The sequence below is a fragment of the Planococcus glaciei genome, assembly GCF_900099655.1.
In the GTDB taxonomy this organism is placed as follows: Bacteria; Bacillota; Bacilli; order Bacillales_A; family Planococcaceae; genus Planococcus; species Planococcus glaciei.
In genome coordinates, this window is record NZ_FNDC01000022.1 from 1 (window position 1) to 41,697 (window position 41,697).

Below are 41,697 nucleotides of genomic sequence, written 5' to 3' on the forward strand. Positions count from 1 at the left end.
AGGATCAGTCCCGCAAATTGCGGAAAACCATTTATTCAGTAAACGAGTCGATGAAAGAACAGTTTCCGAAGAAGAATACAAAAGATGACCTCGAAGCAGAACTCAAGTATTGCAAGGAATTGATTGCTACGATTGAACAGGTTCCAGGCCTGTCGGCCCATCCGAAAATTGGAGAATCGCTTCGCCTGCTGGAAGAAACAGTAGCGGATGACATCGAACAGGTACGCTGTTCTTCGGATGCAGATGCCCGAACCGGGCATAAAACTGCCGATACATCGTTTTTCGGCTATAAAACCCACCTCGCGATGAGCGTCGAACGCCTCGTTACGGCAGCTATCGTGACCACGGGTGAAAAGAGTGACGGGAAACTCCTTCAGTCTCTTATCGAAAAAAGTTGCGCTGCCGGCATCCCGGTGAATACGGTCATTGGAGATACGGCGTATTCGGAGAAAACCAATCTGCAGTATGCAGAAGATAATCACATCTGTCTTATTTCCAAATTGAACCCCAATATTACGGATGGCCATCGGAAAAAAGAAGATGAATTCGATTTCAATAAAGACGCGGGCATGTATGTCTGTAAAGCAGGCCAAATGGCGATCCGAAAAGCCCGGCAGGGAAAAAAAGGCGTCGGAACGAATCAAAAGGACACCTACTATTTTGATATCGAACGCTGTAAGCGTTGCCCGCTGCGGGAAGGCTGCTACAAGGAAGGCGCCAAAAGCAAGACTTATTCGGTCTCTATTAAATCCACTGAACATGCAATCCAGCGGGATTTCCAGGAAAGTGAGTTCTTTAAAAAAGCGGTCAAAGAGAGGTACAAAATCGAAGCCAAGAACAGTGAACTGAAGAATCGACACGGATATCGGGTGACTTCCGGCGTCGGATTGAACGGCATGGCTTTGCAAGGCGCTATGGCGATTTTCACCGTGAACTTGAAACGAATTCTTCGATTAGTGGATGAACCTAGGGAAGCTCCAGATCAATAAAAATGCAAAAAAAGAGTCAGAAGACAAGATTTCCTGTCTTCTGACTTTTTTTTAGTCTCCCGTTGATTTAAAGGGAGGTTTTTCAGTGGCCTCGAAAATTCCAGGCCGGGTTGATTATGAGCGGATGGCATCAGCCGCCTCCGCTTTTCTTATTGTCCAGCTTCGGCGGCTAGCTCCTCAGGTCGTAAGCCACTTCGGCTGTGCAGCTGAAAACATGCCGCTTCGCCAAATCGTCTTACGCCGGTCGGAGCTGACCAGCCTCCTCCGCTTTTCTTACTGTCTAGCTCCAGCACCTAGTCCCTCGAGTCGCTTCGGCCTTCCTGCAAATGGCAAAGAACACCATTTACTGTAAGTCCTCCAGCGCTTATCGGGACTGGACAGGTGCTTCCGCTTTTCTTATTTAATCCATCCAAGAATCATTTCACGGATGAGTTTGCTTGCGGTGTTGGCTGTATGGTCGGAATGGTCATAGACCGGTGCCAGTTCTACAAGATCAAATCCGACAACGTTCACTCCGGACGCTGCAATGGCGTGGATCGATGCCAATAGTTCGCGTGACGTGATGCCGCCTGCGTCGACTGTTCCAGTGCCTGGCGCATGCGCCGGGTCCAAGACGTCCATATCGATCGTGACATAGACATTGCGGCCTTCAAGCGTCGGCAGAATTTCTTTCAACGGCTCGAGCACTTCGAATTTCGAGATGTGCATGCCGTTTTCTTTTGCCCATTGGAATTCTTCTTTCATGCCGGAACGGATGCCGAACGAGTAGACATTAGTCGGTCCGATATGGTCCGCGATTTTACGGATCGGCGTGGAATGCGAATATTCTTCGCCTTCGTAGTTTTCGCGAAGATCGGTATGGGCATCAAAATGGATGATCGCCAAATCGTCGTATTTGCTCGCAACGGCTTTCATGACCGGCAGGGACACCAAGTGCTCGCCGCCCATGCCCATTGGGATTTTATTGTCCGCTAAAAGTGTGTGGACATACGTCTCGATTTCAAGCAGCGATTTTTCCGGGTTGCCGAACGGCAATGGAATGTCGCCTGCGTCGAAGAATTTTACATCTTCCAGTTCGCGGTCAAGGTAAGGGCTGTATTCTTCCAGTCCGATCGACACTTCACGGATTTTATTCGGGCCGAAACGGGAGCCCGGACGGTAGCTGACAGTCCAGTCCATCGGCATGCCGTAAAGGACCGCTTTCGATTCTTCGTAGTTCGGGTGGCTTTTGATAAATACTTTTCCTGAATACGTTTCGTCAAAGCGCATCTTATTCGCCTGCCAGATCTTTCACGAATTTCGGCAATACGAATGCCGCATTGTGCAATTCTTTTGTGTAGTATTTCGTTTCGATATCGCGGAAACGTTCAGCCGGCACTTCCAGCGGGTTGTATTTTTTCGAACCGATCGTGAATGCCCAAAGGCCTGATGGGTAAGTCGGGATGTTCGCCAAGTACAATTTTGTGATCGGGAAGATTTCCTTCACGTCTTTTTGCACTTGCTCAATCAAATCGGCTTTGAACCACGGGTTGTCTGATTGTGCGACGAAAATGCCGTCTTCTTTCAAAGCTTTTGAAATTCCTGCGTAGAAGCCTTTCGTGAACAAGTTCACTGCCGGGCCAACCGGTTCCGTGGAATCCACCATGATGACGTCGTACTTGTTTTCAGATTCTGCGATGTGCATGAAGCCGTCTCCAACGATTACGTCAACGCGTGCGTCTTCAAGGCCTGAAGCGATTGAAGGCAAGAATTTTTTCGAGTACTCGATCACTTTGCCGTCAATGTCGACAAGCGTCGCTTTTTTCACAGATGGGTGCTTCAGTACTTCACGGATAACGCCGCCGTCTCCGCCCCCGACAACCAGAACGTTCTCTGGATTTGGATGAGTGAACAATGGAACGTGCGCCACCATTTCGTGATAAACGAATTCGTCTTTTTCAGACGTCATGACCATGCCGTCTAGGAATAGCATATTGCCCCATTCAGCCGTTTCTGCCATCTCCAAGTATTGGAAATCCGTTTGCTCGGTGTGAAGCGTTTTATTGATTTTCATCGTAATCCCGAAGTTCTCGGTTTGTTTTTCTGTATACCAAATTCCTGCCATCTATAATCAAACTCCTTTTCAGTCAAATTAAAACTACTTAAAAAAGTATAATTCTTTTCAACAAAAGTGCAATAAGTTTTTGTCCCGCTTTAACGATCCGTATAACTTCCGCTTTTCCGAGCGGAAGATTACGGTCCGTAAAAGCCCGACTGGATCAACTAACAATCAGGGAGGCAAGGCCCCCCCTGATTGAGTTTCTCTTTGCACAGTCCTCTTTACCCACTGCGCTTGCCAATATGCGCAAAATAAAAAGGTTTTCTGCAGAGAGAATGCATCTCTTCACAGAAAACCTTTTTAAGCCTGATGGCACGGAGAAAGAGACATGAGGCATTGGGCTTGGGTTTGTCGCAATGGCTCACGGCACTTGTCCGCTTCACAGGTGTCCTAGCTTTCTATTTAAAAGCTGTAACTATAGTTTACTGCGTTTATTGGCCGACTTCAACCGCCGAACAGAAGCAATCCAAAATGTCACAATTCGTACATTAAATTGGTTTTTTTATACAGTTAGCTCTTGACGAAGCTTCGGTTCACTGCGTTCCCACATTTCAGCATTATGGCTTTTCAAGTATTCCGCCAGTACCTGCTTCGAAGAATCGTCCATGTGGTCAACGATAATTTTGCGTTTCATCGATTTGTCCATCAAGTTGACATGCTCCGCCAAAATTTTGTAGCCGCGCCGTTTTTCCCGGTTCACGACCATTTCGCAAGCCGTTACACCGGCATAATAAGGGCCGGCCGGATTGAAATCGATGGTGATCCAAATCAGCCAATACGGTTTGCCGCCCGCTGAATCTTCGCGGTTCGTCGTAAACTTGATGCCCTTCTCGACTTGGCTGCGTGCATGCATGGCACCGATGTCAATAAATGCCGACTGCTCTTCGATGTCAATGAAAAGCGGGGATACGTTTTCAAGCGACAGGGATCCAATGCCATAGCCTTTGTGGCCATCTGTGGGGTCGTTTTTTATAATGGTAAATCCTACTTTTTGTTTTGGTTTTTCTTCATTAGCCATGTGTACATTCCCTCCGTTCTGATATGATTGAGATATCTTCATCAAGGCTTGTATTTATTGTTAAGGATATTCCGCAATTAATTTTAACCAAGCCTAATTTAAAAAAGGAGCTGTATCTATTATGCCATACGTAACTGTCAAAATGCTCGAAGGGCGCACAGAAGATCAGAAACGCGCTTTAGTTGAAAAAGTCAGTGCTGTTGTTTCCGAAACAACTGGAGCACCGATCGAAAACGTCACGGTCTTTATCGAAGATATGAAAAAAACCGATTACGGCGTTAAAGGAAAACTTTTCTCAGATATCCAATAAAACATCCTTCAGTAAACAAAAACTCCCATCAAGGGAGTTTTTTCATTTGGCTCAATTCGTCGATAAACCCGAACGCCTCTTCAATTTCTTCTGCCGTGAAATGCAGCTTCGCTTTGACGACATGCAGTTTCTCGATTTGTTCCGTGCGCTCCAAATGGTCAAAGTACAAAAGCGTCGACGTCAACTCCAAAAAGCGGCTGCTTTTTTCGTTCAGCTTCGCAGCAATGGCCGGATTGTCGATCACCGATTCTTTCAAGGTGCCGCGGAAGTCTTTCCCTTCCTGGGTCACATTGTATTTATAGCGGACATATGATCCTTTGTCTTCGAGCTCCTCGGACAAAAATCCCATATCGCACAATTCCTCAATGCGGGCCGTCAATTCTTCCGAATACGGGCCGTAGATGTGGAATTCGTATTTTTCCTGAAACGGCACACCCATCTTCTTTAAGATAAAAATCATTTTCTGCAATTTCTTCCGTCCGGTAATCCCGTCCGCCGTGGCAATAAAATCCACGATTTTTGCGTGTTCCTGCAGCAACTAGACCCCTCCTTTTCTAAGCAATTCCAATATCTTCTGTTTGGATGCTTTCTTTTTGCCATCTATTAATAATTCCGCGGGGAAATACAATTTGTAATCGGTTCTTCGTTTGCCTGAGATCGCATCCACGATTTGCGACTGCCGGGATAATTCTTTGATTTCCCCTGAAGGCATCAGCAAATGGATCGGCAAACGTTCTTCTTCCTCGCCGGGGCGATAGAAATCGTACGGCAAATCGGACGTCGAGTCGTCGATCAAATAATATTCCGGATCGATGCCCGCTTCCCGGAACAACTGGGCAAGCTCCCCAAGTTTCCGGTAATCCTTGCCGGGATCAAAATCGACGTACTGGAACAGCCGGCGATTGACAAAGCGGTCGCTCAAATCAGAAAGAATTGGATCGCGTTCCGTCATCCACAGCTGGAAATAGGTCATCAAGACACCTTCATCAAGCGCCAAATAATCCTTCAACGTGAACGAGCGGTCGAAAAACGCCATAAAATGAGTGGGCGGCTGTTTGAATTTATAGCCGTTTTCACTCAGTTCCTTTGCCCGCTGCAAGATTTTCCGCAAGATGACTTCCGCGCTCCGGGCGACCGGATGGAAATACACTTGCCAGTACATCTGGTAGCGGCTCATGATGTAATCTTCGACGGCGTGCATGCCGCTGGATTTGATGACCACCTGGTCTTCCACCGGGCGCATGACGCGGAGAATCCGCTCCATGTCAAAATGCCCGTACGAAACCCCGGTATAGTAAGCATCCCGCTGCAGGTAATCCATGCGGTCCGCGTCAATCTGGCTCGATATTAAGGAAACAACCTGCTTGTTGGCATAGGTTTTGGCAATGACTTCTGCCACTTTTTTCGGAAACTCCTCGCCGACTTTCAGCAGGATTTGATTGACCTCGGTGTCGCCAAGCAAGATTTCCCGGGTAAATTCCTCATGATCAACATGGAACACTTTTTCGAACGAATGCGAAAAAGGGCCATGGCCCAGATCATGAAGAAGCGCAGCGCATAACACGACGAGCCGTTCGTCTTCATCCCATTCCGGACGGCCATGGAAAATATCGTCTGAAATTCTTCGGACGATTTCGTAAACCCCCAGCGAATGGCTAAAGCGGCTGTGTTCGGCTCCGTGGAATACCAAATAGGAGGTGCCAAGCTGCTTGATGCGCCGAAGACGCTGGAATTCACGGGAATTTACCAGGTCCCAAATCACTTGGTCGCGCACGTGTATGTATCGGTGAACCGGATCTTTGAAAACTTTTTCTTCAGCTAATTTTTGTGTTGCATAGCTCACAGGCGCACCTCCATTTTTTCTGCGTAACAAGTATTCTACACCTTCCGGAACCTCTCATTCAAGAGGTCCCCGGAAGCATTTTCTCGTTGCGTTCAACGACGCGGTTCAGGTAAAAAGCGTAAAGCTCCGTCTCCTCAGCGGTGAGCGGCTGTGGAATCGGTGCGCCGATCAATTCGTACAAATTCAGCACAACTTCCGGGACCGTGATTTCTTTGCCGAGCAATTCGCTGAGCGACGCCATCACTTCCGGTTTTATTTCCGGATAGGCGAATTTCGTTTCTTCTCCGCCGATTCCTTTTTCGTAGAAGTTGCGGATCAATTCCGCCCGTTCCGCGCCGGAGCCTTCGACGCACAGGTACACCTGAACTGCAATGCCTTTGCGGATGCGGCGCTGGGAAATGCCGGCGAATTTTTTCCCGCCGATGCTTAAATCGTAGGAACCCGGGCAATAAGAGCCGACGATTTCATAGGCATCAATCGGCGCTTCCGGGAACAGCGCCTGCACCAGTTCCAGCATCATGTCGTAGCCGGCCGGAATGTCGATGACGCTTTCTTTTTCTGACACCACCAAGGAAATGTTCAGCACCCCGGCGTCCAGCACGACAGCGAGGCCGCCGGAATTCCGCACAATCGGCTGGTATCCTTGTGACTGTAGATATTCCATACCCGCTCCGACATGCGGCAAACGGTGGTCCTGGATGCCGAGCACGACCGTGTCGTCATGGACCCACGTCCGTACCGTCGCCGGGCTTTTGCCGGACCCGACCAGTTCGCACAGCGTGTCATCCGCGGCGAACGATTCCAGGGCAGAACGGTTTTTTGCGCTCAAGGACTGGTCCCAGAAACGCCAAGTTGGTTGTTGTGTAAATAAAGTCATGTTCACTTCTCCTCACGGGCATTTTGCGTACCTTTAGTTTACCCGACTCCCGCTCCCCTGAAAAGGCGCGGCAGCGGTGGCAAATTGGTGACAGCCATTTGTTTTGCAGGAACTTGCAGGGCCAATGTGATAAACTGATTCTGTGAGATTCAGATCAAAGGAGTGTTTGAATAATGAATGAAGCTGCAATTACATTAGACGGCTGGTACGTCCTGCATGATTTCCGGTCCATGGACTGGGTATCGTGGAAAATGCTGACGGATGAAGAACGCCAATTCGCGATCGACGAATTCCAGGCATTTATGGACCGAGTGAACCAAGCTGATGAAAATAAAACAGGTGCACACGCATTGTACTCAATCGTTGGCCAAAAAGCCGACTTGATGCTGATGCTACTGCGCGAAACGATGGACGAATTGCGTGAGCTTGAAACGGAATACAATAAGCTGACATTGATCGCTTATACGGTTCCTACGTATTCGTATGTATCGGTTGTCGAACTTTCCAACTACCTGGCTGGAAAATCAGACGAAGATCCATACCAGAACCCGCATGTCCGCGCGCGCCTGTACCCTGAACTTCAGCGTTCGCAGTACATCTGCTTCTACCCGATGGACAAACGCCGCGAAGGCGACGACAACTGGTACATGCTGCCAATGGACACACGCAAAGAGTTGATGCTGTCCCATGGCAAAATCGGCCGCAGCTACGCCGGCAAAGTAAAACAGATCATTTCCGGTTCTGTCGGCTTTGACGACTACGAATGGGGCGTTACTTTGTTCGCAGACGACGTTCTCCAATTCAAAAAATTGATCTACGAAATGCGCTTTGACGAAGTCAGCGCACGCTATGCAGAATTCGGTTCGTTCTACGTAGGCACACGCCTGGACGCAGAACGCACAGCGAAATTCCTGGAAGTGTAACTTGCAAAAACCGCCCTCAGGCGGTTTTTTTCATTTATAGGCGGGTTTATTTCTTGGAGCGGTCAGTTTACTGTTCGCTTAAGGACAAATACTGTTCGGTAGGAGTGAAAGACTGTCCGCATTTACAATCTACTGTCCGGGACGCAATATTTCGGCCGCTTGCTGACTTTTTAATTAGTAAACGCACCTCAACCTTTATTTTTCAGAATTCCGCCACGATTGCTCTTTCTCCATCCTCCTTTTAAACGATATAATAAAAGAAAAACGGGGTGTTTGTATGTTCGTGATGCGCCAGACAAACTATGCTAAATGGGCTCTTGCTCTGCTGCTGCTTGTACTCACCAGCAATTTTCTGTTGTACCGCTCGCCGCTTTCCTCACTTGTGATCCCGGAAGACACGTTCTGGGTAGTCACCGGTTCGCTCGTCGACTTCGCTTTTGTCGCGCCGCTTTTAATGCTCGCTGCTTTCCGCTTGTCGATTAAACATTTTCTCACACTGGTTGCCGCAGGCTTTGTGCTTGCCCGCTTCGTCATCCCTTCCCTTTACTTTGAACCGTTCACCACTTTGTTTTACATAGGCATCGGCTTGGAAGCCTTGGTTTTATTGGCTGAAATCGCTTTTCTTGTTCTGCTCCTTTATCATGCACCGGCCATTGTCTGCACAATTAAAAGCCAGCCGGAAAGCCCGCTGTTCGCTTTGCTGCCGACTGCTTACGCGCGAATGAAACCCAATCTGCTTGTTACCGTCATCTTATCCGAATCGCTCATTTTCTATTACGCGTTCTGTTCCTGGAAAAAGAAGCCGGCTGAAGGGCCCAATCTGATTTCGCTCCACAAAAATTCGAGTGCCATCGCATTTTACATTATGCTGATCCACGCGATCGTCATCGAAACCATCGGCATCCACTGGTGGCTGCATGATAAATCGCCCCTGCTCTCGATTGTGCTGCTGATCCTGAACGTCTATTCGGTCGTCTACTTCCTCGGTGAACTTCAGGCGATGCGATTGAACCCGCTTAAAGTAAACAACGGCAACCTGTACGTTTCGCTTGGGCTGAGCAAACGGATGGAAGTTCCGCTTGAGGCAATTAAAGCCATTCAGTGGGGCGGAGCAGCAGACAAAGAAACGCTCACCTTCATCGCCCAGGACTTTGTGGAACCGGAACCGCAAGTCATTCTCGAATTCAAGGAACCACAAGAAGCGGTCCTCTTCTTCGGCCGCAAAAAACAGGTTTCCCGAATTGCCCTGACTGTCGATGATCCTGCCAAACTGAAAGCTCTGCTTGAACAATAACAAAATCTCCCTATTTCCCGGGAAATAAAAAAGACCTTCGCCGCAGCGAAGGCCTTTCATATTTTATAAAGCTTTTGAAGCTGCCACAATCAACATGATCCAGCCTGCGATAAAAGCCACTCCGCCGATCGGCGTGATGGCGCCCAAAATTGAGATGCCCGTCAAACTTAATACATACAGGCTGCCTGAGAAAATAATGATTCCGGCAAGCATTAAGTAGCCTGCCCACGACAACGAGCCAAGTGTACCGATCAACGAAGAACTCATCAGAATGCCCACAACCATCAATCCGACTGCATGGAACATCTGGTACTGGACAGCCGTTTGCCATGTGTCCAAATATTTATCTGCAACGCGCCCTTCAAGCAAATGCGCGCCAAAAGCGCCGAAAGCTACGGATAGCAGCGCATTAACTGCTCCGGCTATCAAGAAAAACTTCATTTGTATTCCTCTTTCCGATTAAAATTCAAACAGTGAATCACCGTTTGCGCCGTCTTCTTCCCGCAATTTGCTGGCAGAAGAAACTGGCTGTACCTGAGGGGAGGCGAGCGGTATGGCACGCGGTTTGGTATCCATCGGCGACTGGTCATCTTCCAATAAAAGATCACACAATGCCCGAATCGCTGCGATCGACTCGCGTACTTTTGCCGGATCGCCTTTACGCGCCTGTGCAGTATGCTTTTCGATTTCACGCAAAATGCGCTGTGCATCGATTGCCATGAAAAATCCCCCTTTCCGTTTACATTCTTCCCTATTTTAGCACGCTTGGAGCTGAGCGTCAGTCCAAACAGAAATCAATCGGCTCTTCTCCGCGTGCCTGTAACAGTTCGTTCACTTTTGAATACGGCTTGCTGCCGAAAAAGCCGCGGCTGGCGCTTAGCGGACTCGGATGAACAGCTTCTATGATCGAATGGCGCTCCAAATTAATGAGCGGCTTTTTCTTTTGCGCCGGCCGGCCCCATAACACAAAAATGACCGGCTTTTCGCGTTCCGACAGTTTGCGAATCACTTCATCCGTAAAAGTTTCCCAGCCTTGATTGCGATGGGAATTGGCTTCACCTGCTCGGACGGTCAAAACGGTGTTGAGCATCAGCACACCCTGGTCCGCCCACTTCGTCAAGGTGCCGTCTTTCGGTTTTTCACAGCCAATATCTTCTTTCAGTTCCTTGAACATATTGCGCAGGCTCGGCGGATGCGTGACGCCCGGCTGAACCGAAAAACTGAGTCCGTGCGCCTGGCCCGGGCCGTGGTAAGGATCTTGGCCCAAAATGACGACTTTCACTTCGCTGTAGGGGGTGTGCTTGAATGCATTCCAGATGTTTTCTTTTGCCGGATATACCGTTTCATTGGCGTATTGCTCTTTTAGAAACTCGCGCAGTTTCAGGTAATAGGGTTTATTGAATTCTTCTCCAATGATTTCCTGCCAGTCATTTTGAAAAATTTCCTTTGGCATGCATACCACTCCTTATTCTTTGAATTCGACTTTTACCTCATAATCCACCAGATTAAACATTTGCTGAACCGAGCTGGCGGCATTTTCTTCAGCCAATTCCAGCACGCCCTGCCCTTTGGTTTCTTCAAGCATCAGTTTTTGCGCTTCTTCTGCCAGCTCGTACGCTTCAGAAATATCGGCGCCGCCTCTAAACAGGCCTTCATACGAATACACTTCCACTTGGTCCATGAATAATTCGGGACCGCCTAAAAAGTCGGCTTTCGGCAGCGTCAAAGTCGCGGTTTTCGCTGCTTCATCCAATTCGATATCCTCTTCCGTCACTTCGGAAAAATCAATTCCCGCTTTGACCGAACCCGGAATGACCACCAATAGCTGGCGTTTGGTTCCCGGCAAGTCGAGCCCGATTTCCTGTCCGAATACAGCATTGTCCTGCCGCTCAATGATGACTTTCGAAAACGCTTCTGCAGTAGCGAGCTCATTGAGATCCTGGATTTGCTCCAGGAAAGCGCCTTTGTCTTCCTGGAACGTACTGCCTTTGATCATCCAGAACGTGCCGAGCGGCAGCGCGACCAGCAGCAATAACAGAGCCACGATCAGCACGAGAAAAGAATTGCGGAACACGCCCATCATCAATTTCAAGGTCTTCCAGAAACCCGATTCTTTTGTATCTTCTTTCCCTTTCACTTCATTTAATAAGCGTTCAATTTCTGTCAACTTCGGATCTTTTGCCACTGTTAAACCCTCTTTCTTCTATTTCATTTCAGCATAGCCCCGTGATAGGATGGAACAAAGGGGCGATGCTGATGGCGGACTTTCGCGAAAAAATAAAAACGATCTCTTCAACTAAAGGTTCCAGCGCACCAGAAACCGCTAAGCGGCTTGGCATGGGGTGTTTGCTGATGGTGGTGCTGGCTGTTTCCATATTAACATTTTTCCTGGCCATCGGTCTTTTCCTAAGCGGCAATTGGATACTGGCTTTGGTTGTGCTGCTGTTTTTTGCATTGAGCACTTTAACCGCCTCGGTTCTCTTGTTCCCGCAGAAGTTTGATTCATTGTAAATGTTCCGATTTTTGTTAAAATAAAGTGATGCATACAAACTATCAAAAGGAGTTTTAGCGATGACATTGAAAAAAACCTTAACGATCGCTGGATCAGATACATCCGGCGGAGCTGGCATACAAGCTGATTTGAAAACGTTCCAGGAACACGGAACTTATGGGATGAACGCTTTAACCGTCATCGTGACAATGGACCCTGAAAACGGCTGGAGCCACGGCATCCATCCGATTCCGGTTGAAACGCTTCACGCACAATTGCAGACGGCTTTCTCTACGGGTGTGGATGCGCTGAAAACGGGCATGCTGCCGACTGTCGAAATTATTGAAATGGCCGGCAAAGCCATCCAAAAATCCGGTTTGGAAGATGTCGTCATTGACCCGGTTATGGCATGCAAAGGCGAAGACGAAGTGCTGTTCCCTGAAAACGTCGATGCTATGATCAAGCATTTGCTTCCGGTCGCGAAAGTCGTAACGCCTAATTTGGTGGAAGCCGGGCAGCTTTCTGGCCTTGGCACACTTCGCACAGTAGAGGATTTGAAAGCGGCGGCCGAAAAAATCCATGCACACGGCGCACAGTACGTTGTCATCAAAGGCGGCAAGCAATTGCAGCATGAAAAAGCGGCCGATCTTTTGTACGACGGCAAAACGCATTACCTGTTAACCGCTGAAAAAACCGACACGACTTATAACCACGGTGCCGGCTGCACATTTGCGGCAGCCATCACAGCTAATTTGGCTAACGGCCAATCGGTAAGCGATGCTGTGCTGAATGCCAAAATCTTCGTTTCCGCTGCAATCCAGCACGGCTGGAAGCTGAACGAATACGTTGGCCCCGTCCTGCACGGAGCGGCGAACCAGTTTGAAAAGCCTGAAGTGCAAGTGACAGAAGTTTAATACCCCAAAACAAAACCCTCACAATCCGTGAGGGTTTTCCTTTTTTAAAGCAATTCTTTTTCCTTCAATCTCACCATCTGCTCTCGCAGCTGCTCACGGTTCCATTCCACGACCTTGTCTTCTTCAGCGGGCGTTTTCCGTTTCTTCTTTACTTTCGGGTTTTTGGATTGCAGATACCCTTCAAGCATCAGCGACACTGCCAGAATCGATAAGGCGATAAACAGGACCGGGAACAAAGGCAGCCAAGGCGCACCTTGCAAGTAGCGGAACGTCGAGCCGAACAAACCCGCCCATTCATAGGAAATGGACATCGGGGGATCACCGAACATCGGGTCGTAGCTCACTTTGGTGCCGCCAAGGAATAAATCAAATAAACTCAAATGCGCTAAAATGATGAACGTTTCAATCACTTGCTGGCCATAGAGGACCGCCAGCTTCTCCCTCATTTGCGGATACATATGCTTGCGGATGATGCGCCACCGTCCGGCTCCCAACACTTTTGAAGCCAATATGTATTCCTGGCGGCTGAGGAGTGCCGCTTCATTGCCGACCAGTACCGCGACAATCGGGACGGTCAGGAGCGCCATCAAAACAATCTGGATGCCGATGCGTTCCCACATTCCGGTCGTAAAGCCTTCCGCCGGCATCCAAAGCACGGAGTACAGGACAAATGAGGCAAAAAGCGTCAAAGGCACATAATGCAGCGAATCGGCCAACCCGCTGATCCACGTGCGCTGGCGCTGCAAATAGGTTCCCAGCAGATAGCCAAGCGGCACCGCGATCAGCATCCGCAGTGCGGCAATTGCCAGAGCGGATAGAATGGTGTACTTGGCCCCCAGCATCAGTTTTCCGAATAAATCATAGCCGTACTGGTCCGTCCCGAGCGGATGGCCCCATTGCGGCGAAAGCGGCGGGCTTTCGATTGCCCTTCCGTTTTCTGTGATAAATAAAGTCTGCTTGGGCACATTGCCGTACAAGCCTTCATAAACAAAACTGCCAATAAGGAAGAATGCCAGAATCCCAAAGCCGATGATGAAATAAGGGCGTTTCCACATTCACCCCACTTCCTTTCCGCGGTAATGCCGGAGAAAGAACCATTCTCCCAGGCTGTAAACAAGGAACATTGGCACAAAAAAGCTGAATACTGCTACCAGAAAAACTTCCGGTGAGATATTGTCTTTCATAAAGAGCATGATGCCTGGCATATTGAACATCAATTCCAGCACAAACAAATTCGACAGCATGAACCATAAGGTTTTCTTCGACTGGAAAAAGACGCTGATGACGGCGTTTCGGAACATGTGGACCAAGACAATGAAGGCTTTAGAAAAGCCGAGCGCACGGGCCAGCTCCACGTACATTTGGCGCTCTTCCTCCTGGAAGGTCAACATGCTCAGCCGGTATAATTGGATCGCCGGCAACAGCATCAAACAGAGGACCGGCAGCCAGTAAATCCGGTCCCCTCCAACAACGGCTATTTTTGAAATCAACACGTCTGTCTGCTGATAAATCAGGATAACCCCAAGCTGTGCCAGCATGATGACCAGCAGATCCGGCACCGATTCCAGAAAATACAGCACGCTTTTGATTCGTTCACGCGCCGGTTCCGGCAGCAGCATCGTCGCGACTGTAAACAGCATCGCGAAAAAAACAGCTGCTGCAAAAGCCAAAAATAAAATTTGAAGCGAATAGCTTATGTATTCCGCAATGGTTGGAAACAGCAGGATATCGCGCTGCGTCCGTATATTGAATACCGCAAAATCCTGAATCGGCCATATATTGCTTAAAACAGACTGGATGGAAAGCACGTATTCCTTAAGCTGCAGCTCCCCTGCGAGCAAGCCTTTCACCAATTCCGGCAACCCGCTGATGAGTACAATCCCCACAATTGAAAACACAAATCTGATCAATAAATTCACCGTCTTCATTCCTCTACCTTGAATTATCAAAAAATTCTTTCTTCCATATAATAGCATTATTTCGGGTTCCGTAAAGCAACCTAATCGCATTCTTCTATAAAATTCCCTATACTAATAGAATACGGACTGCCGGAGGAGTGAACAAAATGGAATTAGTAGAAGTTAAAAAACTGCAAGTGGAGCTGGATGCTTTCGCAAACAGAGACGTTTATCTGCACTTGGAAACAACCAATGGCTCATATGCCACACATTTTAATGAAGGATTTTTCAACGCCGGGGCTTTTATCCGCAATGTCGTGATCAATTACGAATTGGGAAAAGTGGTCGGTGAAAGCCCGCACCGCGTCGGCTTGAAGTTGCCGCATGGCTGGGTTTACGCCCAGGGAATCACCCATTACGAACTTGATGAGCAAGGCCGGCTCTTGCTTGCAGGACATGACGGATCAGGAAAATTGGCGGTGGCGCTGCAAATCAGCGAAACACCGTTCAGTTATTAAGGAGGGAACAAACGATGACAATTCCAAAAGAACGGCATGTACTCGTCGTCTTCCCTCACCCGGACGATGAAGCATTCGGCGTTTCAGGAACAATATCTACGCATATCAAACAAGGGACACCCGTTACATACGCGTGCCTGACACTCGGCGAAATGGGACGCAATCTTGGCAATCCGCCGTTTGCCACCCGCGAATCGCTGCCGCAGATCCGCAAAAAAGAATTGATCGCTTCGGCTGAAGCCATGGGCCTTACCGACTTGCGGATGATGGGCTTGCGCGATAAAACGGTGGAATTTGAAGACGATGAAAAGATGGTCGGCATGATGGCTGATTTGATTACGGAATTGAATCCTTCTTTGGTCATCACATTCTATCCGAATCTTTCGGTGCACCCGGACCATGAAGCAACAGCCCGTGCCGTAGTGCGCGCTGTCCGCCGCATGGAAGATCGCCCGAAATTGCATTGTGTGGCATTTGCCAACAATACACTGGATGTTCTTGGAAATCCGGATGTCGTGTACGACATTTCACCGGTGCGCGACCAGAAAATGGGTGCCATGAAAGCCCACATCTCCCAAACCGCCTGGATGCTTGAAGAAATGGAACACAAACTGGCGCAAGGCGACACCGAAACGGAAAACTGGCTGACAAAAGAACGGTTTTACAATTACCGCTGGGACCAGGATTTCGAGGAATCTTTCTAAGCCCAAACACCCCTATTTTCTTTTTGAGAATAGGGGTGTTTTTTTGCGCGGTTTTCAGATAATATAAACTTTGGTTGTAAGCATTTTCAGGGGAGAAAAATGCTGTATAATTACTATTCATCACGTGTTTTCATGCACAAGGAAAAGGGGTTTATTTGTGAAAAAGTTTACAGTTTCGACCTGGCTATTGTTTTTGATCCCGTCTATTCTGGGCGTGTTTTTATTCATCGTGCCGGTACCAACAGAAGAAGGCTGGGTTGTGCCAATCGCTTTGCTGGCCAACTGGGTAGCAGGGTTTATTGAACCTATTGCACCGTGGATCATGCTTATCATTATGCTAATTGCTGCTCTTGGATCAGTATTCAGCATCGCTAGAAAAGTAAATGAACACCATACGGTCTCATTCTTTGATAGATTATTTAATGTCAATTTGTTTTGGACAATTGTCCGGATTGTCGGAGCCGTTTTCGCTGTCATGGTGCTGTTTCAAATCGGACCGGAAGCAGTTTGGAGCGAAGACACGGGCGGCCTTTTACTGTCTCCTGAGGGGTTATTGTCCTTCTTGTTCACTATTTTCCTGTTTGCCGGCCTTTTCCTCCCGCTTTTAATGAATTTCGGTCTTTTGGAATTGTTTGGAACCATGATGGTAAAAATCATGCGCCCGCTGTTTCGCTTGCCTGGGCGCTCATCAGTTGATGCGCTTGCGTCATTTGTTGGCGATGGAACAATTGGAGTTCTTTTGACCAACACGCAGTATATTCAAAATAAATATACGCAGCGCGAAGCTGCGATAATAGGGACCACTTTTTCGGTTGTTTCGATTACGTTTGCCATTGTTGTTATTCAGCGCGTCGGCCTTGGGGAATATTTCCTGCCGTATTACGGAACCGTTATTTTAGCGAGCCTTGTGCTTGCGCTTATCATGCCGCGTATTTTCCCATTAACCCAAAAGCCGACAACGTTTATGAACGGCAAGCCGCAGGAATCGATGTCTGAAGAAGTGCCGGAAGGATACAATGTTGTGTCCCACGGAGTTGAGAATGCCTTATCAAAAGCTGACGAAAACAAATCAGTAGCTGAATTCTTCAAGGACGGCTTTAAAAACGTTTTGGATATGTGGATCGGCGTAGCACCAGTTGTTATGGCGTTTGGCACGATTGCATTGATGCTGGCTACCTATACACCTATTTTCACCATTCTTGGCAAACCATTTGAACCGTATTTGAATCTGCTCGGTGTACCCGAAGCAGCAGAAGCTGCGCAATTGATGGTGGTCGGATTTGCCGATATGTTCTTGCCGGTCATACTTGCTGATGGCATGATCGAATCCGAGCTGACGTTGTTTGTGGTTGCCACGATGTCGGTGACGCAATTGATCTACATGTCAGAAGTCGGCGGTTTGCTGCTCGGCTCGAGAATTCCCGTCAACATCTTAGACCTGATTGTCATTTTCCTGCTTCGCACAATTATCGCTTTGCCGATTGTTGCAGGCATTGGACATCTGTTATTTTAAACCAAGCTGAAAGGCCATTCGCGAAATGCGAATGGCCTTTTTCATTGCGTATCCAATCAAAAAAGGAAACGATGATTACATCGTTTCCCCTTCTTTAATTAAACAGTCATTAATTTTTTTTTTAGTTTTTCCAGCATGTCAGCAGTCATGGAGTCAAGGTCGTAGGCAGCTTTAAAGCCCCATTCTTTTTCGGCTGCTGATGCATCGATATTGTCCGGCCAGCTGTCGGCAATTCCTTGTCTGATCGGGTCTACGTCGTAAGACATTTGGAAGTCCGGAATGTGCTTGCGGATGGAAGCCGCAATTTCATCCGGCTCAAAACTCATGGCCGTTACGTTAAACGCATTGCGGTGCTCCAATTTTGCAGGATCTGCTTCCATCAAGTCAACAATCGACTGAAGCGCATCCGGCATATACATCATGTCCATGTAGGTGCCTTTTGCGATATACGACGTGTAGCGCTTCTGTTCAATCGCTTTGTAATAGATGTCCACTGCATAATCGGTCGTTCCGCCGCCCGGCTGCGCCACGTAGGAAATCAACCCTGGGAAGCGGACGCCTCGGGTATCCAGGTCAAATTTCTGGAAGTAATAATCGCAAAGCAGCTCTCCGGCAACTTTGTTGACGCCGTACATCGTCGTCGGACGCTGAAGCGTGTCCTGCGGCGTGTTCTTTTTCGGTGTAGAAGGTCCGAATGCTCCGATGGAACTTGGCGTGAAAAATTGCATATCGAGTTCTCTTGAAGCTTCCAGCGCATTCACCAGGCCGCCCATATTCAAGTTCCAGGCAAGCAACGGCTTTTCTTCCGCTGTGGCAGACAATAAAGCCGCCATATGCATCATCGTGTCGGCTCCGAAATCTTTTGCTAAATCGTGCATTCTTTGTGCATCTGTCACATCCAGCAATTCAAACGGCCCCTGCATATCTTGTGCAGGGCGGATATCGGTAGCCAGGACATTGTCCCGTCCATAGATATTCCGCAGTTTTTCCACCAGTTCCGATCCAATTTGTCCAAGTGCCCCTGTAATCATTATTCGCTTCATTTTAATGGTCTCCTCTCAACCGAAACAATTGTCCTCTGCAAAAACACAAAAAGAATTATAAATTCGTTGTCTTAGTAAGCTTTATCTTGTAGTCATTATAAATTGTTCTCTTTAAAAAAACAATATTTTTCAGTTATTGAATTAAGAAACATGCCAAACTATTCATTTGTATGGTCAGATTCTTGGTGCTATAATGATACAGTTCGTGGAGAGCTGAGCTTTTGCAATTCTGGTGCGCTTTTTTTGGCCCGTAAACCAAGTATTCCGCTTTGTTTTGTTTTCATAGTTTCCATTTTTATAAAAAAGGGTATAAAAAGCGACATGAACTTGTACGCATTAGAACTCCAACAGCTCGACTAATAAAAATATTATAGGAAATAGAGGGGATTTATGATGAAGAAATTTAGTTTATTGTTAGTGCTCCTGCTTGCAGCAATCGTATTGGCAGCATGCGGAGGCGGCTCGACAGAAGAAGATCCGACGACAGACGACGCAACAGGATCTGGCGGTACAGAAGAAGATGTGTTGGCTAAAGTGAAAGAAGAAGGCAAACTGGTTGTCGGTACGGAAGGAACATATCCTCCTTTCACTTTCCATGATGACTCCGGAAAGTTGACGGGTTTTGACGTAGAAATTGCACAGGAAGTCGGCAAACGCCTTGGCGTTGAAGTTGAATTTTTGGAAACGCAATGGGATGCCATGTTTGCAGGACTGGATTCAGGCCGCTTTGATATGGTCGCGAACCAAGTCGGCATCAACCCTGAACGTGAAGAAAGCTATGAGTTTTCAGATCCGTATATTTCTTCTACTGCCGTACTGGTAGTGGCAAAAGACAATGAAGAAATCAAAAGCTTTGAAGACCTTGAAGGAAAACTTTCTGCCCAGTCGCTAACCAGCAACTATGCCGAAACTGCCCGCTCGTTCGGTGCTGAAATCGAAGGCGTCGAAGGTTTTAACCAAGCCATTGAATTATTGAATTCCGGGCGCGTTGATGCAACTGTCAATGACAATTTAACCGTTCTGGACTTTTTGAAACAGCGCCCCGATGCCAATATTGAAATCGTGGATGAAGCTTCAGATGCAGCGAAAAGTGCATTGTTATTCCGTAAAGGCAGCGGTGCTATTGTTGAAGAAGCAAACACAGCCCTAGCTGAAATGATTGAAGACGGCACATACGACAAAATCTCTGAAAAATGGTTCGGCGAAAATGTACTTGAATAATATCTTCTCTGATCCGGTTAGGCTGGAGCGTCTTTCGGACATTTCCCAATCCGCCTGGCTGCCGTTGCTGGAAGGGCTGGTCCAGTATACGATTCCTTTAACGTTGATCGCTTTCGTACTCGGGCTGATTTTAGCTGTCTTGACAGCACTTGCCCGTATTTCTACAGTAAAAATCCTGCAATGGATCGCCCGTGTGTATGTTTCGATTATCCGCGGGACGCCGTTGCTCGTTCAGTTGTTCATCTTGTTTTACGGGCTGCCGACAATCGGAGTGGTCATCGATCCGTTTCCGGCTGCGATTCTCGGATTTTCATTGAATGTCGGAGCCTATGCTTCCGAAGTGATCCGGGCGTCCATTTTGTCCATCCCGAAAGGCCAATGGGAAGCAGCGGATACGATTGGCATGACGTATGTCCAATCCCTTCGCCGCGTCATCTTGCCGCAGGCGGCACGCGTGTCCATCCCGCCCCTTTCGAATACATTTATCAGTTTGGTAAAAGATACGTCGCTGGCATCGCTGATTCTCGTGACGGAAATGTTCCGCATCGCCCAGCAGATTGCTGCAACAAACTATGAATTCCTTTTGTTATATGGCCAAGCAGCCTTAATATACTGGGTCGTCTGTTTCTTATTGTCAATCGGCCAAGGCAGACTGGAACATCGTTTTGACCGTTATGTTTCCCGCTAATAAAGGCAAGGTAAGATTGCAGTAAGGAGCGAATTATGATATCTATCAGAAATTTACACAAGAAGTTCGGTGATTTGGAAGTGTTGAAAGGCATTGATGTCGACGTCCAAAAAGGACAAGCAATCGTTGTCATCGGCCCTTCCGGATCCGGAAAAACCACTTTTTTAAGATGCTTGAACATCCTGGAAGTTCCTACTGCCGGATCGGTTACGATTGACGACCAGACTGCAGATTTTTCGAAGCCCTTTTCTAAACGCCAGATTACGGCTTTCCGAAAACAATCGGCCATGGTATTCCAGCATTACAATTTGTTCCCTCACATGACGGCGCTTGAAAACGTCATGGAAGGGCCCATCATCGTCCAGAAAAAAGACAAAGCGGCGGCACGCAAAAAAGCGGAAGCAATCTTAACAAAAGTTGGCCTCAGCGACAAAATGGATTATTATCCGTTTCAATTGTCAGGCGGTCAGCAGCAGCGCGTCGGCATTGCCCGTGCGCTCGCGTTGGAGCCGAAAGTGATGCTGTTTGATGAGCCAACGTCAGCGCTTGACCCGGAACTGGTCGGCGAAGTGCTGCAGGTTATGAAAGACCTTGCTTCTGAAGGCATGACAATGGTCGTTGTCACGCATGAAATGCGCTTTGCCAAAGGCGTCGCCGATGAAGTGCTCTTTATGGACGGCGGCAAAATCGTGGAGCGCGGCAAACCGGAAGATATTTTTAACAACCCGAAAGAAGAACGCACCCAACAATTCTTGAACTTGATCGAAAAAACCGATGTGATTTAAAGCGACGCTGCCTTTATTAGGCAGCGTTTTTTAGTTGGCTGATGAATAATTATTCTTCTAACTCTTTTTTTATACCTAATTGATTGCCTTCCTCTTTTTGCAGGCTGTATACTGGTAGCAATGTATTTATTCTAAAAGTAAGGGGAATTAAATCTATGCAATCAGCTGCAATGACCAAAATTGAGTCACTTTACGAAGAAATGGTGGCCATACGACGCCACCTCCATATGCACCCTGAACTGTCCCATCAGGAAGTCGAAACGCCTGCATTTATTGCGGACAAGCTTGAAGAAATGGGTGTCGAAGTCCGCCGCAATGTAGGCGGACGCGGTGTTGTCGGTACGATCCGCGGCGCCAAACCCGGCAAGACGATCGCTTTTCGCGCGGATTTTGATGCGCTGCCGATCGATGATAAAAAAGATGTAGCTTATAAATCCACAGTGCCCGGTGTGATGCATGCGTGCGGCCATGACGGGCATACCGCTGGCCTGCTGGGCTTTGCCAAAGCGATGGTCGCTATGAAAGATGAACTTCCTGGAACCATCGTACTGATTCATCAGTTCGGCGAAGAATTGTCGCCCGGCGGCGCGCGCGGCATGATCGAAGACGGCTGCCTGGACGGCGTTGACCTCGTTTACGGAGCGCATATCCAAAGCAAGATGGAAAATGGCCGCGTCTTTGTGCGTGACGGCTTTTTGCAGGCCTCTGAGGACGCCCTTAAGATAATCGTCAAAGGCTACGGCACGCACGGCGCTGAACCTCATACAGGCGTCGATCCGATCTTGGCAGCCAGCCATATCATGGTGGCCTTGCAGTCTATCGTCAGCCGCAATGCCGACCCGCTCAAGGAACTTGTCGTTTCCATCGGCAAATTCCATGCCGGCGATGCGGACAATGTGATTCCAAGTGAAGCTGTTTTAGAAGGCACCATCCGTGTATTCGATCCCGCTCTCCGCAAACTTGCCGGTGAGCGCGTGACAGCCATTGCTGAGAACGTTGCCCGTGCGATGGGCGCCAGTGCGGAAGTAATCGTCGAGACCGGCTACGACGCATTGTGGAACGATCCTGAAGCGATGGACATCGTGCGCAGCGCTGCGATTGAAACGCTCGGCGAAGAAATTGTCATCGAAACCAGTCCGGTCATGCCGGTTGAGGACTTCGCTTACTATACCCAAGTAAAACCCGGTGCTTACTTTTTTGTCGGGGCGAAAATGGAACACGATCTCTTGAGCTTCCCGCATCACCATGAAAACTTTGATTTTCATGAAGAAGCAATGCTGATTGCTGCAAAAGTGTTTGCGGCAACTTACTTTAAAGCACAAGCGATGTAAACGAGCTAAAGCGGATGCCTGGTGCATCCGCTTTTTTAATGGAGAAGCGTATTTTTCATTTTGCTGAGCGTATTTTAGTTTTTGTCGAGCGTATTTCAGCTTTTGTCGAGCGTATTTTAACCTTCGTTGAGCGTATTCCGCCAAATCAATAAAAAAACCCGCCGGGATGGCGGGTTTTCGTCTGTTTAGTTGATGACGCCGAGTTCTTTTCCGACTCTTGCGTAGACTTCGATTGCATTGTCGAGCATTTCTTTTGAATGCGCCGCTGTTGGCATGTTGCGGACGCGCCCTGTGCCTTTGGCAACTGTCGGGAAGACGATTGATTTCGCGTAAACGCCTTCTTCAAACAAACGCTTCGAAAATTGCTGTGTCAGTTTTTCATCGCCGATGATGCATGGCGTGATCGGCGTTTCGGAATCACCGATATTGAATCCAAGCTCTTTCAAGCCTTTTTTCAAGTAGTCGCCGTTATCCCAGAGCTTGTCATGCAATTCTGTGGAATCGATGATCATCTGCAATGCAGAAATGATGGCTGCTACGTCGCCTGGAGTTACGGCAGTCGAGAACAAGAATGGACGTGAACGGACTCTCAGCCAGTCAATCAGGTTTTGTTTTCCGGCTACATAACCGCCAACAACACCGACTGCTTTTGACAAAGTTCCCATTTGCATATCGATTTCTTTTTCAAGGCCGAAATGTTTCACAGTCCCTTTCCCTTTGCCAGTGACGCCAGATCCATGCGCATCGTCAACATAAGTAATCAAGTCGAATTCTTTTGCAATTTCCACGATTTCCGGAAGCTTGGCAATGTCACCGTCCATTGAGAACACGCCATCAGTGATCACCATAACTTTATTGTACAGGCCGGATTCAGTCGCTTCTTTCGCTTTCGCGCGAAGGTCTTCCATGTCCGAGTGTTTGAATGCAATGATTTTCGCTTTCGACAAACGGCAGCCGTCAATAATGGATGCGTGGTTCAATTGATCCGACAAAATTGCATCGTTTTTGTCCATAACTGCAGAAATGGCTGCCATATTGCAGTTAAAGCCGGACTGGTAAGAAATCGCAGCTTCTGTGCCTTTGAACTCCGCCAATTTCTCTTCCAGTTTGATGTGCAAGTCAAGCGTCCCGTTAATTGAACGGACCGCACCTGCGCCTACGCCGTATGCATCAATGGCGTCTTTGGCCACTTGCTTCAAGTTTTCGTTCGTCGCAAGCCCCAAATAGTTGTTTGAAGACAAATTGATCAATTCTTTGCCGCGCACTTTGATCATCGGGCCATTTGGTCCTTCTACTGTATCCACTTCATTATATAAGCCCTGCTCTTTCAGTTCGTTCAGGTTTGTTTCTAAAAATGCATCCAATTTTTTCGACAATGTCCTCTTCCTTTCGCAAGCAATTTCACTTTCCATCTTATCATAACGCAAATTTTTCCCAAAAGAAAAAGCGGACCGAGGTCCGCTTACCTTTTATTTATTGCTGCTGTTTTTGCCTTTGCCTTTGTTCGGATTAGCTGTTTTGTATTTTACTTCATAAGTGAATTCTTTCGCTTCTTTTTGGCCTTCTGCTGCTGCGTAGGAAGTGATCATTTTCACATTTCCTTCGCGAAGCACTTGCTGAAGATCCAATGCTTGTTTGTTCGTTACATTGAATGGGTCAACATGGAAGACGCGCTGTTGGCCGTTTTTCTTCGTTTGGATGAATGTAGTCGTGAAGTCGACGTATTCACCTTTTAATTGGCCAAGTGACTGGAACGCATCTGTGGAAGTTCCCGCATCCGAGAAGTTGCCCAGTTTCACGTTTTTCACGAACCAGCCTGGATTATTTGAACCCCAGTCCGTTAAGTTGCGGAATGAAACCAGAACGTCTTTGCCGGCATATGCTGAAAGGTCAAATGTTTCCGTAGTCCAATCGCTGTTCGTGCCTGTGAATCCTGGTACATTTTCTTTGATTGTCGGATAGCCTTCTTCCACTACATCGCTGCGTGTGTTTTCATTTTGAAGAGATGTCCATGTTTCGCCGTTGTCCGTTGAAACCTGCACCATTCCAAAATCCCACTGCTCTTCAATGTCGTAGAAATGATCAAACGTCAGTTTTGCATCCGCTGCAGGAACTGTTGCACTAAAGATCAATGCCTGATCCGCTTCGTCACCGTTATTGGCATGCAGCACTTTAGCATCCGAACCTTTTGGATCCGCTACTGTGCTCCATTGCAATGGAAGGAAATCAACGCCGTCAAATTCCAATCCGCGGACATCTTTCCCGAAGTTGAATTCTTTAAAGTCGCCGCCCCAAGCTGGAACGCCTTCTTTTTCAAATGTTTTCGCTTTTTCAAAGTCGACAGTTTTACCGCGGACACCGGCGCCAACTGGAAGTTCGCGCAAGTCGATGCTGTCGAAGTTGTAGTCGCTGCTCACTTTTGAATCATCTAAAGTCAATGCCGTCATGAAGTCCTGGTAAACTTCCGTGAATGTTTTGTCAGAACCGTATCGCTTCAACGTTTCGTTGACGCTTGTCATACCTTGGCTCGTTCCATCAACTGCAAGCTCGCGGATGAATTCTTTGCCGAATTTATCGTACATATAAAGTGTGAACAAGTAAACTTGGCCGTAGTCTGCAATGGTTTCTGGACCAGTTTTTGCTGTTCCGTGCTCATCCCAGTTGACCAGGGAGTTTTCCGGGTGATCCAGGTAGAAGTTGATCGAACCTTCACCGTGGCCGTATCCGCCAAGGAATTCAGAGAATGTCGACATCCCTTCGTTCAACCACGTTTCTTCTGCACCGTCGTTATCCGCATGGATCAAATGCTGCAATTCATGGATAGTCGTTGCGAAGAACGTGTTCTCCAGACGAGTTTCCCATGAGTTGGTATCGATGGTAATGATGTTGCGGTCTGTGTAGTTTTCAAGCGTCTGCCAGAAGAAACCGGCTACAAAGAATGGATAAGAAGGATCGTTCCAGCCTTCATCCTGCACGTTGTCGACAAGCATGATCACTTTGTCTGATCCTTCGTAATAATTCTCAGGAAGTCCGACCATACCTGGCACAGTTGCATTAGAACCATCTAACTTGTCAGGTGTTCCAAAAAACTGTGTCGCTACCGGATACATCTTGCTGTCGAACTCAGTGCGCAATTTATCGACTTGCGCTTGTGTTACCACGTCAGCTGGTTTCGGGTTTTTCGGTCCATATGCCAGATCATTGGCTACCCAAATTTCTACATTATCGCCGATGCTGCGAAGCGTGAATTCTTTAAATGAAAGGTTGCGGTCAAGGAAAAGCTTTGTGCCGTGGTCTTCTGTGAACGTGCTGTCAGCTTTCGAATCGGTTGCTCCTGCATTCACTTCATCAGCTTGCGCTTTAATCTTTTTATCTGCTTCCTTTTGGAATTCAGGATCCAATGTTAACTGGTTTAAATGCTGATCGATGTCGATCTTGTTATCGTATTTTGCCGTGTTCCAGTTGGATGTGGATGGAACCGGTTCTACTGGCGCTGCCGCTGCTGCCGGTACCAGTAATGACAATGTAAGTGCACTAGCTGATAGGACCGAAGCCCATTTACTCATTTTCATGTTGTTTTCCCCCTATGAATTGTCAGAATCTTATCACTAAATAAGATATTAACATGTTTGACAATTCAGAAGAATATGCCGATTGTTATATTTCGCATATCGAAATATAAGGAATTGTTATCTACAAAATTACCCATTTAATAAAATTATTTGATATTTTTAATAAAATAACGGTTTAGAAAAAAAAAAAAAACCGCCAAGAGGGCGGTTTTACCAATTATTTCAATGCATTTGTTAAATCTTCGATTAAATCTTCTGCGTCTTCAATGCCTACCGAAATACGTACCAAGCCTTCCAAAATTCCAAGTTCTGCACGGCGTTCCACTGGAATTGATGCGTGCGTCATCTGTGCTGGAACAGAAATCAGGCTTTCTACCGCACCTAAGCTTTCAGCAAGTGTGAAGTATTTCAGTTTCGCCAATAATTCATCCGCTTTTTCTTTGCTGCCCACATCAAACGAAATCATGGCGCCAAAACCGGTCGCCTGTTTTTTCATTAATTCGTGGCCGGTATGTGTTGGCAAGCCTGGATAGATCACGGCATTTACCGCTTCATGCTGATCCAGGAATTCGGCGATTTTCTGAGCGTTTGAAACTGCTTCTTCCATGCGGATGCCAAGCGTTTTCAAGCCGCGGATCAATAACCATGAATCTTGTGGCCCTAATATTGCGCCGACAGAGTTCTGGACGAAATGAAGCTCTTCTGCCAATTCGGCTGAATTAACGACAACCAGTCCAGCGACAACGTCACTGTGCCCGCCGATGTATTTCGTCGCGCTATGCAGGACAATATCTGCGCCGAGTTTGATCGGGCTTTGCAAATAAGGCGTCATGAAGGTGTTATCGACAATCGTCAGCATATTCTTCGATTTCGCAAAAGCTGAAACTTGTTCGATATCCGTTACTTTCAATAAAGGATTTGTCGGTGTTTCAATGAAAATCGCTTTTGTGTTTTCTTTGACTGCTGCTTTTACTGCCTCTAAGTCGCCTGTATCCACAAACGTGAATTCGAGGCCGAAGCGGTTTAGGACTTTATTGACAACACGGTATGTACCGCCGTAAACGTCGTCCGTCAAAATGATATGGTCGCCCGCTGAAAACAGCATCATGACCGAAGAAATAGCTGCCATCCCTGAACCGAATGCAAAGCCGGCATGGCCGTATTCTACGTCTGCAATCAATTCTTCCAGTGCGTGGCGCGTCGGGTTCCCGGTGCGGGAGTATTCATAGCCTTTGAACTTGCCGACTGCTTCCTGCTTGTACGTACTTACTTGATAAATCGGTGTGGAGACTGCTCCAGTCGCTTCGTCTCCAAAAATTCCGCCATGAATTAATCTTGTTTTTGGTTTCATGAATGATCCTCCTAAAATGTTCTTCCGTAAATGTTCTGGCTCATATAACGTTCGCTCGAATCAGCAAAAACGGTCACGATATGGCTTCCGGGCTTTGCCGTTTCCGCTTCTCTCATTGCGGCTACAAATGCAGCACCCGATGAACTGCCAACAAGCAATCCTTCTTTTCTCGCCAACTCTCCAACTGCTGCAAACGCTTCTTTATCTAAAATCGTATGGATGGAATTGAAATGCGTTCGGTCCATGTAATCCGGCAAAAACTCCATGCCGATGCCTTCGGTCAAATGCGGCCCTGATTCGCCGCCGTTGATGGTTGAGCCTTCCGGTTCCACAATAACGGTTTTAATCGCTTCGTTTTTGGCTTTCAGAAATTTGGATGTTCCGGCAAACGTGCCGCCGGACCCTGCTCCTGCCACAAAGACATCGATATTGCCATCAAGCGCTTCCCACAGTTCCGGGCCAAGCGTGCGGACATACGTATCCGGATTCGCCGGATTGGAAAACTGCGACGGTGAAAAGGCATTTTGCTGCTCGGCCAGTTCATTGGCTTTCGCAATGGCGCCTTTCATGCCCAGTTCAGTTGGTGTATTGATCACTTCAGCGCCAAGCGCGCGCATTAAGGATTGTTTTTCCTGGCTGAATTTTTCCGGTACCACAAACTTCACCTGGTAGCCTTTGCCGATTGCTGCAAGCGCCAAGCCGATGCCGGTATTGCCGGCCGTCGGTTCGATCATCGTCCCGCCCGGTTTCAAGACTCCCCGGCGTTCCGCGTCCTCAATCAAAGAAACACCCAGGCGGTCTTTCACGCTGCCGCCTGGATTGAAAAATTCTAATTTAGCAAAGATGCGGCAATTGTTCGGAATGTCGACATGCGTCAATTCCAATAAAGGTGTATTGCCAATCAACTGTTGGATTTCGGTTGCAAATTTCATTCCCATTCTCCTTAAACAGTTTCTTCGGCAAATACTTGGCGCCATTCATCTTTTTTCGCCAGCATTTCACGCGCCAATTCTTTTGCGCCTTCTAAGCTGTGGCTAGCTGCCCAGCCGCATTGCACTTCGTTGCAGGCCGGCACTTCGTCCGCTGCAATGACATCTTTTAATGTGTTTTCCAAAATGCGCAAAATGTCTTCGAAATCATCATGGTTGATAACGGACAAATAATACCCTGTCTGGCAGCCCATCGGCCCAATATCAACGATTTGGTCGGAATGGTTGCGGCTGTGTTCCGCCATCATGTGCTCAAGTGAGTGAAGCGCGGGCATATCCATATGCTCTTTGTTCGGCTGTTTGAAACGGATGTCGTATTTACGGATTGTGTCGCCGTTAGATCCTGTTTTTTCCCCGGCTAAACGTACATATGGTGCTACCACTTTCGTATGGTCCAGGTTGAAGCTTTCTACATTCATTTTTTTCATGAATCTCGACTCCTTATAAGTTGAATTTAATGTTCCAGGCATCAGCAGCCAGCTTAACGGCCGCTTTCGCTTTTCTTCGTGTCCAGTTTCGGCGCCTAGCTCCTCGGGTCGCTTCAGACTTACCTACGATGGCAAAGTGCGCCCTCACCTGCAAGTCTTCTAGCGCTTGTCGGGACTGAGCAGGCGCCTCAACCTTTCTTTGTCCAGACTCCATCGGCCAGATTCTCGGGACATAAGCCAACTCGGCTGTGCGGCAAAGAGCGCCGCTTCGCCAATCTGTCTTATGCCTTTCGAATCTTAACGGCCGCTTCCGCTTTTCTTAGTCGCGTTTATTAACCAAACATACCCGTTCAGTTGGGTGAACTCAACTGAAAAGCCTGCTGCTTCGATTAATTCTTTCATGGCCGGCAATGTGGTGTAGTATTCCCGGTTCAAATCTTCCACCAGGTTAACATATCCGCGCGATGCTTCAAAATCCACTTTCTGCTGTTTGGCTTGGAGCGATTCGAATACCGTATCGGCGAATACCACTTTCCCGCCGGCTGGCAGTTTTTCCGCGTACAAACGGAAAGCCTGGGCTTTTTCTTCATCTGTTAAATGGTGGAAAGCGTAAGTGCTGACAAAGGTCTTCGCTTCAATTTTATCATCAAATTGAAGAAAATCCCCGTCTACCAATGTTAAATCCGGCAGTTTTTCTGCCGTTACTTGACGCATGGCTTCATTCGGCTCGATTCCTGTCACTTGGAGTCCGCGTGCCAGCAATTTCTCTGTTAGATTGCCTGTGCCAACCCCAAATTCCACTACTGGGCTGATGGCTAGATCAGCGACCGCTTGCAGTATTTCATCGTATTTCACGAAAACATCTTCGTATTCTTTATCTTTTCCATATACTGAATCGTCGTATGTGTGAACCCATTCATCAAATATTTCTACAAACTCGCGTCCCATTCTAGTTGCCCCTTTAAGTGCTTATTTTATAAAACCAATAGCCTTACTAGGTTTTATTTATACCATATTTAAGAAGGCGTTTCAACTTTCTGAAACGCCTTCTTAAATTTTTAGAACGGGCGGGATACTGTCTTTTTTATCAATGATTTTCTTAAGCAGCCGTTCAAATTGAGGCAATGAAATTTGAACGATTCTGCCAGTCAGTAAAGCGACTGCAACTGTGCCAATACCGACCGGTCCACCGAGCAGCCAGCCGATAAAGGCAACTGTAATTTCAATTCCGGCACGGACGATGGTTATGCTGAGACCGGTCTTTTCAACGAGAATCAGCATCAAGCTGTCACGCGGGCCTGCGCCGATTCTTGGTGATACATAAAGGCCGACGCCATAACCGGATATAGTAATGCCGACAAGAAAAATCAGGACTTGGCCGATCAGCGTTTCAATGTCGGGAATCATCCAGTTAAAAATGTCGATGAAAATCCCGACCAGCAGCATATTCAGGAATGTGCCGATCTGAGGGAGTTTCCGGGTAAACAGCATCGTCGAGACGATTACTGCCAAACCGACGATAATGGCCCATGTTCCAATTGTCAGGCCGAAGTTTTTATGGAGGCCGACATTCAATACATCCCAAGGGCTGATTCCAAGCTTATCTGCTTTGATAATCATTGTGAATCCTAAAGCCAAAACAATCAGGCCGCTAATAAAAAACAGCCAGCGGTAAAAAAATGCACGCCCCATTGCCATCCTTCTTTCTGTTATGTACTAATAAAAAACCATCCATTCCCAAATGAACGGATGGTTTTTATTCCTGCTTATACAACTATAATAGCGGCATAGCGCCCGTGGACCACTTCGACCAAGTCGGCAGGCGCCAGTTTCAGCTGCATGCCGATTTTCCCCGCGGAGACGATGATGTCTTCCAAGCCTTGCGCTTGTTCAGCAACAAACGTTGGAAATAGCTTCTTCATCCCCAGCGGTGAACAGCCGCCGCGGATATAGCCGGTCAATGCCAAAATGTCTTTCACTGGCACCATTTCAATCTTTTTTTCACCGGCTGCTTTTGCTGCAGCCTTTAAATCAAGTTCTTCTGCTACCGGAATCACAAAGACGTAATTTTGTTTTGAACTACCGGCAGCGACTAAGGTTTTGTAGACAGTTTCCGGCGGATAACCGATTTTAGCCGCCACTGAAACACCGTCAATCTTGCCGTCTTCCGGATCATATTGCAGCACTTCATGCGCTATTTTCTCTTTATCGAGTATTCGTGCTGCATTGGTTTTTGTGATTTTTTTCGCCATGGGCTACACCTCTGTCTCATCTGCATGCCATTAGCATAGCACCATTTTCAGAATCTTTCTATTCGTTCTGCCCCAACAATTTTTTCAATGCGTCTGCCATTGCGGTATTCACCGGCGCTTCGTCCTGCTGCTTCAAGTATTTATTGACATCTTTTTTGTTCGCTTTCGACTGGCTGGCATTGCGTCGCTTTTCAAAAGCCGACAGTTTCTCGCGGTGGCCGCATTGGCAGGCGAACATTTTGCCTTCCCCTTCACCGCGCATTTCCATGCGCTTGTGGCATACCGGACAGCGGGCATTTGTCTGAACCGCCACTTGTTTTTTGTAGCCGCATTCGCGGTCCTGGCAGACATACATTTTCCCGCGTTTGCCGTTGACTTCCAGAAGCGATTTGCCGCAATCCGGGCACGTTTTGCCGGTGATGTTGTCGTGTTTGAATTTCTTGTCGCTTTTCTTGATATCCGAAACCGATTTCTGGGCGAACGCAATCATCTCTTTCATGAACTGCTCTTTTTTCATCTGCCCTTTGGCGATTTTATTAAGCTGCTGCTCCCAGTCTGCTGTCAGTTTCGGCGATTTCAAATCTTCCGGCACGAGTTCAAGCAATTGGCGGCCTTTTGACGTAATCGTCAAGTCCTTGCCTTTTTTCTCGATCAGGAAGGTATTGAACAATTTGTCGATGACGTCGGCGCGGGTCGCCACGGTTCCAAGTCCACCGGTTTCACCTAAAGTCTGGATCAATTCTTTCGATTCCCCTGCCATGAACTGCGCCGGGTTTTCCATTGCGCCGAGCAGTGTTCCTTCATTGAAGAATGCCGGCGGCTTCGTTTTGCCGTCTGTCAGCGCAATGCCTTTGATGTGGAGATTCTGCCCTTTTTCAAACGACGGCAAAGTCGTATCGCCGTCTTCTTCGTCGTCATTGTAGACGCGTTTCCAGCCTTCGTTGCGGATCGTATTGCCTTTGGTCTGGAAGGTTTCGCCGCCCGCTGTGATTTTCACCGTTGTCTGGTCGTATTCATACATCGGGTAAAATACCGCGAGGAAGCGTTTGACGATCATGTCGTATAATTTATGCTCTTTGTCCGACAGATTATGGAGCTGCGGCGTTTCTTCGGTCGGAATAATGGCGTGGTGGTCGCTGACTTTATTGTCATCGATGGTCCCTTTTTGCGGAGCCACCGGCGTTTTCAGGATGGTCGCTGCAAGCGCACGGTACGGGCCGACTTGCACGGCCTTGATGCGGTCTTTCAGCGTATCTTTCATGTCGGACGTCAAATGCTTCGAATCGGTCCGCGGATACGTGACAATTTTATAGCGCTCGTACAAGCCCTGCAACGTGTTGAGCGTTTCTTTCGCCGACCAGCTGTAGCGCTTGTAGGCTTCTTTTTGAAGTTCGGTCAAGTCGAATAAAGGCGGCGCCGGCTGTTTCTTCGGTGTGACTTTCACGTCGGTCACGGTGCCTTCATGGGTGTTGTTCAGTTTGCTGAACAGCTTGTCGATTTTTTCTTTGTCAAACGACTGCGTCGAGTTGGCGTCGGTCCAGGTGAAAGCGGCCTGGTCCGTAATTGCCTGCATGCCGTAATACGGCTTCGGCTGGAAATTGCGGATCTGCTGTTCGCGTTCGGCAATCATCGCAAGCGTCGGCGTCTGCACGCGCCCGGTCGACAATTGGGCATTATATTTCACCGTCAAAGCGCGCGTCGCGTTGATGCCGACAACCCAGTCCGCTTCCGCGCGGGCAACCGCTGCCTGGAATAAATTCTCGTAGGCTTTGCCGTCTTTCAGGTTATTGAAGCCGTCTTTAATCGCTTTGTCGGTGACGGACGAAATCCACAAACGCTTGATCGGCTTGCGCGTTTTCGTTTTCTCCAAAATCCAGCGTGCAACGAGTTCCCCTTCGCGTCCGGCATCGGTCGCGATGATGATTTCGTTGACGTCACTGCGGTTTAGTTGTGCTTTTACGGCATTGTATTGTTTCATCGATTGTTTGATTGGCACGAGTTTAAACGGTTCCGGAATAATCGGCAGGTTCTCCATTTTCCATTCCTTGAAGTCGTTGTCGTATTGTTCCGGCTGCGCCTGCGTCACCAAATGGCCAAGCGCCCACGTGACGATATACTGTTTTCCTTCCAAAAATCCGTTGCCTTTTTGCGAACACCCGAGTACGCGTGCAATATCGCGCGCCACGGATGGTTTTTCTGCGAGTACTACTGATTTCAATTTATTCACCCTCATTTCGTATAGCGTATATTATAACATCTTCCGGTTTGTCTGGCTTTTTGTGGGGGTTGGAGGTATGAAAAGCGTATTTCCGAAATAATGAGGCGTATTTTAACTTTTACTGTGCATATTTTTCGATATCCGAGAGTATTTTAACCTTTATTGAGCGTATTTTACACTGACAAAAATCCATTGAAATTCATCTGTGAAAAAGGTATATTATCTTCAATTCAAATGAAAGGATTGATGTCTTTGCATATTATTGAACGGCGCCGCCCTTATCGACTTATTTATCAGCAAGCACTGTTGGCACGCACTTCGCCGTCGCACAAAAGCTATCCACTATTAAAAGAGAAAGTTCGAAGACGTTCAGCGGGGTTCGCCGGCGAAATCCAGTTTGATCGAGTTTGTGCCGAATATGGAGAGGAGATGCAATTCAGATTAATCCCTGATTTCAAGACGGCCACCCATCAAATTGATGCCATCTGTATTTTTTCTTCTTTTATTGTCATAGTAGAAGTCAAAAATATTAGCGGCCATATTCATATGGATGGGACGAAAAGACAGTTTTTCCGCATATTAAACGGAGTTATGACTGGCATGACAAACCCTGATGATCAGCTTTACCGGCACGAAAAGTTGGTTCGCCGTTTGATTGGCGACAAAGTACCGATTATTGGCATTGTTGTCTTTACAAATCCTTCAGCCATTTTAGAAATAAAAAATATCAAACGAAGAGTAATTCATCTCTCCGGTCTTCCATTTGTATTTGATGAACTGGTTTCCCATTATCGAAATTCCCCCACAATCGAAATAGAACATTATTTCAACTCTCTCTTATCTATGCAACCCCCATTGCAAATCCATACTCCACCTTTAATTTCCTATCCTCTTTTAGAAGGCGTTTTCTGCCCTGACTGCCCTTATACTAAAATGAATTATTCCCGCAACTTTTGGCGCTGTCCCTTATGCGCAAGAAAACGAGCAGACGCTCACTTACTGGCACTGCAGGATTACCGGCTGTTAATCGGCTCTACTATATCGAATTTAGAATTCCGGCGGTTTACTGGCTTGCAGTCCCGCACAAATGCATGGACTATCCTTCAGAGCTGCGGATTTCAGAAAATCGGCAATAAGAAAAGTGTGCGCTATGTGATTCCTGAAGTGGACCTTCGAAAAAATTCGGATTAGGATTTAAAAGCGTATTTACAGTATAACTGTGCATATTTTAACCTTAATCGAGCATATTTTTTTAAAACCGAGCATATTTTAACCTTTACCGAGCGCAATTCCAAAAAACCAACAAAAAAACCTCCCGCGGGAGGTTTTTCTTCTGCTATTTAAGGATTATCAATCGTTTCCTTCGATAAATTCTGGCTCATTTCAGCGTATTGGACGAAAACGCGCGCCAATTCGCGCAGACGGTCGTGGACGTCTTCGTTGATGATTGTATTCGTGTCATCGAAATGGCTCGTGTGGGTGTAGACGTAGTTCGGCGTCACGAGGCAGCGGAAATAGTCGAGAATCGGCTTCAGCTGGTTTTCGATGACGAGATGGTGCTGATAGGTGCCGCCGTTCGCGACGATTGATACCGGTTTGTAGCGCATCGTGCGGGGGTGCAGCATATCGAACGTGTTTTTTAGGACGCCCGGAATCGAGCCTTGGAAAATCGGTGTGGCGATGATGTAGCCATCCGCGTTTTCAAAGCGATGGACGATTTCCTGCATGTCCTTGTTGTATTCGCCGAGCGGGCGGCCATCGACAAACTGGTGCTCGTAATCAGCCAAGTTCAACATCACAAGCTCCATATCCGGATTAAAATCTTTGATATAGGTTTGCACCTGTTCCAAGATGGCTCCTGTTTTTCTTCCAATAATTGTGCCGTCCACTAATAAAATCTTCATAAGACAAATCCTCCTCAAATGCGTATCTGCTTGGCTATAAAGCGAACAGCCCATAGCCTTGTTGTCTTTATCATAGCAAACCGGGCTGCCAAATACGCATCGATACGCTTATTCGGGAAAGATTTCATTCTTTAGGCTGAATTCCGGATTTCATCCGGCTCGTTTCCAATTTCTCCTGAATCCGGATTTCCTGATGGGCCGGCGGGGAAAAACTGACGATGGTGTCCCCTATTTTCGGTTCTACTGCCATGCCCGTGGTAAAGAATTCGATTTTCCCTTGCGCCCGCTCCACGAATAAAGGAATCGTGCCGTCCACAGATCTCTCCCGGAAATCCGCATATGTGTATTGTTCGGTCAATTGCGTTTTCCGCATGGCATACCCTTCTTCAGCTTTCGCTTCAAGTGCATGAATATTCCATTCTGCACCGAACAAGGTTCTGCCGCTGAGCGAGGAATGGAAATCCTTTGGGTCGCTTTGATGGATCGCGGTCTGGAACAAGTGCGTCCGCCCGAGTTCCGGCACGAAATTATTGACCACCAAGGAATTGTACGAATCCGTATCGGTGGCGACAATCATCGTTTCATACGGCGTCAAATCAATTTCGTACTCGGTATGCTCCGACAGGATTTCACCGGCAAAGCTCGGGACGCCTGCCTGGCGCGCGAGCTGCAGATTGCCCCAAGCCGAATCCATGATCAACACGTTTTTATTCATACTCTGCAGCATTTTTCCAAGCCGTACCGCGAACCGGCTGCTGCCGACAATTAAAATGCCCGGTTCCACGGACGAAGCAAGGCCCAATTTTTTGCCGAGCCAGCTGATGGAAAAGCCGTGCGCTATGACGGTCGAAAAGACTAAGGCAAAGGTCAGCGCCGTTAACAGCTCCGCGTCTTCAAAGCCTGCGTCAAGCAGCGTAGTGGCGAAATATCCGGACACGGTCAATGCGACGATTCCGCGCGGCGCAATCCAGCCGATCAAGGTCTTTTCCTGAACAGTCAAATCAGTGCCGATCGTCGAAAGCCAAATCGACAGCGGCCGGACCACAAAGAGCATAGCCAGCACAAAGGCGATGATGCGCACATTAAAGATTTCAATCAGAACGTCCAAACTGAGCGAAGCGGTCAGCATGACGAAAATGCTGGAAATCAGGAGGACAGAAATATTTTCTTTGAAATGGCGCATTTCATTGATGGACGTAATGTTCATATTGGCCATCATGATGCCCATTGCGGTAACGGCAAGCAAGCCGGTTTCGTGCATCACCATGTCCGAGACGGTGAAAACCAATAGCACAAAAGCAAACACCATCGGCGATTTGAGGAATTCGGGAATCTGCCCTTTTTCGAACATCCGCCCCATTCCCCATCCGGCGCCGATTCCGAGCAGCACTGCAAACAGCGCCGCTAAAAAGAACAAACCGAATGCCGCCGCTGATTCTTCGCCCATGGCGAACAGCACAAACTGAAAAGCGAACAAGGCCAGCAAAGCTCCGAACGGATCGACCACGATGCCTTCCCATTTTAAAATGGCTGCAGGGCGTGCTTTCAGTTTTGCCTGCCGCAATAAAGGCAGAATCACCGTCGGTCCGGTCACAATAAACAAACCGCCGATGACGAACGAAACCGCGAGCGATAAGCCAGCCAGATAATGGGCAGCGAGCGACCCGGCAATCCAGGCGATGAAAGCGCCGAATGTGACAATCCGCAAAACCGGCTTGCTGAAGCTTTTGATTTCCTTAAAGTTTAAATTCAAGCTTCCTTCAAACAAAATAATCGCTACCGCCAAGGAAATTAGCGGACTGAATAAATCGCCAAAACTTTCTGATGGCGAAATGATGCCGAGCAGCGGACCGACAAGAAGGCCCGCAATCGACATTAGCACAATCGCCGGCAGCTGCAGGCGCCACGCAATCCATTGCGACAAGACGCCGAGGAACAGCACCAGCATGACATCAAATAATAAAGAATCGATAACAGTGACCCTCCTTTTCACAACTTTTGGTGAAATTTTTTCTATGCCCCAGACTTATTTGACCATTATAGAGGGTTTGCCGGTGATATGAAAAGCGAGAACCGAGCCGCCAGGGATTTAAAAAATCGGTTTATATGTTACAATGGAAAAAAATCTAAGGGTGAATCTAGTGAACAGACAGGAAATTGAATTTGAAATTGCTGATTTGAAGAGTGACTATATACGCCACCAAGGCGATATCGAGAAACTCGAAACAACTGGACATGCACGGATGGTAGAACAAGCGGAAGAGCGCTTGGAGAAAATGGAACAACGCCTTGCGGAATTGAACAAAAAACTCGCGGAACTGTAGCCCGCGGATTTTTTTTTGCGCTTCCCCTTTGTCTCTTATCCCTCAAAGACCCCGATCAGTTTCGCACTGTCCGGCTTCGACGCTTGTCGGAGCTGAACAGCCGCTTCCGCTTTTCTTGATGTCTAGCTGCTGCGCCTAGCTCCTCGGGTCGTAAGCCACTTTGGCTGTGCGGCTGGAAATACGCCGCTTCGCCAAATCGTCTTACGCCGGTCGGAGCTGAACAGGCGCTTCCGCTTTTCTATGGCACTTATACTTTTTAAAATATGGAGGAATATTATAAATGAGTTTATTAACAGTAGAGAATTTAAGCCACACGTTCGGCGACCGCACGCTTTTCAATGATGTGTCGTTCCGTTTGGTTGAAGGTGAACATGTAGGCCTTGTCGGAGCGAATGGCGTCGGCAAATCCACATTGATGAACATTTTGACCGGGAAAATCATGTACGATTCAGGCCGTGTCGAATGGCAGCCGAAAACGCATTACGGCTATTTGGATCAGCATACGCAATTGACGCCTGGACGGACGATCCGCGAAACGCTTCAGGATGCGTTTCTTCCACTTTATAAGAAAGAGGAAGAATTGAACAACATTGCTATGAAAATGGGCGACGCTGATGCCAACTTGGAAGAATTATTGGAAGAAATGGCTGAAGTGCAAGACGCACTTGATGCCGGCGACTTTTACACGCTTGATGTGAAAATTGAAGAAATTGCGCGCGGCCTCGGCCTTGACGCAATCGGGCTTGAGCGCCCGGTTGAAGCCTTGTCCGGTGGACAGCGGACGAAACTGCTTCTGGCGAAATTGCTTCTGGAAAAACCGAAAGTCCTTTTGCTCGATGAGCCGACCAACTATCTGGATGAAGAGCATATCCAGTGGCTCGTCAACTATTTGAAAAACTACCCGCATGCGTTCCTGTTGATTTCGCATGATACGGAATTCATGAGCAGCGTAACAGGCGTTATTTTCCACTTGGAATTTTCCCGTCTGTCCCGCTATACAGCGACTTACGAAAAATTCATCGAGCTTGCAGAATTGGCGAAAAAGCAGCATTTGGACGCTTACGAACGCCAAGCCGATATGATTAAGAAAACCGAAACCTTTATTGCGAAGAACAAGGCCCGTGCTTCTACTACAGGGCGTGCAAAATCACGCCAGAAGCAATTGGACCGCATGGACCGCATCGAAAAACCGGAAATCGCAGCAAAACCGCAGTTTTCTTTCAAAGAAACGCGCAGCCCGAGCCGTTATGTAGTAGAAGCTGAAGCTTTGACAATCGGCTATGACAAACCGCTTCTTCCGCCGCTGACGTTCATGATTGAACGCGGTGAAAAAATTGCGCTTGTCGGCATGAACGGCGTCGGGAAATCGACCTTGCTGAAAACGATGCTTGGCAAAATCAAACCGTTGGACGGTGATGTTTTGCGCGGCGAATATTTGACTCCGAGCTATTTTGAGCAGGAAGTTAAAGCGCCTACGCACACACCGCTTGATGAAATCTGGTCTGCTTATCCAAGTTTGGATCAGGGCCAAGTGCGCGGTGCCCTTGCACGCACTGGTTTGAAAAATGAACACATCTCCCGTTCAATGACGCAATTAAGCGGTGGCGAACAAGCCAAAGTCCGTTTATGCAAATTGATGATGGAAGAAAGCAACTGGCTGATTTTCGATGAGCCTACCAACCACTTGGACATCGATGCAAAAGCAGAATTAAAACGTGCGATGCAAGCCTACAAAGGCACCATCGTCCTTGTCAGCCACGAACCCGAATTCTACGAAGGCTTGGCGACAAAAGTCTGGAATGTTGAAGAATGGATCAACGCCGGCAAACAATCTTTATAAGAAAACACGAAACGGCCTCTCCTTTTTACAGGAGAGGCCGTTTTTGATTGCCCTATTAATAAGTTGTCAGTTTCAGGATTTTCTGTACGCCGTAAACGCCGCGCTGCCAGAAGGAAAAGCCGTCCTGGTATTCTTCTACGTCCAAAGTATACAAGGCGTCTTCGTTATTCCACAGGCGATTGAAATAAGCGTCCATATCTTTCGACAGTTCACTATCGTGCGGCGCGAGAATCCGGATATCATTTTCCAGATTGTAATTATCCAGTGTGCGTTCCGTGTAATTCGCCGATCCGCCCATAATAATCCGCTCTTTTTTGGTGTTGATCATGATAGATTTTGTGTGGAATTGGCTTTTGGTTGTGTTGTACCAGCGGACTTTCAGATTCCCGTTCGCTTCTTCATACATTTCATTGACCACCGGGCGGTTCGGCAGCCCGGTCTTTTCTGTGCCGAAGGCGTTTTCGTTCGGATCCAGAATCATCCGTACATCCACTCCGCGGTTAGCCGCTTCTTTCAATGCATCCACAACTTCGCTTTCCGCAATATAAAACATTGCGAGCCAAATACTGTCGCCTTTTTGCGCTTTTTCGATGTCTTTCAGCAGCGCATCGAATATTTGCCGTTCGGTCAGGTATTGCGCAGCATATTCCCCCTGCTGTTCTGTTGCTTCCACTCGCGGCAGCTCTGCAGGTCCGCCTGAAAATTTGGCAACGGCTTCTTCTGCTTCCAGCATGTCGTTGATGATGGGTCCGCTGACCTTGAATGCCATATTGCCATGAAAACCGCTTGCATTATGCGGATTGGCCGAACTGATGATGGCTTCTTTTTCCGTAATCAATGCTTTTCGGTGATTGGCTTTGATGTTCATCATTTCCATATACGAAGCAACCGATAATTTAGGAGCATCGCTCGACATGCCATTGGGCACCCAGCCACGGCTGTCGACATCAAACCACTGGAAAATCACTCGGTAAAATCCCGAATACAGCGGCGTCGAATCCCGCAGCGCATCCAAATCGGTATACACCACTTCCACGCCTGCCTCTTCCAACGTGCCGAGCAGCTGGCTTTCATACGAGCCATAACCGTTATTCAACGGATCCGTTATAAAATAGATCGGCATGTCCGGATTTTCTTGTTTTTTCTTCAATAAATGATCCGTCAGCATTTCTGAAACAGCCGGAAAATCAATTTTCTGGTCATTGTAATTATCAAACAAGAAAAAATCCACAACGATAAACTCTTCCGCTTCGTCAATGGCTTTATTAATCTCATCAAAAATCTCCAATTCGTGTTTTAGGCCTGTCCCTTTCTTATCTTGGGCATATGAGAGGTCATAAAGCATCTCTACATTTTCCAGTTGGTGCATCTCCCCTGCAAACGAAACGCCCGGCGGCAAAGGCTTGAATGTATGCCACACAATAACCGCTATGTACAATAAAGCGAGGATGCCGGCCGTCCCTAACACAATTCGCTTTCGCTTGCTCCAGCCTTGAAATCTCTTTCTTATCATGAATACTTCCCCCTCGCTTTCATTATAACAAGAAGGAATAGAAAGAATTTCTTTTTTTATTGGAATAAAAAACCAGCTGAAAGCTCAGCTGGTGGGTTAGATTTTATGAAATTAAGCGATTTGAACATATTCGCGTGTGCGCGCATCTTCAAGCAGCATGTCTTTCAAGCGTTGCTTGCCCCGGAACAAACGGGATTTTACGGTGCCGATCGATACTTTCATCGCTTCCGCAATTTCGATCAGCGACAACTGGTGAACGTAGAAATAAAGAATCGTCGTACGGTAAATCGAATCCAGCTCCGAAATCTTGTGGCGGATCATCACCGAAACGTCCTGCTGCTCCAAAATTTCAGATACCCCGGCTTCGTCAGAAGGAATCAAATCAAGAAGGGATACATCCAAGCCTTCCGGCTGGTAAGCTACATGTTTGCTGCGGCGTACATTTTTGCGGTAGCGGTCACGGAAAGTGTTCATACAGATTGTCGTCAACCATGCTTTCAAATGATCCACTTCCTGAATCGATGACTCATAACGCACAACTTTCAGCCAAACTTCCTGCATCAAGTCCTCCGCTTCAGCTTTATTGCGGGTCAATTTCAAACATAGATGATAAATATAGCGGTTGTATTCTGCATATAAACTTTCCATGATCGTGCCTCCGTCCGTTTTTCTTATTAACCTTATTGTGCCCTATCCGAAACTTACGCTCTATCGCTTTCACTTTCATTAAACTTACAAAGTTGTAATCTAGAAAAGCGTAGGCGCCTTGTTAAGCTCCGAAAAGCGCTGGAGGACTGGGCAGTGATGGCGCACTTTGCCATCGCAGACCAGTCTGAAGCGTCTCGAGG

General features: G+C 47.6%; 43 protein-coding genes. 17 read left to right on the forward strand and 26 right to left on the reverse strand.

The features are described 5' to 3' along the window. The coding region (locus BLQ32_RS18475; RefSeq protein ID WP_074511635.1) for an IS5/IS1182 family transposase at positions 1-989 on the forward strand (989 nt) is incomplete at its 5' end. A 396-nt stretch (positions 990-1,385) separates the two neighbouring features. On the opposite strand, the gene speB is transcribed toward BLQ32_RS18475, so the two are convergent. The 3 genes from speB to BLQ32_RS18490 all read right to left on the reverse strand — a co-directional run bounded on the left by speB (position 1,386) and on the right by BLQ32_RS18490 (position 4,105). Further along, on the reverse strand, positions 1,386-2,258 hold the full coding sequence (gene speB / locus BLQ32_RS18480) for an agmatinase (RefSeq protein ID WP_074511637.1): 873 nt from the start codon (positions 2,256-2,258) through the stop codon (positions 1,386-1,388). A gap of 1 nt (position 2,259) precedes the next feature. After that, the gene (gene speE / locus BLQ32_RS18485; RefSeq protein ID WP_074511638.1) at positions 2,260-3,093 is read right to left on the reverse strand and encodes a spermidine synthase; all 834 of its coding nucleotides are present in this window, start codon (positions 3,091-3,093) and stop codon (positions 2,260-2,262) included. A 496-nt stretch (positions 3,094-3,589) separates the two neighbouring features. Continuing rightward, on the reverse strand, positions 3,590-4,105 hold the full coding sequence (locus BLQ32_RS18490) for a YwhD family protein (protein WP_074511640.1): 516 nt from the start codon (positions 4,103-4,105) through the stop codon (positions 3,590-3,592). Positions 4,106-4,226: 121 nt separating this feature from the next. On the opposite strand from BLQ32_RS18490, the gene BLQ32_RS18495 reads away from it, so the two are divergent. Then, positions 4,227-4,415 carry a 2-hydroxymuconate tautomerase gene (locus tag BLQ32_RS18495; protein WP_036802926.1) on the forward strand — a complete coding sequence of 63 codons (189 nt, stop codon included), beginning with the start codon at positions 4,227-4,229 and terminating at the stop codon, positions 4,413-4,415. A gap of 28 nt (positions 4,416-4,443) precedes the next feature. Here the strand turns inward: BLQ32_RS18495 and BLQ32_RS18500 are convergent, their stop codons facing one another. Genes BLQ32_RS18500 through lipL form a run of 3 tightly spaced genes read right to left on the reverse strand, consistent with a single transcriptional unit; the run spans position 4,444 to position 7,135 of the window. Continuing rightward, entirely contained in the window at positions 4,444-4,953 is a 510-nt protein-coding gene (locus BLQ32_RS18500) for a YwgA family protein (protein ID WP_053165371.1), read from the reverse strand. Beyond that, on the reverse strand, positions 4,954-6,258 hold the full coding sequence (locus tag BLQ32_RS18505) for an HD domain-containing protein (protein WP_074511641.1): 1,305 nt from the start codon (positions 6,256-6,258) through the stop codon (positions 4,954-4,956). Positions 6,259-6,316: 58 nt separating this feature from the next. After that, positions 6,317-7,135 carry an octanoyl-[GcvH]:protein N-octanoyltransferase gene (gene lipL / locus BLQ32_RS18510; protein WP_074511643.1) on the reverse strand — a complete coding sequence of 273 codons (819 nt, stop codon included), beginning with the start codon at positions 7,133-7,135 and terminating at the stop codon, positions 6,317-6,319. Positions 7,136-7,308: 173 nt separating this feature from the next. On the opposite strand from lipL, the gene hemQ reads away from it, so the two are divergent. After that, positions 7,309-8,058 carry a hydrogen peroxide-dependent heme synthase gene (hemQ, locus tag BLQ32_RS18515; protein WP_036802934.1) on the forward strand — a complete coding sequence of 250 codons (750 nt, stop codon included), beginning with the start codon at positions 7,309-7,311 and terminating at the stop codon, positions 8,056-8,058. A gap of 277 nt (positions 8,059-8,335) precedes the next feature. Then, entirely contained in the window at positions 8,336-9,352 is a 1,017-nt protein-coding gene (locus BLQ32_RS18520; RefSeq protein WP_074511644.1) for a hypothetical protein, read from the forward strand. Positions 9,353-9,415: 63 nt separating this feature from the next. Here BLQ32_RS18520 and BLQ32_RS18525 read toward each other — a convergent pair whose 3' ends face one another. Genes BLQ32_RS18525 through BLQ32_RS18540 form a run of 4 tightly spaced genes read right to left on the reverse strand, consistent with a single transcriptional unit; the run spans position 9,416 to position 11,537 of the window. Beyond that, positions 9,416-9,793 (reverse strand): DUF423 domain-containing protein, encoded by a 378-nt coding sequence (locus tag BLQ32_RS18525; RefSeq protein WP_074511646.1) that lies wholly within the window; start codon positions 9,791-9,793, stop codon positions 9,416-9,418. A gap of 18 nt (positions 9,794-9,811) precedes the next feature. Further along, positions 9,812-10,072 carry a YwdI family protein gene (locus BLQ32_RS18530; protein ID WP_074511648.1) on the reverse strand — a complete coding sequence of 87 codons (261 nt, stop codon included), beginning with the start codon at positions 10,070-10,072 and terminating at the stop codon, positions 9,812-9,814. Positions 10,073-10,130: 58 nt separating this feature from the next. Further along, positions 10,131-10,805, reverse strand: a complete 675-nt coding sequence (locus BLQ32_RS18535) for a uracil-DNA glycosylase (RefSeq protein WP_074511650.1) — start codon at positions 10,803-10,805, stop codon at positions 10,131-10,133. Between the two features lie 12 nt (positions 10,806-10,817). Continuing rightward, a complete protein-coding gene (locus tag BLQ32_RS18540; protein WP_074511651.1) occupies positions 10,818-11,537 on the reverse strand; it encodes a DUF4230 domain-containing protein in 720 nt (239 codons plus the stop codon). A 71-nt stretch (positions 11,538-11,608) separates the two neighbouring features. Here BLQ32_RS18540 and BLQ32_RS18545 point away from each other — a divergent pair, with 71 nt between their 5' ends. Together BLQ32_RS18545 and pdxK are read left to right on the forward strand one after the other, a co-directional pair. Next, on the forward strand, positions 11,609-11,863 hold the full coding sequence (locus tag BLQ32_RS18545; RefSeq protein ID WP_074511653.1) for a hypothetical protein: 255 nt from the start codon (positions 11,609-11,611) through the stop codon (positions 11,861-11,863). Positions 11,864-11,923: 60 nt separating this feature from the next. Beyond that, a complete protein-coding gene (pdxK, locus tag BLQ32_RS18550; protein WP_074511655.1) occupies positions 11,924-12,757 on the forward strand; it encodes a pyridoxine/pyridoxal/pyridoxamine kinase in 834 nt (277 codons plus the stop codon). A 44-nt stretch (positions 12,758-12,801) separates the two neighbouring features. On the opposite strand, the gene BLQ32_RS18555 is transcribed toward pdxK, so the two are convergent. Then, positions 12,802-13,812, reverse strand: a complete 1,011-nt coding sequence (locus BLQ32_RS18555; protein WP_074511657.1) for an ABC transporter permease — start codon at positions 13,810-13,812, stop codon at positions 12,802-12,804. After that, a complete protein-coding gene (locus tag BLQ32_RS18560; protein WP_425312197.1) occupies positions 13,813-14,676 on the reverse strand; it encodes an ABC transporter permease subunit in 864 nt (287 codons plus the stop codon). Between the two features lie 146 nt (positions 14,677-14,822). Here BLQ32_RS18560 and BLQ32_RS18565 point away from each other — a divergent pair, with 146 nt between their 5' ends. The 3 genes from BLQ32_RS18565 to BLQ32_RS18575 all read left to right on the forward strand — a co-directional run bounded on the left by BLQ32_RS18565 (position 14,823) and on the right by BLQ32_RS18575 (position 17,390). Then, the gene (locus BLQ32_RS18565; RefSeq protein WP_036802957.1) at positions 14,823-15,173 is read left to right on the forward strand and encodes a YojF family protein; all 351 of its coding nucleotides are present in this window, start codon (positions 14,823-14,825) and stop codon (positions 15,171-15,173) included. 14 nt (positions 15,174-15,187) lie between these two features. Beyond that, a complete protein-coding gene (gene bshB2 / locus BLQ32_RS18570) occupies positions 15,188-15,877 on the forward strand; it encodes a bacillithiol biosynthesis deacetylase BshB2 (RefSeq protein WP_074511661.1) in 690 nt (229 codons plus the stop codon). Positions 15,878-16,034: 157 nt separating this feature from the next. Continuing rightward, positions 16,035-17,390: a YjiH family protein gene (locus tag BLQ32_RS18575; protein WP_074511663.1), complete on the forward strand. Its 1,356-nt coding sequence runs from the start codon at positions 16,035-16,037 to the stop codon at positions 17,388-17,390. 98 nt (positions 17,391-17,488) lie between these two features. Here the strand turns inward: BLQ32_RS18575 and BLQ32_RS18580 are convergent, their stop codons facing one another. Beyond that, complete coding sequence (locus BLQ32_RS18580; RefSeq protein WP_074511664.1) at positions 17,489-18,433, reverse strand: L-threonine 3-dehydrogenase; 945 nt, start codon at positions 18,431-18,433, stop codon at positions 17,489-17,491. A gap of 393 nt (positions 18,434-18,826) precedes the next feature. Here BLQ32_RS18580 and BLQ32_RS18585 point away from each other — a divergent pair, with 393 nt between their 5' ends. The 5 genes from BLQ32_RS18585 to BLQ32_RS19905 all read left to right on the forward strand — a co-directional run bounded on the left by BLQ32_RS18585 (position 18,827) and on the right by BLQ32_RS19905 (position 22,610). Next, complete coding sequence (locus BLQ32_RS18585) at positions 18,827-19,654, forward strand: amino acid ABC transporter substrate-binding protein (RefSeq protein WP_053165390.1); 828 nt, start codon at positions 18,827-18,829, stop codon at positions 19,652-19,654. Beyond that, on the forward strand, positions 19,641-20,342 hold the full coding sequence (locus tag BLQ32_RS18590) for an amino acid ABC transporter permease (RefSeq protein WP_036802969.1): 702 nt from the start codon (positions 19,641-19,643) through the stop codon (positions 20,340-20,342). Before BLQ32_RS18585 ends, BLQ32_RS18590 begins: the two co-directional genes overlap by 14 nt. 35 nt (positions 20,343-20,377) lie before the next feature. After that, positions 20,378-21,127, forward strand: a complete 750-nt coding sequence (locus BLQ32_RS18595) for an amino acid ABC transporter ATP-binding protein (protein WP_074511666.1) — start codon at positions 20,378-20,380, stop codon at positions 21,125-21,127. A gap of 155 nt (positions 21,128-21,282) precedes the next feature. Beyond that, complete coding sequence (locus tag BLQ32_RS18600) at positions 21,283-22,458, forward strand: M20 metallopeptidase family protein (protein ID WP_244890388.1); 1,176 nt, start codon at positions 21,283-21,285, stop codon at positions 22,456-22,458. Between the two features lie 14 nt (positions 22,459-22,472). Then, complete coding sequence (locus tag BLQ32_RS19905) at positions 22,473-22,610, forward strand: hypothetical protein (RefSeq protein WP_175557151.1); 138 nt, start codon at positions 22,473-22,475, stop codon at positions 22,608-22,610. Between the two features lie 33 nt (positions 22,611-22,643). Here the strand turns inward: BLQ32_RS19905 and BLQ32_RS18605 are convergent, their stop codons facing one another. The 9 genes from BLQ32_RS18605 to BLQ32_RS18650 all read right to left on the reverse strand — a co-directional run bounded on the left by BLQ32_RS18605 (position 22,644) and on the right by BLQ32_RS18650 (position 33,283). Continuing rightward, a complete protein-coding gene (locus BLQ32_RS18605) occupies positions 22,644-23,834 on the reverse strand; it encodes a glycine C-acetyltransferase (RefSeq protein ID WP_074511668.1) in 1,191 nt (396 codons plus the stop codon). A 93-nt stretch (positions 23,835-23,927) separates the two neighbouring features. Beyond that, positions 23,928-26,030 (reverse strand): M6 family metallopeptidase, encoded by a 2,103-nt coding sequence (locus BLQ32_RS18610; RefSeq protein WP_074511670.1) that lies wholly within the window; start codon positions 26,028-26,030, stop codon positions 23,928-23,930. Between the two features lie 217 nt (positions 26,031-26,247). Continuing rightward, a complete protein-coding gene (locus BLQ32_RS18615; protein ID WP_074511672.1) occupies positions 26,248-27,381 on the reverse strand; it encodes a bifunctional cystathionine gamma-lyase/homocysteine desulfhydrase in 1,134 nt (377 codons plus the stop codon). An 11-nt stretch (positions 27,382-27,392) separates the two neighbouring features. Next, on the reverse strand, positions 27,393-28,313 hold the full coding sequence (locus tag BLQ32_RS18620; protein ID WP_036802978.1) for a PLP-dependent cysteine synthase family protein: 921 nt from the start codon (positions 28,311-28,313) through the stop codon (positions 27,393-27,395). Between the two features lie 11 nt (positions 28,314-28,324). Continuing rightward, positions 28,325-28,798: an S-ribosylhomocysteine lyase gene (locus BLQ32_RS18625; protein WP_036802980.1), complete on the reverse strand. Its 474-nt coding sequence runs from the start codon at positions 28,796-28,798 to the stop codon at positions 28,325-28,327. Positions 28,799-29,095: 297 nt separating this feature from the next. Then, positions 29,096-29,746: a class I SAM-dependent DNA methyltransferase gene (locus BLQ32_RS18635; RefSeq protein WP_074511676.1), complete on the reverse strand. Its 651-nt coding sequence runs from the start codon at positions 29,744-29,746 to the stop codon at positions 29,096-29,098. A 102-nt stretch (positions 29,747-29,848) separates the two neighbouring features. Then, on the reverse strand, positions 29,849-30,490 hold the full coding sequence (locus BLQ32_RS18640; protein ID WP_074511678.1) for a YczE/YyaS/YitT family protein: 642 nt from the start codon (positions 30,488-30,490) through the stop codon (positions 29,849-29,851). A gap of 74 nt (positions 30,491-30,564) precedes the next feature. After that, positions 30,565-31,050, reverse strand: coding sequence for a Cys-tRNA(Pro) deacylase (ybaK, locus tag BLQ32_RS18645; RefSeq protein WP_074511680.1), 486 nt, complete (start codon positions 31,048-31,050; stop codon positions 30,565-30,567). 58 nt (positions 31,051-31,108) lie between these two features. After that, positions 31,109-33,283: a DNA topoisomerase III gene (locus BLQ32_RS18650; protein ID WP_175557152.1), complete on the reverse strand. Its 2,175-nt coding sequence runs from the start codon at positions 33,281-33,283 to the stop codon at positions 31,109-31,111. Positions 33,284-33,520: 237 nt separating this feature from the next. Between BLQ32_RS18650 and BLQ32_RS18655 the strand changes: the two genes are divergently transcribed. After that, positions 33,521-34,459 carry a nuclease-related domain-containing protein gene (locus tag BLQ32_RS18655; protein ID WP_175557153.1) on the forward strand — a complete coding sequence of 313 codons (939 nt, stop codon included), beginning with the start codon at positions 33,521-33,523 and terminating at the stop codon, positions 34,457-34,459. Between the two features lie 149 nt (positions 34,460-34,608). On the opposite strand, the gene BLQ32_RS18660 is transcribed toward BLQ32_RS18655, so the two are convergent. Together BLQ32_RS18660 and BLQ32_RS18665 are read right to left on the reverse strand one after the other, a co-directional pair. Continuing rightward, entirely contained in the window at positions 34,609-35,172 is a 564-nt protein-coding gene (locus tag BLQ32_RS18660) for an NADPH-dependent FMN reductase (protein ID WP_074511686.1), read from the reverse strand. A 124-nt stretch (positions 35,173-35,296) separates the two neighbouring features. Further along, positions 35,297-37,120, reverse strand: coding sequence for a cation:proton antiporter (locus BLQ32_RS18665; RefSeq protein ID WP_074511688.1), 1,824 nt, complete (start codon positions 37,118-37,120; stop codon positions 35,297-35,299). Between the two features lie 166 nt (positions 37,121-37,286). Between BLQ32_RS18665 and BLQ32_RS18670 the strand changes: the two genes are divergently transcribed. Together BLQ32_RS18670 and BLQ32_RS18675 are read left to right on the forward strand one after the other, a co-directional pair. After that, positions 37,287-37,496, forward strand: a complete 210-nt coding sequence (locus tag BLQ32_RS18670; protein ID WP_051413680.1) for an SE1832 family protein — start codon at positions 37,287-37,289, stop codon at positions 37,494-37,496. Positions 37,497-37,776: 280 nt separating this feature from the next. Beyond that, complete coding sequence (locus BLQ32_RS18675; protein WP_036802998.1) at positions 37,777-39,336, forward strand: ABC-F family ATP-binding cassette domain-containing protein; 1,560 nt, start codon at positions 37,777-37,779, stop codon at positions 39,334-39,336. Positions 39,337-39,391: 55 nt separating this feature from the next. On the opposite strand, the gene BLQ32_RS18680 is transcribed toward BLQ32_RS18675, so the two are convergent. Then, positions 39,392-40,849 carry a phospholipase D family protein gene (locus tag BLQ32_RS18680; RefSeq protein ID WP_074511690.1) on the reverse strand — a complete coding sequence of 486 codons (1,458 nt, stop codon included), beginning with the start codon at positions 40,847-40,849 and terminating at the stop codon, positions 39,392-39,394. A gap of 111 nt (positions 40,850-40,960) precedes the next feature. Continuing rightward, positions 40,961-41,497 (reverse strand): RNA polymerase sigma factor, encoded by a 537-nt coding sequence (locus tag BLQ32_RS18685; RefSeq protein ID WP_036803003.1) that lies wholly within the window; start codon positions 41,495-41,497, stop codon positions 40,961-40,963. Between the last annotated feature and the right edge of the window lie 200 nt (positions 41,498-41,697).

What these genes read in the sequence shown, in the direction of transcription:
- speB (WP_074511637.1), bottom strand. Translation starts at nt 2,258, where the DNA reads ATGCGCTTTGACGAAACGTATTCAGGAAAAGTATTTATCAAAAGCCAC.
- speE (WP_074511638.1), bottom strand. Translation starts at nt 3,093, where the DNA reads ATGGCAGGAATTTGGTATACAGAAAAACAAACCGAGAACTTCGGGATT.
- BLQ32_RS18490 (WP_074511640.1), bottom strand. Translation starts at nt 4,105, where the DNA reads ATGGCTAATGAAGAAAAACCAAAACAAAAAGTAGGATTTACCATTATA.
- BLQ32_RS18495 (WP_036802926.1), top strand. Translation starts at nt 4,227, where the DNA reads ATGCCATACGTAACTGTCAAAATGCTCGAAGGGCGCACAGAAGATCAG.
- lipL (WP_074511643.1), bottom strand. Translation starts at nt 7,135, where the DNA reads ATGACTTTATTTACACAACAACCAACTTGGCGTTTCTGGGACCAGTCC.
- hemQ (WP_036802934.1), top strand. Translation starts at nt 7,309, where the DNA reads ATGAATGAAGCTGCAATTACATTAGACGGCTGGTACGTCCTGCATGAT.
- BLQ32_RS18520 (WP_074511644.1), top strand. Translation starts at nt 8,336, where the DNA reads ATGTTCGTGATGCGCCAGACAAACTATGCTAAATGGGCTCTTGCTCTG.
- BLQ32_RS18525 (WP_074511646.1), bottom strand. Translation starts at nt 9,793, where the DNA reads ATGAAGTTTTTCTTGATAGCCGGAGCAGTTAATGCGCTGCTATCCGTA.
- BLQ32_RS18530 (WP_074511648.1), bottom strand. Translation starts at nt 10,072, where the DNA reads ATGGCAATCGATGCACAGCGCATTTTGCGTGAAATCGAAAAGCATACT.
- BLQ32_RS18535 (WP_074511650.1), bottom strand. Translation starts at nt 10,805, where the DNA reads ATGCCAAAGGAAATTTTTCAAAATGACTGGCAGGAAATCATTGGAGAA.
- BLQ32_RS18545 (WP_074511653.1), top strand. Translation starts at nt 11,609, where the DNA reads ATGGCGGACTTTCGCGAAAAAATAAAAACGATCTCTTCAACTAAAGGT.
- pdxK (WP_074511655.1), top strand. Translation starts at nt 11,924, where the DNA reads ATGACATTGAAAAAAACCTTAACGATCGCTGGATCAGATACATCCGGC.
- BLQ32_RS18555 (WP_074511657.1), bottom strand. Translation starts at nt 13,812, where the DNA reads ATGTGGAAACGCCCTTATTTCATCATCGGCTTTGGGATTCTGGCATTC.
- BLQ32_RS18565 (WP_036802957.1), top strand. Translation starts at nt 14,823, where the DNA reads ATGGAATTAGTAGAAGTTAAAAAACTGCAAGTGGAGCTGGATGCTTTC.
- bshB2 (WP_074511661.1), top strand. Translation starts at nt 15,188, where the DNA reads ATGACAATTCCAAAAGAACGGCATGTACTCGTCGTCTTCCCTCACCCG.
- BLQ32_RS18580 (WP_074511664.1), bottom strand. Translation starts at nt 18,433, where the DNA reads ATGAAGCGAATAATGATTACAGGGGCACTTGGACAAATTGGATCGGAA.
- BLQ32_RS18585 (WP_053165390.1), top strand. Translation starts at nt 18,827, where the DNA reads ATGAAGAAATTTAGTTTATTGTTAGTGCTCCTGCTTGCAGCAATCGTA.
- BLQ32_RS18590 (WP_036802969.1), top strand. Translation starts at nt 19,641, where the DNA reads ATGTACTTGAATAATATCTTCTCTGATCCGGTTAGGCTGGAGCGTCTT.
- BLQ32_RS18595 (WP_074511666.1), top strand. Translation starts at nt 20,378, where the DNA reads ATGATATCTATCAGAAATTTACACAAGAAGTTCGGTGATTTGGAAGTG.
- BLQ32_RS18600 (WP_244890388.1), top strand. Translation starts at nt 21,283, where the DNA reads ATGCAATCAGCTGCAATGACCAAAATTGAGTCACTTTACGAAGAAATG.
- BLQ32_RS19905 (WP_175557151.1), top strand. Translation starts at nt 22,473, where the DNA reads ATGCCTGGTGCATCCGCTTTTTTAATGGAGAAGCGTATTTTTCATTTT.
- BLQ32_RS18610 (WP_074511670.1), bottom strand. Translation starts at nt 26,030, where the DNA reads ATGAAAATGAGTAAATGGGCTTCGGTCCTATCAGCTAGTGCACTTACA.
- BLQ32_RS18615 (WP_074511672.1), bottom strand. Translation starts at nt 27,381, where the DNA reads ATGAAACCAAAAACAAGATTAATTCATGGCGGAATTTTTGGAGACGAA.
- BLQ32_RS18620 (WP_036802978.1), bottom strand. Translation starts at nt 28,313, where the DNA reads ATGAAATTTGCAACCGAAATCCAACAGTTGATTGGCAATACACCTTTA.
- BLQ32_RS18625 (WP_036802980.1), bottom strand. Translation starts at nt 28,798, where the DNA reads ATGAAAAAAATGAATGTAGAAAGCTTCAACCTGGACCATACGAAAGTG.
- BLQ32_RS18635 (WP_074511676.1), bottom strand. Translation starts at nt 29,746, where the DNA reads ATGGGACGCGAGTTTGTAGAAATATTTGATGAATGGGTTCACACATAC.
- BLQ32_RS18640 (WP_074511678.1), bottom strand. Translation starts at nt 30,490, where the DNA reads ATGGGGCGTGCATTTTTTTACCGCTGGCTGTTTTTTATTAGCGGCCTG.
- ybaK (WP_074511680.1), bottom strand. Translation starts at nt 31,050, where the DNA reads ATGGCGAAAAAAATCACAAAAACCAATGCAGCACGAATACTCGATAAA.
- BLQ32_RS18650 (WP_175557152.1), bottom strand. Translation starts at nt 33,283, where the DNA reads ATGAGGGTGAATAAATTGAAATCAGTAGTACTCGCAGAAAAACCATCC.
- BLQ32_RS18660 (WP_074511686.1), bottom strand. Translation starts at nt 35,172, where the DNA reads ATGAAGATTTTATTAGTGGACGGCACAATTATTGGAAGAAAAACAGGA.
- BLQ32_RS18665 (WP_074511688.1), bottom strand. Translation starts at nt 37,120, where the DNA reads ATGCTGGTGCTGTTCCTCGGCGTCTTGTCGCAATGGATTGCGTGGCGC.
- BLQ32_RS18670 (WP_051413680.1), top strand. Translation starts at nt 37,287, where the DNA reads ATGGAAAAAAATCTAAGGGTGAATCTAGTGAACAGACAGGAAATTGAA.
- BLQ32_RS18675 (WP_036802998.1), top strand. Translation starts at nt 37,777, where the DNA reads ATGAGTTTATTAACAGTAGAGAATTTAAGCCACACGTTCGGCGACCGC.
- BLQ32_RS18680 (WP_074511690.1), bottom strand. Translation starts at nt 40,849, where the DNA reads ATGATAAGAAAGAGATTTCAAGGCTGGAGCAAGCGAAAGCGAATTGTG.
- BLQ32_RS18685 (WP_036803003.1), bottom strand. Translation starts at nt 41,497, where the DNA reads ATGGAAAGTTTATATGCAGAATACAACCGCTATATTTATCATCTATGT.